The organism is Klebsiella sp. MPUS7, from assembly GCF_009905335.1.
Classification (GTDB): Bacteria; Pseudomonadota; Gammaproteobacteria; order Enterobacterales; family Enterobacteriaceae; genus Klebsiella; species Klebsiella grimontii.
The window spans coordinates 4,133,146-4,190,816 of the sequence record NZ_CP047604.1; the positions used below are offsets into that span (position 1 = coordinate 4,133,146).

49 protein-coding genes and 1 pseudogene (1 of these 50 running past the window's edge) are annotated in these 57,671 nt (G+C 60.8%); 29 read left to right on the forward strand and 21 right to left on the reverse strand.

Annotated elements, in window-relative coordinates:
* The first annotated feature begins 10 nt into the window (after window positions 1-10).
* The 5 genes from GUC22_RS19385 to GUC22_RS19405 are packed head-to-tail and all read left to right on the forward strand — an operon-like array spanning window position 11 to window position 5,481.
* Window positions 11-991 (forward strand): sugar ABC transporter substrate-binding protein, encoded by a 981-nt coding sequence (locus GUC22_RS19385; RefSeq protein WP_142476843.1) that lies wholly within the window; start codon window positions 11-13, stop codon window positions 989-991.
* 44 nt (window positions 992-1,035) lie between these two features.
* Window positions 1,036-2,541, forward strand: a complete 1,506-nt coding sequence (locus tag GUC22_RS19390) for a sugar ABC transporter ATP-binding protein (RefSeq protein ID WP_201746420.1) — start codon at window positions 1,036-1,038, stop codon at window positions 2,539-2,541.
* On the forward strand, window positions 2,538-3,524 hold the full coding sequence (locus GUC22_RS19395; RefSeq protein WP_024358825.1) for an ABC transporter permease: 987 nt from the start codon (window positions 2,538-2,540) through the stop codon (window positions 3,522-3,524). Before GUC22_RS19390 ends, GUC22_RS19395 begins: the two co-directional genes overlap by 4 nt.
* A complete protein-coding gene (locus GUC22_RS19400) occupies window positions 3,524-4,525 on the forward strand; it encodes an ABC transporter permease (protein ID WP_004135403.1) in 1,002 nt (333 codons plus the stop codon). Before GUC22_RS19395 ends, GUC22_RS19400 begins: the two co-directional genes overlap by 1 nt.
* A gap of 11 nt (window positions 4,526-4,536) precedes the next feature.
* Window positions 4,537-5,481, forward strand: coding sequence for a carbohydrate kinase family protein (locus tag GUC22_RS19405; RefSeq protein WP_049130977.1), 945 nt, complete (start codon window positions 4,537-4,539; stop codon window positions 5,479-5,481).
* Between the two features lie 38 nt (window positions 5,482-5,519).
* Here the strand turns inward: GUC22_RS19405 and GUC22_RS19410 are convergent, their stop codons facing one another.
* Genes GUC22_RS19410 through GUC22_RS19420 form a run of 3 tightly spaced genes read right to left on the reverse strand, consistent with a single transcriptional unit; the run spans window position 5,520 to window position 8,678 of the window.
* Complete coding sequence (locus GUC22_RS19410) at window positions 5,520-6,548, reverse strand: 2-hydroxyacid dehydrogenase (RefSeq protein ID WP_004130378.1); 1,029 nt, start codon at window positions 6,546-6,548, stop codon at window positions 5,520-5,522.
* 5 nt (window positions 6,549-6,553) lie between these two features.
* Window positions 6,554-8,041, reverse strand: coding sequence for an FGGY-family carbohydrate kinase (locus GUC22_RS19415; RefSeq protein ID WP_004135407.1), 1,488 nt, complete (start codon window positions 8,039-8,041; stop codon window positions 6,554-6,556).
* A 25-nt stretch (window positions 8,042-8,066) separates the two neighbouring features.
* Window positions 8,067-8,678 carry a methylthioribulose 1-phosphate dehydratase gene (locus tag GUC22_RS19420; protein WP_004135408.1) on the reverse strand — a complete coding sequence of 204 codons (612 nt, stop codon included), beginning with the start codon at window positions 8,676-8,678 and terminating at the stop codon, window positions 8,067-8,069.
* Between the two features lie 41 nt (window positions 8,679-8,719).
* On the opposite strand from GUC22_RS19420, the gene GUC22_RS19425 reads away from it, so the two are divergent.
* From GUC22_RS19425 to GUC22_RS19460, 8 genes are all read left to right on the forward strand, one after another.
* Window positions 8,720-9,061 (forward strand): hypothetical protein, encoded by a 342-nt coding sequence (locus tag GUC22_RS19425; RefSeq protein WP_160183731.1) that lies wholly within the window; start codon window positions 8,720-8,722, stop codon window positions 9,059-9,061.
* 121 nt (window positions 9,062-9,182) lie between these two features.
* A complete protein-coding gene (gene codB, locus GUC22_RS19430) occupies window positions 9,183-10,445 on the forward strand; it encodes a cytosine permease (RefSeq protein WP_160183732.1) in 1,263 nt (420 codons plus the stop codon).
* Window positions 10,446-10,447: 2 nt separating this feature from the next.
* Window positions 10,448-11,683, forward strand: a complete 1,236-nt coding sequence (locus tag GUC22_RS19435) for a PucR family transcriptional regulator (protein ID WP_004135410.1) — start codon at window positions 10,448-10,450, stop codon at window positions 11,681-11,683.
* Window positions 11,680-12,918, forward strand: a complete 1,239-nt coding sequence (gene codA / locus GUC22_RS19440; RefSeq protein WP_049089677.1) for a cytosine deaminase — start codon at window positions 11,680-11,682, stop codon at window positions 12,916-12,918. Before GUC22_RS19435 ends, codA begins: the two co-directional genes overlap by 4 nt.
* A 145-nt stretch (window positions 12,919-13,063) precedes the next feature.
* Complete coding sequence (locus GUC22_RS19445; RefSeq protein WP_154913181.1) at window positions 13,064-14,053, forward strand: LacI family DNA-binding transcriptional regulator; 990 nt, start codon at window positions 13,064-13,066, stop codon at window positions 14,051-14,053.
* Window positions 14,054-14,174: 121 nt separating this feature from the next.
* Entirely contained in the window at window positions 14,175-14,984 is an 810-nt protein-coding gene (locus GUC22_RS19450) for an inositol monophosphatase family protein (protein WP_024358830.1), read from the forward strand.
* 107 nt (window positions 14,985-15,091) lie between these two features.
* A complete protein-coding gene (locus GUC22_RS19455) occupies window positions 15,092-16,453 on the forward strand; it encodes an MFS transporter (RefSeq protein WP_004135416.1) in 1,362 nt (453 codons plus the stop codon).
* 25 nt (window positions 16,454-16,478) lie between these two features.
* Complete coding sequence (locus GUC22_RS19460; RefSeq protein WP_160183733.1) at window positions 16,479-17,747, forward strand: histidine-type phosphatase; 1,269 nt, start codon at window positions 16,479-16,481, stop codon at window positions 17,745-17,747.
* Window positions 17,748-17,793: 46 nt separating this feature from the next.
* Here the strand turns inward: GUC22_RS19460 and mtnA are convergent, their stop codons facing one another.
* Window positions 17,794-18,822: an S-methyl-5-thioribose-1-phosphate isomerase gene (gene mtnA / locus GUC22_RS19465; protein ID WP_004135421.1), complete on the reverse strand. Its 1,029-nt coding sequence runs from the start codon at window positions 18,820-18,822 to the stop codon at window positions 17,794-17,796.
* A 102-nt stretch (window positions 18,823-18,924) separates the two neighbouring features.
* Between mtnA and mtnK the strand changes: the two genes are divergently transcribed.
* Window positions 18,925-20,124 (forward strand): S-methyl-5-thioribose kinase, encoded by a 1,200-nt coding sequence (gene mtnK, locus GUC22_RS19470; protein ID WP_024358832.1) that lies wholly within the window; start codon window positions 18,925-18,927, stop codon window positions 20,122-20,124.
* 127 nt (window positions 20,125-20,251) lie between these two features.
* Here mtnK and GUC22_RS19475 read toward each other — a convergent pair whose 3' ends face one another.
* The 4 genes from GUC22_RS19475 to GUC22_RS19490 are packed head-to-tail and all read right to left on the reverse strand — an operon-like array spanning window position 20,252 to window position 25,072.
* A complete protein-coding gene (locus GUC22_RS19475) occupies window positions 20,252-21,493 on the reverse strand; it encodes an LVIVD repeat-containing protein (protein ID WP_049089669.1) in 1,242 nt (413 codons plus the stop codon).
* Window positions 21,490-22,554, reverse strand: coding sequence for a sugar ABC transporter substrate-binding protein (locus GUC22_RS19480; protein WP_024358834.1), 1,065 nt, complete (start codon window positions 22,552-22,554; stop codon window positions 21,490-21,492). Before GUC22_RS19480 ends, GUC22_RS19475 begins: the two co-directional genes overlap by 4 nt.
* A gap of 20 nt (window positions 22,555-22,574) precedes the next feature.
* Window positions 22,575-23,573, reverse strand: coding sequence for an ABC transporter permease (locus tag GUC22_RS19485; protein ID WP_004130353.1), 999 nt, complete (start codon window positions 23,571-23,573; stop codon window positions 22,575-22,577).
* Entirely contained in the window at window positions 23,570-25,072 is a 1,503-nt protein-coding gene (locus GUC22_RS19490) for a sugar ABC transporter ATP-binding protein (RefSeq protein WP_024358835.1), read from the reverse strand. The genes GUC22_RS19485 and GUC22_RS19490 overlap by 4 nt, the downstream gene beginning before the upstream one ends.
* 160 nt (window positions 25,073-25,232) lie before the next feature.
* Between GUC22_RS19490 and GUC22_RS19495 the strand changes: the two genes are divergently transcribed.
* The 3 genes and pseudogenes from GUC22_RS19495 to GUC22_RS19505 all read left to right on the forward strand — a co-directional run bounded on the left by GUC22_RS19495 (window position 25,233) and on the right by GUC22_RS19505 (window position 27,188).
* A complete protein-coding gene (locus GUC22_RS19495; RefSeq protein WP_160183734.1) occupies window positions 25,233-26,321 on the forward strand; it encodes an oxidoreductase in 1,089 nt (362 codons plus the stop codon).
* Between the two features lie 180 nt (window positions 26,322-26,501).
* Window positions 26,502-26,803: pseudogene (locus GUC22_RS19500) on the forward strand (type II toxin-antitoxin system RelE family toxin).
* On the forward strand, window positions 26,784-27,188 hold the full coding sequence (locus GUC22_RS19505; RefSeq protein WP_004135430.1) for a helix-turn-helix domain-containing protein: 405 nt from the start codon (window positions 26,784-26,786) through the stop codon (window positions 27,186-27,188). Before GUC22_RS19500 ends, GUC22_RS19505 begins: the two are co-directional and overlap by 20 nt.
* Here the strand turns inward: GUC22_RS19505 and GUC22_RS19510 are convergent.
* The 7 genes from GUC22_RS19510 to entC all read right to left on the reverse strand — a co-directional run bounded on the left by GUC22_RS19510 (window position 27,185) and on the right by entC (window position 34,752).
* Window positions 27,185-27,382, reverse strand: coding sequence for a YbdD/YjiX family protein (locus tag GUC22_RS19510; RefSeq protein WP_004130340.1), 198 nt, complete (start codon window positions 27,380-27,382; stop codon window positions 27,185-27,187). The two genes, GUC22_RS19505 and GUC22_RS19510, sit on opposite strands and share 4 nt — an antisense overlap.
* Window positions 27,383-27,437: 55 nt before the next feature.
* Window positions 27,438-29,543 carry a pyruvate/proton symporter CstA gene (gene cstA, locus GUC22_RS19515; protein ID WP_004135432.1) on the reverse strand — a complete coding sequence of 702 codons (2,106 nt, stop codon included), beginning with the start codon at window positions 29,541-29,543 and terminating at the stop codon, window positions 27,438-27,440.
* Between the two features lie 382 nt (window positions 29,544-29,925).
* Window positions 29,926-30,339: a proofreading thioesterase EntH gene (gene entH / locus GUC22_RS19520; protein ID WP_024358838.1), complete on the reverse strand. Its 414-nt coding sequence runs from the start codon at window positions 30,337-30,339 to the stop codon at window positions 29,926-29,928.
* Window positions 30,340-31,095 (reverse strand): 2,3-dihydro-2,3-dihydroxybenzoate dehydrogenase EntA, encoded by a 756-nt coding sequence (gene entA / locus GUC22_RS19525; protein ID WP_049089663.1) that lies wholly within the window; start codon window positions 31,093-31,095, stop codon window positions 30,340-30,342.
* Window positions 31,095-31,946 carry an enterobactin biosynthesis bifunctional isochorismatase/aryl carrier protein EntB gene (gene entB, locus GUC22_RS19530; protein WP_049087192.1) on the reverse strand — a complete coding sequence of 284 codons (852 nt, stop codon included), beginning with the start codon at window positions 31,944-31,946 and terminating at the stop codon, window positions 31,095-31,097. Before entB ends, entA begins: the two co-directional genes overlap by 1 nt.
* A 13-nt stretch (window positions 31,947-31,959) precedes the next feature.
* Window positions 31,960-33,567, reverse strand: a complete 1,608-nt coding sequence (gene entE / locus GUC22_RS19535) for a (2,3-dihydroxybenzoyl)adenylate synthase EntE (protein ID WP_049089662.1) — start codon at window positions 33,565-33,567, stop codon at window positions 31,960-31,962.
* A gap of 9 nt (window positions 33,568-33,576) precedes the next feature.
* A complete protein-coding gene (entC, locus tag GUC22_RS19540; RefSeq protein ID WP_064342334.1) occupies window positions 33,577-34,752 on the reverse strand; it encodes an isochorismate synthase EntC in 1,176 nt (391 codons plus the stop codon).
* Window positions 34,753-35,123: 371 nt separating this feature from the next.
* On the opposite strand from entC, the gene fepB reads away from it, so the two are divergent.
* Window positions 35,124-36,023: a Fe2+-enterobactin ABC transporter substrate-binding protein gene (fepB, locus tag GUC22_RS19545; RefSeq protein WP_155552914.1), complete on the forward strand. Its 900-nt coding sequence runs from the start codon at window positions 35,124-35,126 to the stop codon at window positions 36,021-36,023.
* 189 nt (window positions 36,024-36,212) lie between these two features.
* Here the strand turns inward: fepB and entS are convergent, their stop codons facing one another.
* On the reverse strand, window positions 36,213-37,454 hold the full coding sequence (gene entS / locus GUC22_RS19550; protein WP_024358844.1) for an enterobactin transporter EntS: 1,242 nt from the start codon (window positions 37,452-37,454) through the stop codon (window positions 36,213-36,215).
* Window positions 37,455-37,566: 112 nt separating this feature from the next.
* On the opposite strand from entS, the gene fepD reads away from it, so the two are divergent.
* The 3 genes from fepD to fepC are packed head-to-tail and all read left to right on the forward strand — an operon-like array spanning window position 37,567 to window position 40,354.
* The gene (fepD, locus tag GUC22_RS19555) at window positions 37,567-38,574 is read left to right on the forward strand and encodes a Fe(3+)-siderophore ABC transporter permease (RefSeq protein WP_004135441.1); all 1,008 of its coding nucleotides are present in this window, start codon (window positions 37,567-37,569) and stop codon (window positions 38,572-38,574) included.
* Window positions 38,571-39,563: an iron-enterobactin ABC transporter permease gene (fepG, locus tag GUC22_RS19560; RefSeq protein WP_004135443.1), complete on the forward strand. Its 993-nt coding sequence runs from the start codon at window positions 38,571-38,573 to the stop codon at window positions 39,561-39,563. Before fepD ends, fepG begins: the two co-directional genes overlap by 4 nt.
* Complete coding sequence (gene fepC / locus GUC22_RS19565; RefSeq protein ID WP_049089655.1) at window positions 39,560-40,354, forward strand: iron-enterobactin ABC transporter ATP-binding protein; 795 nt, start codon at window positions 39,560-39,562, stop codon at window positions 40,352-40,354. Before fepG ends, fepC begins: the two co-directional genes overlap by 4 nt.
* An 85-nt stretch (window positions 40,355-40,439) precedes the next feature.
* Here fepC and entF read toward each other — a convergent pair whose 3' ends face one another.
* From entF to fes, 3 genes are read right to left on the reverse strand one after another with little or no spacing between them, the layout of a single operon-like run.
* Window positions 40,440-44,327 carry an enterobactin non-ribosomal peptide synthetase EntF gene (gene entF / locus GUC22_RS19570; RefSeq protein WP_154955069.1) on the reverse strand — a complete coding sequence of 1,296 codons (3,888 nt, stop codon included), beginning with the start codon at window positions 44,325-44,327 and terminating at the stop codon, window positions 40,440-40,442.
* 10 nt (window positions 44,328-44,337) lie between these two features.
* Window positions 44,338-44,541, reverse strand: a complete 204-nt coding sequence (locus GUC22_RS19575; protein ID WP_154955070.1) for an MbtH family protein — start codon at window positions 44,539-44,541, stop codon at window positions 44,338-44,340.
* 27 nt (window positions 44,542-44,568) lie between these two features.
* A complete protein-coding gene (gene fes / locus GUC22_RS19580) occupies window positions 44,569-45,768 on the reverse strand; it encodes an enterochelin esterase (protein WP_154955071.1) in 1,200 nt (399 codons plus the stop codon).
* Between the two features lie 270 nt (window positions 45,769-46,038).
* Here fes and GUC22_RS19585 point away from each other — a divergent pair, with 270 nt between their 5' ends.
* Window positions 46,039-48,288: a TonB-dependent siderophore receptor gene (locus tag GUC22_RS19585; RefSeq protein ID WP_049131326.1), complete on the forward strand. Its 2,250-nt coding sequence runs from the start codon at window positions 46,039-46,041 to the stop codon at window positions 48,286-48,288.
* 67 nt (window positions 48,289-48,355) lie between these two features.
* A complete protein-coding gene (entD, locus tag GUC22_RS19590) occupies window positions 48,356-48,979 on the forward strand; it encodes an enterobactin synthase subunit EntD (RefSeq protein WP_049131325.1) in 624 nt (207 codons plus the stop codon).
* A gap of 53 nt (window positions 48,980-49,032) precedes the next feature.
* On the opposite strand, the gene GUC22_RS19595 is transcribed toward entD, so the two are convergent.
* Together GUC22_RS19595 and GUC22_RS19600 are read right to left on the reverse strand one after the other, a co-directional pair.
* Window positions 49,033-49,968 carry a transketolase family protein gene (locus GUC22_RS19595; protein WP_014228346.1) on the reverse strand — a complete coding sequence of 312 codons (936 nt, stop codon included), beginning with the start codon at window positions 49,966-49,968 and terminating at the stop codon, window positions 49,033-49,035.
* A complete protein-coding gene (locus GUC22_RS19600) occupies window positions 49,961-50,791 on the reverse strand; it encodes a transketolase (protein WP_024358849.1) in 831 nt (276 codons plus the stop codon). Before GUC22_RS19600 ends, GUC22_RS19595 begins: the two co-directional genes overlap by 8 nt.
* Window positions 50,792-51,155: 364 nt before the next feature.
* Here GUC22_RS19600 and GUC22_RS19605 point away from each other — a divergent pair, with 364 nt between their 5' ends.
* The 6 genes from GUC22_RS19605 to GUC22_RS19630 all read left to right on the forward strand — a co-directional run.
* On the forward strand, window positions 51,156-52,106 hold the full coding sequence (locus tag GUC22_RS19605) for a sugar-binding transcriptional regulator (RefSeq protein WP_024358850.1): 951 nt from the start codon (window positions 51,156-51,158) through the stop codon (window positions 52,104-52,106).
* A 363-nt stretch (window positions 52,107-52,469) separates the two neighbouring features.
* Entirely contained in the window at window positions 52,470-53,990 is a 1,521-nt protein-coding gene (locus GUC22_RS19610) for an FGGY family carbohydrate kinase (RefSeq protein ID WP_154955072.1), read from the forward strand.
* Window positions 53,991-54,123: 133 nt separating this feature from the next.
* Window positions 54,124-55,059, forward strand: a complete 936-nt coding sequence (locus GUC22_RS19615; protein WP_004130307.1) for a D-ribose ABC transporter substrate-binding protein — start codon at window positions 54,124-54,126, stop codon at window positions 55,057-55,059.
* 43 nt (window positions 55,060-55,102) lie between these two features.
* A complete protein-coding gene (locus tag GUC22_RS19620) occupies window positions 55,103-55,723 on the forward strand; it encodes a DUF2291 family protein (protein WP_154955073.1) in 621 nt (206 codons plus the stop codon).
* A gap of 1 nt (window position 55,724) precedes the next feature.
* Window positions 55,725-57,269, forward strand: coding sequence for a sugar ABC transporter ATP-binding protein (locus tag GUC22_RS19625; protein ID WP_154955074.1), 1,545 nt, complete (start codon window positions 55,725-55,727; stop codon window positions 57,267-57,269).
* A gap of 17 nt (window positions 57,270-57,286) precedes the next feature.
* A protein-coding gene (locus GUC22_RS19630; protein WP_004100048.1) for an ABC transporter permease crosses the window boundary here: on the forward strand, window positions 57,287-57,671 show its start. 671 nt of this gene lie beyond the right edge of the window; 385 of the gene's 1,056 nt are visible here — the first part of the coding sequence; the start codon lies at window positions 57,287-57,289; the stop codon falls past the right edge of the window.

Genomic DNA, 57,671 nt, shown 5'->3' on the forward strand with positions numbered 1-57,671 from the left:
CATAATAACAATGTCGCAGAAAATGAAATTATTGCCCATCGCGCTGGGCCTGCTCTCGCTTGCCTCCGTTAACGCTCTGGCGGCAGAGGCGTTATCGCTTCAGGGAAAAACCATCGGCGTCGCCGTGGTCGGCACGCAGCACTTCTGGGATCGTGAAGCCTATAAGGGTGCGACCGAAGAGGTAGAGAAACTGGGTGGTAAAGCGATCGGCGTCGACGGCGGCCGCGATAACCAGGTTCATGCGAATAACCACGATATTTTACTGTCGCGTAAGGTTGATGCGGTAATTAGCATTCTGGGCGACAGCGCCGTTGAGCCTAAATTCAAAGCGCTACGCGATGCCGGCATTCCGGTATTTACCGTAGACCACGTTTCGAAATATTCGGTCAATAACACCACCTCAGATAACTACACTTTAGGGTCAACCATTGGTCGTTATATGGCCGATGAACTGGGCGGCAAAGGCAACGTCGCGGTATTTAATGCATTCTCCAGCTCCCTGCGTATTTGCGGCATTCGTTACGACCAGTGGAAATATGTCCTTAAAGATTACCCGGATATTCATATTATTCAGCCGGAGCTGGCCGAACAGTTTGCCAACTCCCCGGAAGACGCGCGGAAGAAAACCCTCGAACTGCTGAGCCAGTACCCGAAAGGTAAGCTCGACGCAATTCACGTGGCCTGCTGGGATCAGCCGGCAATCGGTATTGTTCAGGCGCTGGAAGAGACCGGACGCGATAAAGACGTGAAAGTCACCGCCATCGACGCCGGCCCGGAAACCCTGGAGATCATGGCCGAACCGGGCAGCCCGTTCGTCGCCAACGTCGCCCAGCAGCCGCACCTGATTGGCCAGACCTCCGCCGATAACGTCGCGCGCTACTTCGACAAACAGAAGCTGCCGCTGCAAACCTTTATTCCGGTAGTCCCGGTGAAAGGCCCGCAGGAGGCGCAAGCGGTCTACAAACAGCTGGGATATGGCGAACTGCAGTGATCACTCAATCCTCCGGCGGGACGAACCCCGCCGCTGGCCTGGCGATGAACCAGATCAGCAAAAGCTTTGCCAACGTGACTGCATTAAATGCGGTCACGCTGCTTCTGAACCCCGGTGAAATTCACGGCCTGATCGGCGAGAACGGCGCGGGAAAATCGACGCTGATAAAAATCCTCGCTGGCGTCTACCGGGCCGATAGCGGCAACGCCACGCTGGACGGCGCGCCGCTGCCGCTCGGCAATCCCGCGGCGATTGAAGCGCTGGGCATCCGCGTTATTCACCAGGAGCTCAACCTGATCCCGCACTTTACCGTGGCGGAATCGGTGTTCCTCGGCCAGGAGTATCGCACCCGCTGGGGTGCGCTGGACCGACGGCGAATGAACGCCGCCACCCAGGCGTTTTTTCGCGACAGCTGGCAGTTGGACATCAATCCCCGCCGCCTGATCCGCGACCTCAGTCTCGCCGAGCGCAAGCTGGTGCAAATCGCCAGGGCGCTGATCGACGGCGCGGCAAAGCTGGTGGTCTTCGATGAGCCCACCGCGCCGCTGGAGGCGCAGGAAGCCAGCCTGGTCTCCTCAGCGATTCTGCGCCTTCGCGAGCAGGGGATCGCGATCCTCTATATTTCCCACTATCTCAACGAAATCGCCGCCCTTTGCGATCGCGGTACGGTGCTGCGTAACGGCGAGGTCGTCGGCTATCCCGACCGGGACCTCCTGCAGAATACCGACGCGCTGATTAAAATGATGGTCGGTCGCGACATTGAACAGCTCTATACCCCTCGCCAGAGCAGCGCGCATCAGGTCGATGCCGCCGCGCCGGTGCTATCGGTTCGCCATCTCAGCGACGGTCAGCAGCTGCACGATATTAGCTTTGATATTCAGCCGGGAGAGATCGTCGGCGTCGCCGGGCTGCTGGGCGCCGGGCGTGACGTGCTGGTCGATCTGCTTTACGGGCTGCGCCGCCCCCGCAGCGGCACGATAAGCATCGACGGCCAGGCGAAGCGGCTGCGGACGCCGTATCAGGCGACCCGCGCCGGACTGGCGCTGGTGCCGCGCGACCGTCGCCATCAGGGGCTGATTCTCCCCTTCTCCACCGCCGACAATATCAATCTGGCTTCGCTACAGGAAACCGCCACTTTCGGCTGGGAGCATCGCGGCAAAGCGCTGGATAAAGCGCGCGGCTGGATCGAACAGCTCGCCATCCGCCCCGGCCGTCCGGAACTGCCGGTGCGTTTTATGAGCGGCGGCAACCAGCAAAAGGCGATTCTCGCCCGCTGGCTGGGCACCGATGCGCGGCTTTTCATTCTCGATGAACCCACCCTCGGGGTGGATATCGGCGCGCGCAGCGATATCTATCAGCGTACCCGCGAGCTGGCGGATCGCGGTCGCGGCGTGCTGGTCTCATCCAGCGACGCGCCGGAGCTGCTGGGCCTTTGCGACCGTATCCTGGTGATGTGGCGCGGCGAGCTGGTGGCCAACCTCCCGACCCGCGGGCTGACGCTGGACGCGCTGCTGGTGACGATTAACGGTGGACAGGAACAACAGGTATGAGTGCAGGTATCCAGCGCCGCCCCCTTCCGGGCATCACGACGCTTATCGAAAAATTTCCCCTGATTCTCTTTTTTGCGCTGCTGGTCTGGCTCAGCCTGCAGTCGCCTTTCTTTTTAAGCTGGCAAAATATCAGCATGATGCTGGTGCAGAGCGTGCCGCTGGCGATCCTCTGCTTTGGCCTGGTCTGCGTGATTGCCGTCGGCGGCGATGATGTGGTCTCCGGCGGCATCGACCTGTCGCTGCCCGCCATCGCGGTGCTCGGCGTCGCGCTGCTCAGCCTCGGCATGGCCGAGTGGAACACCCCGTACCTGGCGCTGTTTTTACTGCTGATTGCCGTGAGCCTGGCCTGCGGCGCGGTCAACGCTACGCTGGTGCTGGCGGCGGGTCTGCCGCCGCTGCTGGCGACCCTGTCAACCTCGGTGGCCTTCACCGGGCTGACCGACCTGCTGACCGGCCAGCGGCGCATCGCGGTGAACGACCCGCTGATGGTGGCTTTTCGCGATAACGATCTCTTCGGCATTCCCTTGCCGCTGATCTACCTGCTGGCAGTCTTCGCGTTGTTTCAGTTTTTGCTCCACCACTCCCGCTTCGGCCAGCATTTACAGGCGGTGGGCGGTAACCGCGATATGGCGCAGATGAGCGGGCTCAACGTCCGCCGTTTGACCATTATCGTCTGGCTGCTGGCGGGCATCGCCGCCGGCCTGGCGATTTTGCCGCTGCTCAGCCAGGGCTCCGGCAGCAGCAGCGGCACGGCGACGCCGCTGCTGCTGGAAACCGTCCTCGCCACTTTTATCGGCGCGGCGTTTTCGCGGCGTCGGGTGGTCACCATCTGGGGGGCGCTGCTCGGCGCGGTACTGGTCAATGCGCTCTCGAACGGGCTCGGCCTGCTGGGGGTGAATATTTTCTGGATGGGCGCGATCAAAGGCGGCCTGATCCTCGTGGTGCTGGCGGCGTCGGCGGTCAGACATAAAGGAGGCAACTGATGAGCCAGATGACGCTCAAGACCCCATCAACGAGTCAAACCGGCAGCAGCCCGCTGGCGTGGCTTTCCCGGGCGGGATTCGGCGGGATTACCCTGCTGGCGATTGCCCTGTTCGGCTGGGCGAACCCGGTATTTTTGACCTTCGATAACTGGGCCAATCTGCTGCAGGGCAGCGCGATTTTGCTGATCGTGGCGATGGCGATGACCCTTATCGTTAGCGCCGGGGCGATTGACCTCTCCGTCGGCGTCGCGCTTGATTTCGGCGCCGCCTTTGCGCTGGTGGCGCTCAAAACCTGGCACCTGCCGTGGCAGGCGGCGGTGGGCTGCGCGCTGCTCGGCGGGGTGATTATCGGCCTGCTGAACGCCTTCCTGATCCTGGTCTGCCAGATTCGCCCGTTCCTCGCCACCCTCGGCACCTGGTTTATCGCCAGCAGCGCCGAACGCATCTATACCGACGGCGGCGGCTCTATCTCCTACCGCCGGATGGCGCCGGAGTATCACGATCTGGCGGTCGGCAATATCGCCGGTATTCCAACGCCGGTGGTGATTGTGCTGGCGCTGTGGCTGGCGGCCTGGCTGATGACCGAACGCACGCTGTTCGGCAAATACGTACGCGCTATCGGCCAGAACGGCGAAGCGGCGCGGATCGCCGGGATCCGCGATCGCCGGACCATGCTATGGGTGCTGGTGGCGGCCTCCGCGCTGTGCGCCGTCGGAGGCGTCATTCTCTCCGCCAACCTGCGCCAGTTTACGCCGCTGGCCGGCCAGGCCTACCTGATGGACGCCATCGCCGCGGTCTTTATCGGCACCGCCTTCAACCGGCTGGGTCGGGTCAGCATCGCCGGCACCCTCGGCGGGGTGCTATTTCTGGCGATCATCGATAACGGCCTGAACCTGATGGGGCTGAACTACCTGGTGAAAGACGCGCTGGTTGGCGTGATTCTGGTGGTGGCGCTGGCCCTCTCCTTCTGGCAGGCGCGTCTGCGCCAGACCCATCGTTAAGCGGAGCTCTCATGGCAACCTTTGACGCCGTCTTTGTCGGCCTGACTATTCTTGATATCGCCGGTCGTCCGGTTATCGACATCCCGCCACGCGGCGGGGTAGCCTTTATCGAACAAATCCGCCTTAACCCCGCAGGAACCGCCGCCGGGGCCAATATTAACGCCGCGAAGCTGGGCATTCGCACCGCCGCGGTGGCCTGCCTCGGCAAAGATGAAAAAGCCGATTTTATCCTCGCCAGCTACGCGCGCCTGGGGATCGACTGCTCGCTGATCCAGCGCACCGCGCAGCAGGAAACATCGGCGACGATCCTGCCCATCCGCCCCAACGGCGAGCGCCCGGCACTGCACTGTCGGGGGGCCTCCGATGCCCTTTTCGTCGGCGAAGAGGAGTTTGACGCGATCCTTGATTGCCGCTTTCTGCACCACGGCGGCAGCGGCCTGCTGGCGGCGATGGACAGTGGGCAAAGCGCGCTGCTGTTACAGGCGGCGAAAGCCCGCGGCGTCACCACCAGCTTTGATTTAATCGCCCCCGACGCGCGCACCCTGGATCTGCTGCGCCCGCTGCTGCCGTCGGTGGACTACTTTATGCCTTCCCTTGAAGAAGCGGCGTATCTCTCCGGGGAGACCCAGCCGGAAGCGATCGCCCGCTTTTTCTTTGCGCTTGGCGTCGGAACCTGCATTCTGAAGGACGGCGAGAACGGCTCCTGGCTGCTGACCCGCGATGGCGCCGTCGAGCATATCGCGCCGTACCGGGTCGATGCCGTAGATACCACCGGCTGCGGCGACAGCTACTGCGGCGGCTTTATTGCCGCGCTGGCCCGGGGGTTAAGCGTCAAAGCGGCGTGCGAGGTGGCTTCCGCCGTCGCCGCGCTGGTGGCGACCGGGATGGGATCGGATGCCGGCGTGGTGGACTGGCAGCATACGCAGGCATTTATGGCGACCCACCGTCGCGGATAACAAGCTTCGCCGCCGCATTGCGCGGCGGCAAGCGCGGCTTAACGCCACTGATAGAGCAGCGGCTCTCCGGCGACATAGCGCTGGAGGTCGGCGGCAATCATCGCCGTATGCTTAGCAATGCTCTCCCGGGTCGCCCCGGCGATATGCGGGGTAATAATCACGTTATCAAACTCGGTGACAAACGGATGGTCGCGCCACAGCGGCTCGCGATGGTAGACATCCAGCGCCGCGCCGCCCAGCGGGCCGTGGCGCAGCGCGTGAATCAGCGCTTCTTCGTCCACCACCGCCGCGCGCGAGGTATTAATCAATAGCGCGCCCGGCTTCATGCTATTCAACAGCTGCGCGTTCACCAACCCATCGCTGTGCGGGCCGCTGCTCAGATGCAGGCTCACGATATCCGCCTCGCGGAATAGCCCTTCAAGCGTCGTTTTCTGCAAACCCGGTTCGTTGATATCTTCGGCGGCGACAAACGGGTCCACCACCAGTACCGCCATGCCAAAGGCGCGGGCGATACGCGCCACCCGGCGGCCAATATTACCGTAACCGATCAGCCCCAGGGTTTTGTTGCGCAGCTCGCTGCCTTTAAACACTTCATAGGGGCTTTGCGGACTGACGTCCCACACCACATCGCGGCGCAGCCCGCTCTGGGTGGCCTGCGCGGCGTTCTCGGCGTGGGTAAATTCGCCGCGCTTTAGCGCCGCGTGCGATTGCGGAATATGCCGCGCCAGGCTCAGCATCAGCCCCAGCGTCAGCTCGGCGGCGGCGTCGGCGTTGCGCCCCGGCGTATAGAGCACGCGGATACCGCGCGCCTGGGCGGCTTTGGTATCGATGTTCACCGGATTGGCGCGCGTGCAGGCGATCACCTGTAAACGCGGGCAGGCGGCGATCACCGCTTCCGTCACCTCATCATAGCTGGTCACCAGCACCTCGGCGTCGTGGGCCAGTTCGATCAGCTGGCCTGCGCTCAGCTTCGGCTTGCCCAGCGCCCAGCCTTCCACCCGCAGTTCGCCCAGTTGCTGAAAAGCGCTGAGGTCGCCGGCGTGTTCGGCGGTAAAAACAATTTTCATATGCGTTATTCCTGAGAAATACGTTGAAGCGCCTCGCGGCGGGCCTGCCACACCGGGAGCATCTGCTCGCGCAGCAGGCGGTAAACCGGATAGAGCGCAGCGTAGCGGCTATGCGCCTGCGGATTGGGCCGATAGCGGGTCTGCTCCAGCGCCGGATAGCGGCTGAGGGCATCGACGCTGCGCGCCGCCAGAATCGCCGCGCCGCGCGCGCTAAGCTCGTTGAAAGGACTGGAAACCACCGTTCTGCCGGTACAGTCGGCAATCATTTGCAGCCAGGTCGCCGAAGCCGCGCCGCCGCCGGTCAGGTACAGTTCGCCGCCCTGCGGGTAGCCCTGAAGCGAGTCGACGATGGCGTAGGCCAGCCCTTCGAACACCGCCCGCTGCAGCTCCGCGCGGGTGGTGTGCTGGCTAATGCCGAAATAACCGGCCCGCGCCTCGGGGCTAAAGAACGGCGCGCGTTCGCCGTTGAGGTAGGGCTGCCAGAAGACGCCGCCGCTGCCCGGTTCGACGCTGGCGATATTCTGTTCCAGCTGCCGTAAATCCGGCTCCAGCGAGATTTGCTGCTGGAGCCAGTCGATGTTCGGCGTCCCGGCCTGCATCGGAAAAAGGTTAATAAAGCTGCCCGCTTCGGTGTGGGTGACGTAGCGCGTCCCCTCGTTGACCGACTGGCGACCGTGGCAGACGATACCGGTGCAGCAGGTGGTGCCGAGAATGGTGTAGATATCGCCGTCGTTGACCGCGCCGCAGCCCAGCGCCGCGCTGCAGACATCCAGCGCGCCGGCCGCCACCGGCGTGTCCGCAGGCAGCCCGGTGAGCGCCGCGACTTCTTCACGCAGCGCGCCCGCCTGCGCGTCCGGCGCCAGCAGCGGCGGGAACAGATGTTGTAAATCTGCCAGGCCCATCTCATTGAGCACCACCGTGGAGAGCTTCCCGCTCTGCTGATTCAGCAAAGAGGTGCTGGCATCGGTGAGATCCAGCGCCGCGACGCCGGTGAGGCGAAAGCGGATCCAGTCCTTGGCGAAAAACAGATAGCGGGCCGCTGCCAGCCGCTCCGGCTGGTGATGCTTGAGCCAGCACAGCTGCATGCTGGTGTTGCAGGGCTGCAGATGGGTGCCGGTATCGTCAAAGAAACGGCGGTCAAAGCCGGGGCGGCTGAGCAGTTCGCTCATCAGCTCGCGGCTGCGGGTGTCGCTCCACAGAATACCCGGCCCGACCGGTTCGCCTTCGGCGTCGCTGAGCCACACCCCTTCGCCCTGCCCGGCGAGGCCGATGGCGCGTAAACGCCCGTTTTGCAGCGCCGGATGCCGGGCGATATCGCGCAGAATCGCCACCACCGATTGCCATAGCTGGGCCATGTCCTGCTCGGCGTCACCGTTGGCCGACAGCCGCGGGCCGGTGTTCTGCGCCGCGCTGGCGCACGCCTGAAAGCGTTGATCAAACAGCACCGCTTTCACGCGCGAAGTGCCGATATCGATTCCGAGATAAAAATCCATGCCTGACCCGTTGGTGAAGAGAAATTTAGTCGCGCTCGTAGCGGCGGCGCATCAGCTCGCATTCGAAGAGAAACTCCAGTCCTTCCAGCTGGCGACGGGCCTCGTTAATGTCTTTGCCCCAGCAGGTCAGGCCGTGGCCGCGCAGCAGGAAGCCGTAGCGCAGCGGGTGGGTCTGGGCATAATCTTCAATACGCGCCGCCAGAGCGTCGATATCCTGGTCGTTATCAAAAATGGCGACCGGTACGGTGTCGAGATGGCTGTGCTGGCCGGTCAGGGTTTTCTGCATTTCATAGCCCTGCAGCGCCAGGGTGGCGCCTTTTTCAATCCGCGACAGCACGGTGGCGTTGACGGTATGCACGTGCAGAACCACGTTCGCCTCCGGGAACAGGCGATACACCAGGGTATGCAGGCCGGTTTCAGCGGAGGGTTTACGCCCGGAAGGCGCTGTGTTGCTGGCGATCTCCACCTGCAGGAAATCCTCCGTCGTCAGGCTGCCTTTATCGCGCCCCGACTCGCTGAGCCAGCACCAGGTCTCATCCTGACGCACCGACATATTGCCGCCGGTAGCCGGCGCCCAGCCTTTCGCGCCGATCCAGTGACAGGTGGTGACCAGTTGCGCGAGTCTTTCTTGCCACATAGCAGTTCCTTAGTTTAGCGATGTTATATTTAGCCGTCTAAATGGCTATTCACCCGATACTAACATCGCCAGCGCAAGCGAACAATATTTCAGGAAAGACTTACTTTGATAATGGTTATATCAGAAAAGAATATGAAATTACGGTTTTTAACAACAATACAACTGAGCATTTTCATGGCGCCAAAATTACCGGCTGCGGGCGGTCAAAAAGATGGGGGATCGTGCCACCGGAAAACGGCGCAAAATTGGCCGCATTTGTCGATTTAGCCCTCCCCGCAGTTCGCGCCACCCGACAGGAATGCGCGCGCAATAGCGCAATCCCCCTGCTCCACGGCGGTGCAAAACACGTCATTGTGCACACATTTATGGCAAACATCGGCTAAATAACGCCATTTTATGTGCACACTGCCCACCCCATTATGTTACCCCTGCCCCGCTTTTTCTGGCACACCTCTTGCTACCCCTCAGTGATCGCTTTTCGGATAGCCACTCAGAGGTTCCACCATGTCAAACAGCAATGATTTTCCGCTCGTCGAAGCGCCCGCCTCCGGGCGTAAAGGCGTATTTTCCATCTCGATGGTTCTGTTCAGCTTTACCTTTTTTACCGGCACCATGTTCGCGGGCGGCAAGCTTGGCGTCTCTTTCTCCATCGTTAACCTGCTGTGGATTGCGGTAATCGGTAACTTTTTGCTGGCCCTGTACGCCGCGTCGCTCGGCTGGATCGCCGCGCGCAGCGGGCTGAATACCGTGCTGATGGGCCGTTTTTGCTTCGGTGAAATCGGCAGCAAGCTCGCCGATTTTATTCTCGGCTTCGCCGAGCTGGGCTGGTACGCCTGGGGCACCGCGACGGTCGCCATCTCGCTGGTCAAAATCCTCGCCCTGCCTGAGGCGACGACCATTCCGCTGATGATCCTGTTCGGCATCCTGTTCTGCGTCACCGCGCTGGTGGGCTATAAGGGGCTGGATGCGCTGTCGCGCGTGTCGGTACCGCTGATGTTTATTCTGCTGGTGGTGTCGATGTATCTCGCCGCCCATCATGCCGGCGGCTGGCAGGCGATGACCCAAATCGAACCGGGCGAAACCATGACCTGGTCGGCGGCCATCACCATGGTATTCGGCACCTTTGCCAGCGGCGCGACCCAGGCGACCAACTGGACGCGGCTGGCCAACTCCAGCCGTACCGCCATCGTCGCCAGCATGAGCAGCTTCCTGATCGGCAACGGGCTGATGATTATCGCCGGCGCCTGGTGCGCCATCGTCTACCAGCAGGCCGATATCGTCGAGGTGCTGATTCTGCAGGGGCTGTCGGTCGCCGCGGTGGTGATGCTGTGCCTCAACCTGCTGACGATTCAGGGGCCGACGATCTATAACGTCTCGGCCGCCGCCTGTCATCTGCTGCGCAGCGAGCGTCGCCGCACCCTGACCGTGGTCGCCGCCGGCGTCGGGATTTTGCTGGCCATTGGCGGTATGTATGAAATGCTGATCCTTTTCCTGGTGCTGCTGGGCAGCATCATTCCGCCCATCGGCGGCGTTATCCTCGCCGACTACTGGTTTTATCGCGGCGGCCGCTATCCGCTGCTGCACACCGCCCGTTTGCCGCGTTTTAACTGGCTGGGGCTGGGCGCCTACGCCGTGGGCGCGGTGGTGGCTTACCTGTCGCCGTGGATCGCCCCGCTGGTTGGCATTAGCGTGTCCGCGCTGGCCTATATCGCGCTGACTCGCCTGAGTAAACGCCAGCCCGCCGCTGATTCGGTCGCGGAGCAGTAGCCATGAGCCTGACGGTCGGCGAAATCCTCGCCCTGGAGGGGCTCTCCGCCATGCGCCTGCGCGCCGGTAAACAGGGGCTGCAGCTGGCGGTTCGCTGGTACTACGTGGCGGAAAATGAAAATATCGCCGAATGGATCATGGGCGGGGAGCTGGTGTTTATCACCGGGATCAACCATCCCCGCGATGAAGACAACCTGATCCATTTGCTGATGGAGGGCAAGCAGCGCGGGATCGCCGGCATGGTGATCCTCACCGGCGACGTCTTTATTCAGGCGATCCCGCCGCGCCTGATCGCGCTGGCCGACGCGCTGGGCATTCCGCTAATCGAACAGCCCTATCTGCTGAAGATGGTGATCGTAACCGAACGCATTGGTACCGCGCTGGTGCGCAGCGAAAACGCCCTGCAATCGCAGCGCGATATTCTGCTGCAGCTGTTAACCGGCGACTATCCCGACCTGCAAATTCTGCATCAGCGCGCGCTCCACCAGCAGTTGGATTTTACCCGCCCGCTGCGGGTGGCGGCGCTGCGCCTTGAGGGGATACCGCGTCTGTTTCGCCAGTTTCCGCCGGAGCAGGCCGAAGCCTGGCTGCAGCAGGCCCGCCGCACCGTGCGCCAGCGTCTGCAGCAACAGCTCAATCAGCAGGGCAATCCCTACCCTCTGGTCGAACGCAGCAATATGTTTCTCTTCCTCCTCCCGGATGAAGACGGCGAGTTTTATCAGCAGAAAACCTGGCTCCAGGCGTGGCTGATTGCGCTGGCGGAGAGCGAAGACGGGCTTTCGCTGCTGTGCGGCCTTTCGGCGCCGGTACAGCAGCTGCAGGGATATCAGCGCGCGCTGTCGCAGGCGCGCCAGGCGCTGGACCTCAGCGATAACCTGCGTCCGGCCCAGCGCATCAGCGACTACCAGCAGCTGGGGTTTATCAAGCTGCTCTCCGCCGTTAGCGACCCCGCCCTGCTGAGCGATTTTATGCACGACACCCTCGGCTGCCTGATTGAGCCGGATCGCAAAAGCCCCTGGCTGCTGCTGGAGACGCTGGAAACGCTGCTTCAGGAGAGCGGCAACGTGGTCAGGGCCGCCGAGCGGCTGGGCATTCACCGCAACACGCTGCATCAGCGTATTCAACGTATTGAAAAGCTGACCGGCTATCCGGTCAGCCATCCGCAATTTCATCTCAACGCCTCGGTCGCCTTAGCGATCTGGCGTATGTCGCAAAACCATTTACGGGAACAACCATGAAAATTATCAACGCGCGCCTGCGCCATCAAGAAGCGCTCTATACCCTCGACTTACAGGACGGCGTGATTAAAAGCATCAGCGCGCAGGCCGCGGCGCAGACGGCTGACGCCAGCGATATCGATGCCCAACAAAAGCTGGTTATCCCGCCATTCGTCGAGCCGCATATCCATCTTGACGCCACCCTGACGGCGGGCGAGCCGGAGTGGAATATGAGCGGCACCCTGTTTGAGGGTATCGCCCGCTGGAGCCAGCGCAAAGCGAGCGTCACCGTCGAAGATACGCGCCAGCGGGCGCTGAAAACCATCGGCATGCTGCGCGACAACGGCGTGCAGCACGTGCGTACCCACATTGATGTCACCGACCCTTCCCTGACCGCGCTTGAGGCGATGCTGAGGGTGAAAAAAGAGGCGGCCCATCTTATCGATCTGCAGATCGTCGCCTTCCCGCAGGAGGGCATTGAGTCCTTCCCCGGCGGACGCGAACTGATGACCCGCGCCATCGAAATGGGCGCCGACGTGGTGGGCGGCATTCCACACTACGAAAACACCCGCGATAAGGGCGTCAGCTCACTGGTTTTTCTGATGGATCTGGCCGAGCGCCACGGCTGCCTGGTGGACGTACACTGCGATGAAACCGACGACCCGCAGTCGCGCTTTCTGGAGGTGCTGGCGGAAGAGGCCCGGGTGCGCGGCATGGGCGCGCAGGTCACCGCCAGCCATACCTGCGCCATGGGCTCCTACGACAATGCCTACTGCTCGAAGCTGTTCCGCCTGCTCAAAGCCTCGGGCATTAACTTTATCTCCTGCCCGACCGAAAGCATTCATCTGCAGGGGCGCTTCGACAGCTGGCCGAAACGCCGCGGCGTGACGCGGGTGGCGGAGCTGGACCGCGCCGGGATCAACGTCTGCTTCGCTCAGGACTCCATTCAGGACCCGTGGTATCCGCTGGGCAACGGCAACATCATGCGTATCCTCGACGCCGGGCTGCATATCTGCCATATGCTGGGATACGAAGATTTGCAGCGCTGCCTCGATCTGATTACCGAGAACAGCGCCCGCACCCTGTGCCTCGGCGACAACTACGGCATTGCCGAAGGACGCCCGGCGAACCTGCTGATCCTCGATGCGCAAGACGACTATGACGCGCTGCGCCGCCAGGCCAAAGTGCTGACCTCCATTCGACATGGCAAAGTTATTTTGCAGCGCCAGGCTGAGCAGATTCGCTACCCGGCATAAGCCTGACGTTGACGCGGCGCGCATCCCGCGTCAACCCGCTGCTCGCGCACGGATTTATGTGGTACCTTCTTACTACTTTTTCCGTGCCGGCCTTGGGCTCCAGCGTCGGCGCGGGCTCACTGAGAACAACCCGTACCCTGATACTATGAGCGAAAAAAAATGGATTAAGGCAGAGGACGTTGCCCGACTCGCTGGCGTCTCCCGTTCCGCGGTTTCCCGCACCTTTACGCCCGGCGCATCGGTGGCGGAAAAAACCCGCCAGAAGGTCCTCGCCGCGGCGGAAACGCTGGGCTATCAGGTCAACATTATTGCCCGCACGATGAACACCGGCAGCAGCAATTTTATCGGCATCGTCACCGCCGGTTTTGATAACCCCTTCCGCAGCAAGCTGCTGTCGCCGCTGGTCCACCAGCTGGCGCTCAACGGTTTTATGCCGCTGCTGATGAACGCCGACGATCCGCAGCAGCTCGCCCCGTCGCTCAGGCAGCTGCTGAGCTATCACGTCGCGGGGGTCATTATCACCTCCGGGGCGCCGCCGCTGTCGCTGGCGGAGGAGTATCTGGAGCGAAAAATCCCGGTGACCCTTATCAACCGCCACGCCGAGCTGGCCGGCTGCGACCGCGTGTGCAGCGACAACGCGCAGGGGGCGAAACTGGTGGCCGAGCTGTTTGCCCAGCGCCAGTGGCGCCAGGCCGGGTTTATCGGCGAAAGCCTGGATAACTTCAGCACCCGCCAGCGCTACGAAGCGTTTGTTGCCCATACCCAGGGTATGGAGGTCGCCGCGCACTTCTGCGACAGCAGCGGCTATCAGGCAGGTTTTGCCGCCGCCAGGCAGCTGCTTGCCGCGCATCCGCAGCTGCAGGCGCTGTTCTGCGCTACCGATATGCTGGCGCTCGGCGCGCTGGACGGCCTGCGGGCGGACAACCCCGCCGCTTCGCTACCGGCGATTATCGGCTTCGATGATATTCCCCAGGCGGACTGGCAGCCCTATCAGCTGACCACCGTGCAGCAGAATACCGCCCTGCTCGCCCACCATGCGGTGGATCTGCTGGTGACGAGGATCGCCAAATTCAGCCTGCCGTCACGCCACCGTGAAGTACCGGTGAAACTGATCGTTCGTCAAAGCGCGAAATGAAAAATTCATTTTATGCCGGAGCGATCACAGAATAATTTTTTTAATCCATCCACACTCATTTTGCCCTTCGGGGCTGTTTTTTTCAGGCAATTTGCACACGTGTGCAAAATAGGGAGTTATGATGAAATCACTGGAATCAAATGAACTGCAGGCCCGCTACCGTTTAGCCTGCGAGCTGGCGAAAGCCGGCGCTGAGCTGGCGTTCGAATACTATCAACAGCGCGACCGGCTGGCGGTGGATCATAAAGGCGACGACCTGCAGGACGTGGTCAGCGTCGCCGATAAGCGGGTCGAAGCGTTTGTTAAGCAGCGCATTATGGACGCCTTCCCGCAGGACGGTTTTCTCGGCGAGGAGAGCGGGACGCAGATGCCGGACGCGCGCGTGCTGTGGGTTGTCGATCCCATCGACGGCACCAGCTGTTTTCTCAACGGCCTGCACACCTGGTGCCTGTCGCTGGCCATCCTTGCCGACGGCGAACCGGTTATCGGCGTGGTGTACGACCCCAACCATCGCGAGCTGTTCCACGCCCTGAAAGGCCAGGGCGCATGGCTTAACGATGCGCCCATCGCGCCACATCCGGCGGCGACGGTCAAAGAGGGAGTGATGGGCGTCGGCACCTCGCACCGCGTGACGCCTGCGCTCTTTCTGCCCTTCCTTGATGCGCTGCTGAGCGACGGCGGGATGTTTATCCGCAACGGCTCCGGGGCGCTGATGAGCGCCTGGGCGGCGGCGGGCAGGCTTATCGGCTACTACGAACCGCATATGAACCCGTGGGACGGGCTGCCGGGGCTGGTGCTGATGCGCGAAGCGGGCGGCCTCAGCAATGACTATCTGGCAAACGACGGGATTCGTCACGGCAACCCGCTGCTGCTGGCCAGCAAGACGCTCTACCCACAATTAAAAAACATGCTTTGTCACCCATTACCTTAACCGTATCGGGTCAGGCTTTATCTGATTATGTACTCTACACAACGACGATAAACCTCACGGACGAACCACACTAATCAGTCAGGCCTCCGACCTTCGGAGATACCATTATGTCTGGAAGAATTATCGCATTTTTTCGCGCTTCGCCGCCCAAAGCGGGCGGAGAGTTCGATGAACAGCGCTTTCGCAGCGTGCGCTGGCAAACCTTTATTACCATGACCCTGGCGTACGTCACCTTCTACGTTTGCCGGCTGTCGTTCACCGTCGCCAAAAGCGCGCTGGTGGAGCTCGGCATTACCCCGACGGAGCTGGGCATGATCGGCTCAACGCTGTTTTTCAGCTACGCCATCGGCAAGCTGGTCAACGGCTTTATCGCCGATCATGCCAACGTGGTGCGCTATATGAGTCTCGGGCTGCTGCTGAGCGCCGGGATGAACCTGATGATGGGGATGACCAGCAACGCCATGCTGCTGGCTATCTTCTGGGGGATCAACGGCTGGGCGCAGTCGATGGGCGTCGGCCCCTGCGTGGTATCGCTGGCGCGCTGGTACGGCTGTAAAGAACGAGGCACCTTTTACGCCATCTGGTCGACGGCGCATAACATCGGCGAAGCGATGACCTATATGGTGATCGCGGCGGTGATTGCCGGGTTCGGCTGGCAAATGGGCTACCTGTCGACCGCCGCGCTCGGCGCCGCCGGGGTGGTGCTGATGCTGTTGTTTATGCGCGACTCGCCGCAAAGCTGCGGCTTCCCGTCAATCAACGTGATTCGCGACGAACCGCTGGAAGAGACGGAAGCCCGCGGCTCGGTGTTTAAGAACCAGCTGCTGGCGCTGCGCAACCCGGCCCTGTGGACGCTGGCGCTGGCCTCGGCGTTTATGTATATCGACCGCTACGCGGTAAACTCATGGGGAATTTTCTTCCTCGAACAGGATAAAGCCTATTCTACCCTCGAGGCTTCCGGGATTATCGGGGTCAACGCCATCGCGGGTATCGCCGGAACCATTATCGCCGGGATGCTCTCCGACCGCTTCTTCCCGCGCAACCGCAGCGTGATGGCCGGCTTTATCAGCCTGCTCAACACCGCCGGCTTCGCGCTGATGCTCTGGTCGCCGCACGGCTACTACACCGATATTCTGGCGATGATTATCTTCGGTGCCACCATCGGGGCGTTGACCTGCTTCCTCGGCGGATTGATCGCCGTCGATATTTCATCGCGTAAAGCGGCGGGCGCCGCGCTCGGCACTATCGGTATCGCCAGCTACGCGGGGGCGGGACTCGGCGAGTTTCTCACCGGCATCATCATCGATAAAACCTCGATGATCGAAAACGGCAAAACGCTGTATGACTTCAGTACGCTGTCGCTGTTTTGGGTAGGCACCGGCCTCGTGTCCGCGCTATTCTGTTTTACCACCGCTGCGATTGTCGCCAGGCGACACGCGATAGAACGTCAGACCTCATTCTCATCATAACTCTTTAACCGATAAGGAATATTTTATGATGCCTGTACGACATCAGGTTTTGCTACGTCTGCTGCTCGCCTGCGCCCTGCCGCTGCTGGCCGCGCCGGGGCACGCCGCCGCGCAGTTTGCGCTGGAAAAGGTGGTTGAACTCAGCCGCCACGGCATTCGTCCGCCGACGGAGGGCAACCGGGAGGCCATCGAAGCCGCGACCCAGCGCCCGTGGACGCAGTGGACCACCCGCGACGGTGAGCTCACCGGCCACGGCTATGCCGCCGTCGTCAATAAAGGGCGCGATGAAGGCGCGCGCTATCGCCAGCTCGGTCTGCTGACAGCGGGCTGTCCGGCGAACGGGGAGATTTACGTTCGCGCCAGCCCCCTGCAGCGCACGCGGGCCACCGCCCAGGCGCTGGTGGACGGCGCATTTCCCGGCTGCGGCGTGTTGATTCATCACGTCAGCGGCGACGCCGACCCGCTGTTTCAGACCGATAAATTTGCCGCCACGCAACCCGATCCCGCCCGCCAGCTGGCGGAAGTGAAGAAGAAGGCCGGCGATCTGGCCCAGCGTCGGCAGGCGCTGGCCCCGGCCATTCAGCTGCTGAAAAACGCGGTCTGCGTATCCGACAAGCCCTGCCCGGTGTTTGATCTACCATGGCAGGTGGAGCAGAGCAAAAGCGGCAAAACGTCGATTAGCGGTCTGAGCGTAATGGCCAATATGGTCGAGACGCTGCGCCTGGGGTGGAGCGAAAACCTGCCCCTCAGCCAGCTGGCGTGGGGCCATATTACCCGCGCCAGCCAGATCACCGCCCTACTGCCGCTGCTGACGGAAAACTACGATCTGAGCAACGACGTGTTTTATAGCGCGCAAAAACGCGGCTCGATTCTGCTCAACGCGATGCTGGAAGGGGTACAAGAAGGCGCCGCGCCGAACGTGCGTTGGCTGCTGCTGGTGGCGCACGATACCAATATCGCCATGGTGCGTACGCTGATGGATTTTAGCTGGCAGCCGCCGGGGTACAGCCGCGGCAACATCCCGCCGGGCAGCAGCCTGGTCCTCGAGCGCTGGCGCGATACCCACAGCGGGAAACGCTACCTGCGCGTCTACTTCCAGGCGCAAAGTCTGGACGATTTACGCCGCCTGCAAACGCCGGATAATCAGCATCCGATGCTGCGCCAGGAGTGGCGTCAGGCGGGCTGCCAGACCACCAACGTCGGAACGCTGTGCCCTTACCAGGCTGCGCTGACGGCGCTCGGCAAGCATATCGACCGGCAGTCCGCTCCGGCGGTAGAGATGGTGCTGCCATAAGTTGAAGGCGAAGCGAGGGAGATCGCTTCGCCTTTTTCGCTCAGGTTCAGGCCTTTTCTGGCTTGAACGCCCCGGCGGCGACCTGCTCCGGGGTCACCACGCCGCTATCCAGCACCCAGCCGCTGATTAACGATGCGGGCGTGACGTCGAACGCGGGATTGTAAACCGCGGCCTCTTTCGGCGCCCACTGTACCGCGCCAAAGCTGCCGGCGACGCCGGTCACTTCGGCGGCCGCCCGCTGCTCAATCGGAATCGCCGCGCCGTTCGGGCAATGGCGGTCCAGGGTGGTCTGCGGCGCGGCCACGTAAAACGGGATCTGATGATACTTCGCCAGCACCGCCAGCGAATAGGTGCCGATTTTATTGGCTACGTCGCCGTTGGCGGCAATACGGTCAGCGCCCACCCAAACCGCGTCGACCTGGCCCTGCGCCATCAGGCTGGCGGCCATCGAATCGGTAATCAACCGGTACGGCACGCCCAGCTCACCCAGCTCCCAGGCGGTCAAACGTCCGCCCTGTAACAGCGGGCGCGTTTCATCCACCCAGACGTTGGCCACGTTTCCCTGCTGATGCGCCAGCGCAATCACCCCCAGCGCGGTGCCGACGCCCGCCGTCGCCAGACCGCCGGTATTGCAGTGGGTCAACAGGCGGCTGCCCGGCGTCACCAGCGCGCTGCCCGCCTCGGCGATGCTGGCGCAAAGCTGTTTATCTTCTGCGATCAGGCGCAGCGCCTCCGCTTCCAGCGCCTGCGGATAGCGCTCCTCCGCCAGCGCCAGCTTCATGCGGTCCAGATTATTCATCAGGTTTACCGCCGTCGGCCGCGCGGCGCGCAGCGTTTCCAGCGCCTGAGACAGCTCATCGCGGGTCAGACCACGCTGCGCCAGCAGCGCCAGCAGCAGGCTCGCCGACAGGCCAATCAGCGGCGCGCCGCGCACCCGCAGGGCGTGAATATGCTCCACCAGCAGCGCCACGTTATCCGCCGCCAGCCAGCGTTTTTCCTGCGGTAAGGCCTGCTGGTCAAGAATAAAGAGCTGATTTTCGCTTACCCGCAGGCTGGTGGTCTGTAGTGTCTGCATTTAGTTAAATCCCTGTTGCGTTGTTGTATCACATTGTGTCAGGATGGAATCCAGAAGTATAGACGTCTGAACGGCTTAATCAGAATTTTGAGGATCGAGGCAATGTCGCAATACCATACTTTCACGGCCAGCGATGCGGTGGCTTACGCCCAACAATTTGGCGGTATCGAAAACCCGTCAGAACTGGTGTCCGCGCAGGAAGTGGGCGATGGTAACCTCAACCTGGTATTTAAAATTTTCGATACCGAGGGCGTGAGCCGGATCATCGTCAAGCAGGCGCTGCCCTACGTGCGCTGCGTGGGTGAATCCTGGCCGCTGACCCTTGACCGCGCGCGCCTTGAGGCGCAAACCCTGGTGGCTCACTATCAGCACTGCCCGCAGCATACGGTGCAGATTGTGCATTTCGACCCCGAGCTGGCGGTAATGGTGATGGAAGACCTCTCCGATCACCGCATCTGGCGCGGCGAGCTGATTAACAACGTTTATTACCCGCGCGCCGCCGGCCAACTGGGGGAATACCTGGCCCAGGCGCTGTTCCACACCAGCGACTTTTATCTGCATCCTCACGAGAAAAAGGCCCAGGTGGCGCAGTTTATTAACCCCGAGATGTGCGAAATCACCGAGGACCTGTTCTTTAACGACCCGTATCAGGTTCACGAGCGCAACAGCTATCCAGCCGCGCTGGAGGCCGACGTCGCCGCCCTGCGCGACGATACGCAGCTGAAGCTGGCGGTGGCCGCGCTCAAGCACCGCTTCTTCTCCCATGCCGAAGCGCTGCTGCATGGCGATATCCACAGCGGCTCGATTTTCGTCGCCGAGGGCAGCTTTAAGGCCATCGACGCCGAGTTCGGCTTTTTCGGCCCGATAGGCTTCGATATCGGTACCGCCATCGGCAACCTGTTGCTCAACTACTGCGGTCTGCCAGGCCATCTGGGTATTCGCGATGCCGCCGCCGCTCGCGAACAGCGCCTCAGCGATATTCAGCAGTTCTGGACAACCTTCGCCGAGCGTTTTCAGGCGCTGGCGGCGGAGAAATCCCGCGATGCCGCGCTGGCCTGGCCCGGCTATGCCTCCGCGTTTCTGAAGAAAGTCTGGGCCGACGCGGTGGGCTTCTGCGGCACCGAGCTGATTCGCCGCAGCGTCGGACTGTCGCACGTGGCGGATATCGATACTATCCAGGACGAAGCCATGCGCCATGAATGCCTGCGCCACGCTATCACGCTGGGTAAAGCGCTTATTCTTATTGCCGACCGTCTCGATAATGTCGAAGAACTGATTGCGCGAATTCGTCAGTACGGTTGAATTCTCTATCCTGTCGTTCCCGGCTCGCGCTGCGCTTAGCCGGGCTACGGGTTCACCACCGTCTGTGATCCGGTAGCCCGGCTAAGGCGTTTACGCCGCGAGCCGGGAAGCAACAACCCACCATCCCCTACCCCCGATACTCAATCACCGACAGCCCGCCGTTATAGTCGGTGCTGTAGATTATGCCCTGCGCGTCAACGAACACGTCGCAGGACTGGATCACCCGCGGACGACCAGGCCGGGTATCCATCATCTTCGCCGGCGCGGCGGGCACCAGCGCCCCGGTTTCCACCGGTCGATAAGGATTGGAGATATCATAAGCGCGAACGCCCGCGTTCTGATAAGTGGCGAAAATCAGCGTTGAGCTGACAAAGCTGCCGGGGCGATTCTCATGCAGGTTATGCGGGCCAAAGTGCGCCCCTTTCGCCACGTAGTCAGCTTCATCCGGCTGCGGGAAAGTGGCGATACTCACCGGATTCGTCGGTTCGCGAATGTCGAACAGCCAGATCAGCTTCTCGCCGTCCTGCTGGTTATCCAATACCGCCTCATCGAGCACCACCAGCAGCTCCCGGTCCGGAAGCGGCAGCGCGGTGTGGGTACCGCCGCCAAACGGCGGACTCCAGTTACGGTGGCTAATCAGCTTCGGCTGCGCGCGGTCCTGCACATCGAGCAGCGTCAGGCCGCCGTCGCGCCAGCTACCGTAGGCGGTGTCGCCGGCGATAATCGCATGATGCAGCGCATAGCGCTTACCTTCCGGCCACTGCGGCGTTTCCCCCGTCGCCTGGTTCATTCCCGGCAGCCACCAGCGCCCGGCGACTTCCGGCTTACGCGGGTCGGCCAGGTCGATAGTCAGGAAAATATAGTCGCTAAAGCCGTCGATCAGCGCGGAAACGTAGGCCCAGCGTCCGCCGACGTACCAGATGCGGTGAATGCCGATGCCGTTAAGCGACAGGAAGCTGATTTCACGCGGTTTATCCGCAACCGAAATATCAAAAATCCGCAGCCCGGCGCTCCAGCCCTTATCCTGCACGTCGCTGACCGTCTCGCCCACCGAACGGGTGTAGTAAACCTTTTCGTCGGCAAAGCGGGCATCGGCGAACAGATCCCGGGCGTTGATCACCAGCAGCAGATCGTCGTGCGCCTGTAAATGAACGTTCCAGGTACCGGGCGGCGCGGCGATGTAATTGACCGTTCGCGGATTTTTCGGGTCGCGCACGTCCACCACGGAAAAGCCCTGTGAGACCATATGGCCGATATAGGCAAAACCACGATGGACCATCAGCTGGACGCCGTCCGGGCGTCCCCCCTGATCGCTATGCCCAATCAGCCGCATATTGCGGCTGTATTCTGGTGTGGGCAAAACACTCATTTGTTTTTCGCTTCCAGGGTAGCGAACCACGGGGCGATAAAGTCTTCGGTCTGGCCCCAGCCCGGGATAATTTTACCCAGCGAGGCGACGTTCACCGCCCCCGGCTGCGCCGCCAGCAGCGCCTGCGGGATCGCCGCCGCTTTAAAGTCGTAGGTCGCAGGCGTCGGTTCCCCGGCAATCTTATTGGCGATCAGGCGCACGTTGGTGGCGCCGATAAGCTTCGGATCCACCGCCACGCTCACCTTCCACGGGCTGCCGGATTCGCGCATCAGCTGCAGATCCTGGTTGGAAATATCGATGCTGTAGAGTTTGATCTCGGTGCGGCCGTTCTCTTTCAACGCTTTATACGCGCCCTGGCTGAAGGCGTCCCAGGTTCCCCAGATAGCATCAATTTTGCCTTTCGGATATTTCGCCAGGATCGCGCCGACCTTGTTGGCGGTATCGCCCTGCACGTCGGAAGAGACCGCGCCGATGGATTCCAGCTCTTTGATGCCGGGATTTTGTTTAAGCAGCGTCTGGTAGGCCGCCTGGCGACGCTCCATCGGCGGGAAACCCGCGACCCACAGTTTGACGATATTGGCTTTGCCGTTGAAATCTTTTACCAGTTGGCCAAAGGAGAGTTCGGTCAGCGAAGCGTCATCCTGCTGGGTAACGGTAACGCCCGGGATCTCGCCGTTTACCGCGGTATCGAAGACCGATACTTTGATCCCGGCGTCCACCGCTTTTTTCACCAGCGCGGTGGCGTAGGGGTCGCGTCCCTGAGAAAGAATAATGCCGTCGTATTTCTGGCTAATCGCCTGGTTAACGAAGTCCTGGAATTTGGCGTCATCACCGTTGCTGAGGAAGGTGCTGATTTTAAACCCAAGCTTTTTCCCCTCCTGGATCGCCCCGGAGACAAACTGGGTGGTGTTATCGTCGGAGCCCAGATTGCGGATCACCGCGATGCGAATCGGCCCGCTATGTTCGGCAATCGCCGCCGGAAGCGGCGTCGGGGTTTCAGCAAAGGCCGCCGCAGCGTTGAACAACCCCAGTGCGATGAGTGAAAACGTTATCTTTTTCATAGTGTTTACCCTGTAAAATATTAGGTGCGGCGCTGAAAATAGGTCAGTGCGAGTGCGCCAGCCAGCACCAGCCCTTTAATAATGTCCATTGCGTAGTACGGCACCGAGAGCATCACCAGGCCGTTGGAGAGCACGCCCAGGATCACCGCCCCCACTAGCGTACCGAGCGCGTTCGGTTTACCTGAACCGGCCAGCGAGAAGCCAATCCACGCCGCCGCCACCGCATCCATCAGGTAGCCGCCGCCGGCGTTCACCTGCGACGAGCCGATACGTGAAGCCAGCAAAATGCCGCCGAGCCCCGCCAGCAGGGAGGCGATCACGTATGCCGCCACCTTATAACGGGTGATCCGCAGGCCGGAGAGGCGCGCCGCTTCCGGGTTGCCGCCGATGGCGTACATCCGCCGCCCGTGGGTGGTAAAAGAGAGCGCCAGCTGAGCGATAACGGTCACCACCAGCATAATGATCACTATCGTCGGCACCTGCCCCAGCGAACCGAACGCCGCCGGGATCGCGCCTTCCGCCATATCGCCGCTCGGCAGCACCATATTTTCGGTAATTGACCCGCCGTAGCTGTAGGTCATCGCCACGCCCTGAATCACGAACAGGCTGGCAAGCGTCGCCAGCATGTCGGGAATACGCAGGATCACGATAAGAAACGCGTTAAACAGCCCCACTAAGGTACAGAGCGCCAGGGTGACAACAATCGCCTCGGTGGTGCCGAAGCCGTGCCAGACAAACAGCGAAATCACCAGCGCATTGGCCAGCGAGGCGGTGGAGCCTACGGACAAATCGAAGCCGCCGATGGTCAGCGATATCGACACGCCGATGGCGATCACCGTCACGATGGCGATGGAGCGCAGGATGTTGATGATGTTAAACGGGTCGAGGAAGTTGTCCGACGCGAGGCCAAAAACGGCGATCAGCAGAACGACGGTCAGCAACATGCCCCATTTGTAGAGAAAATCGAAAAATCGCTGACGGCCCGATACCGTCGCGTTCACTGCCAGGGCTTTACTCACGCTGCTGCTCCTCCGGTGGAGTAATAAAGAATGTTCTCTTCCCGGGCCTCTGCACCCGGAATTTCCGCCACGATGCGCCCGTCCCACAGCACGCAGATGCGATCGCACAGCCCGACCAGCTCGGAGAATTCGCCCGAGGCGTAAATCACCCCTTTACCTTCCCGCGCCAGGCCGTCAATCACGTTGAAAAGATCCGTTTTGGCTTTGACATCGACCCCTTTGGTCGGCTCATCGAAAATCAGGACATTGGCGTTGCCGCGCAGCCATTTGCCAATCGCCACCTTTTGCTGATTGCCGCCGGAGAGACGGCGCAAGGTTTGCGCCGGACCCGATGTCCGTATCCCCACCCGGGCGATCACTTCTTCCGCCCACCGCCAGGCCTGACGATGGCCAAACAGGCTCCAGCGAGAGAAGCTGCTGTCGGCGCTAACCGCCAGGTTCATCGCCACCGGCTCTTCGATAAAAATACCCTCCTTGCGCCGCTCTTCCGGCACCAGCGCCAGACCGCGCGCCACCGAATCCGCCGGGTCGCGCGGTCGCCACGGTTGGCTGTTCAGCTCGCCGCGCGTCAACCGGCTTTTGCTGGCGCCAAACAGCGCCTTGCACAGCTCGGTTTTGCCGGCGCCCGCCAGCCCGGCGATCCCCAGAATCTCCCCCTTGCGCAGGCGCAGCGAGATATCCTGCAGCAGCCCTTCGTCGTGCAGCCCTTCAACCTGTAACAGCACCTCATCGCTATGCGGCGGCCGCTTCGGCGGGAAGATATCGCTCAGCTCATGGCCGAGCATCTTTTCGACGATCTGCTCGCCGCTCAGATCGGCCATCGGCCCGCTCTCAATCAGACGACCGTCGCGCAGCACCGTCAGGGTGTCGCAAACCGCGTTTAATTCATGAATGCGGTGCGAGATAAACACGATGCCTATGCCCTGAAGCTGCAGGCGGCGCACCACCGCAAACAGGCGCTCGCTTTCGTGTTGATCCAGCGGCGCGGTCGGTTCATCAAGGATAAGAAAGCGGCAGTGATGCGACAGCGCGCGGGCCAGCAGAATTTGCTGTTTTTCCGCCAACGTGCAGCCGTCGATGGAGCGACGTACGTCGAGGCTGACGTCAAGCTGGGCCAGGGCCTCGCGCGCCAGCTGGCGCAGCCGTCCCCAGCGAAAAGCCAGCCCCGGTTCAGCCAGCCTGTCGAGCATGATGTTTTCCGCGATGCTCAGGCCCGGGACCAGCGCGACGTCAACCTCCTGCTGCACCAGGTGAATCCCCAGCTGTTTGGCGTCGCGCGGCGAGCGAATGCTCACCGGCTGATTGTTAATCACTACTTCGCCTTCGTAATGGGCGTGCGTGCCGCACAGCACCGCCATGAGCGTTGACTTACCCGCGCCGTTGGCGCCGGTGAGCGCGTGCACCGAGCCCCCCTTCAGGGTAAAAGACACGTTGCTCAGCGCCCGAAAGCCGGAAAAGGCCAGGCTAATATTTTGCATCTCAAGGCGATTGCCGGTCATCCCCTGCACCCTGTCGATTAATGTTCTGATTTAACGAATTTTTCATAGCCGCCCTTGACTGACAAATGCATAAAAGGCATAAGTTAAAGCGAAATAATATTAGCCATCCGGATGTCCAGACATAACATCGGGTTAGCGAAACAGCACAAGGACAGCATTGATGAGTCACAGCGATATCCGCGTGGTCCCCGGCCCCGCCAACTACTATTCCCATCCCGGCAGCCTTGCCCGGCTGCAGGATTTTTATAGCGAAGAACAGCTTTCACGCGCGGTGTGGGTGTACGGCGAGCGGGCTATCGCAGGCGCGCAGGCTTTTCTGCCGGCAGCGTTTAACGTTGCTGGCGCCAAAAAAATCGTATTTAAAGGCCACTGCAGCGAAAGCGACGTCAGCGAGCTGGCCCGCACGTCCGGCGACGATCGGTCGGTGGTGATTGGCGTGGGCGGCGGCGCGCTGCTCGATACCGCCAAGGCGCTGGCCCGCCGCCTCGGCCTGCCGGTGGTGGCCATCCCGACCATCGCCGCCACCTGCGCGGCGTGGACGCCGCTGTCGGTGTGGTATAACGATGCCGGTCAGGCGCTGCAGTTTGAGATTTTCGACGACGCCAACTTCCTGGTGCTGGTGGAGCCGCGCATTATTCTTAACGCGCCGGCGGAATACCTGCTGGCGGGCATCGGCGATACGCTGGCGAAATGGTATGAAGCGGTGGTGCTGGCTCCGCAGCCGGAGACGCTGCCGCTCACCGTGCGCCTTGGCATCAACGGCGCGCTGGCGATCCGCGATGTGCTGCTGGACAGCAGCGAAACGGCGCTGGCTGACCAACAGCGCGGCGAGCTGACCCAGGCCTTCCGCGACGTGGTGGATGCGGTTATCGCCGGCGGCGGTATGGTCGGCGGGCTGGGCGAGCGCTATACCCGCGTCGCCGCCGCGCACGCGGTGCACAACGGGCTGACGGTACTGCCGCAGACCGAGAAGTATCTGCACGGGACCAAAGTCGCCTACGGCATTCTGGTCCAGAGCGCCCTGCTCGGCCAGGACGAGGTGCTGGCGCAGCTGGTGCAGGCGTATCAGCGCTTTAACCTGCCGACCACGCTGGCGGCGCTGGAGGTGGATATCAACAACCGCGAACAGCTGGATCAGGTGATTACCCATACCCTGCGCCCGGTAGAGTCCATCCATTTTCTGCCGGTTGAACTGAACGCCGAAACCCTGCGCGCCGCGTTTGAAAAAGTCGAACGTTTCGCCGGTTAATCCCCCGTTTTATTCGCCTCTGCCGCCCGGCGGAGGCGCTTTCGAGCCGCCTCGCAAAGCGGATGTTTCTGTCTTTATTCCGCATAAAATCTGCATTATCGTCTCCTATAAGATAATTTAAATTTACTTATAATCTTATTATTTACTTATAATGAGCTTTGACTTAAAGTGGAGGTCAGGATGATCGTTTTTTGGTCGAAAAGCGCAGAAAAACAGCTCGCCGCAATAGATTCCCGCTATCAGGAGAGAATCAAAGAAAAGCTACGCACCATGGATGATAAAAATGCGCCGGCTCCGGACATTAAAAACTCAAGCAGTCGGGATCCGAAGATCATTATCGATTGCGTGTCGGTGATTATCGCATCATCTTCACACAGTTTGAGGGGCTATCTGAAAGCTGCTATGTCGTAGCGATAAAACGAAGAACCTCAACAACCTATCTTCACGAGGAGGCAACGCCTTATGGCAGTGCAACTCATTAAGGACGACGAGGGCAACCCGCAGTATGTGGTGATCCCCTATAACGAATACTTCCAGATGCGTCTGAAAATGGCGGAATACGATGATGAAAAAGAGGAAGAGTGGGAAGACGTCCCCTACGAATCGGATGAATACGACGATATTCCCTTACCTGACAGCGTCTGCGACATCATGGATAAAGAGAAAGTCAGCCTGCAGGCGGCCTGGCGCATTTTGCGCGGCCTGTCGCAGCAGGAGGTGGCCGATAAGCTCGGAATTAGCCAGTCTGCGGTTTCCCAGCTAGAAGCTATCGACTCCCGCCCGCAAAAGCGCACCCGCGAAAAGCTGGCGGCGATATACGGCTGTACGCAGGAGCAGATCAGCCTGTATTTGCCGAAAGAGGGTTAGCAGCACTTCGCGCCGCCTTTGCCGCCGTAGCGCGCGTCCTGACGCTCGCGAAAAAACTCTTCGTAAGTCATCGGCGTTTGTTCGGGATGGGTCGCGCGGATGTGCTCCACGTAGTTGTCGTAATCCGGGACGCCGATCATCATTTTCGCCGCCTGGCCTAAATATTTTCCTGCTTTCGAAAGGGTATCAAACATTTTCAACTCTCATAATCGCCCCCCTTCTCTCAAAGAGGGGCGATAACGTGATGGCTTAGTGAGCGCGTTTCGCCTGGGTCACCAGGCTATCGGCATCAGCAGGCATCGCCTGGTACGGGGTCTCTTTCGCCGTCGGTTTGTCCTCTTTCAGCGCCGCCAGCGCGGTCTTAATCGAGAACAGCGCCAGCACCACGACCACCACCATAAAGAAGATGGTCAGCCCGGCATCCAGACGGTTGTTAAACACCAGCTGCGCCAGCTGCGACTCGGTGTACTGCGGCGGAATATTACCGCTGTCGATCATCGCCTGGAACTTGTTGGCAATCGCCAGGAAGCCGACTTTGGTGTCGGTGCTGAACGACTTCTGCCAGCCCGCGGTCAGGGTACAAATCAGCAGCCATGAGGTCGGCAGCAGCGCGACCCATGCATAGCGCTGGCGCTTCATCTTAAACAGTACCACCGCGCACAGCATCAGCGCCATCCCCGCCAGCATCTGGTTAGCAATACCAAACAGCGGCCACAGCGTGTTGATGCCGCCGAGCGGGTCAACTACGCCCTGATGCAGGAAGTAGCCCCACGCCAGCACGCACAGCGCCGTGGCGAGAAGGTTCGCCGGCAGCGAGCTGGTTTGCTTCAGCCCGGGGCTTATCACCCCCAGCAAATCCTGCAGCATAAAGCGCGCCGCGCGCGTACCGGCATCCACCGCGGTCAGGATAAATAGCGCCTCGAACAGAATGGCGAAGTGATACCAGAAGGAGACATCCATCAGGCCGCCCAGCGAACCGTGCAGAATGTAGGCCATGCCTACCGCCAGCGTCGGCGCGCCGCCCGCACGGGAGATAATCGACTGCTCTCCCACTTCGTGAGCGATCTGGTTAAGGGTATCCGGCGTCACGGTAAAGCCCCAGCTGCTCACCACCTGCGCCGCCGACGCCACCACATCGGTCACGCCCGCCGGAGCCAGCACCGCCATCGGGCTGTTCATCGCGAAATAGACGCCCGGGTCGATAATACAGGCCGCCACCAGCGCCATAATCGCCACGAAGGACTCCATCAGCATGCCGCCGTAGCCGATAAAGCAGGCCTGGCCTTCATTGGCCAGCATCTTCGGCGTCGTGCCGGAGGCGATCAGGGCATGGAAGCCGGAAACCGCGCCGCAGGCGATGGTGATAAACAGGAACGGGAACAGGCTGCCGCTCCACACCGGGCCGGTGCCATCGATAAATTTGGTCAGCGCCGGCATCGTCAGCGTTGGACGCATGATCAGGATACCGATCGCCAGGCCGACGATGGTGCCGATTTTCAGGAAGGTGGAGAGGTAGTCGCGTGGCGCCAGCAGCAGCCAGACCGGCAGCACGGCGGCGATAAAGCCGTAGCCCACCAGAATCCAGGTGAGCTGCACGCCGGTATAATCAAACCACGGCGCCCAGGTCGGGCTTTCCGCCACCCAGCCGCCGGAAATAATGGCAAACACCAGCATCACCAGGCCAATCACCGACACTTCGCCAATGCGCCCGGGGCGCAGATAGCGAATATAGATCCCCATGAAAATCGCCAGCGGGATGGTGAAGGCGACGGTGTAAGTCCCCCACGGGCTGTGGGTCAGCGCTTTCACCACAATCATCGCCAGTACCGCGAGGATAATCACCATGATCATAAAGCAGGCCACCAGCGCCAGCACGCCGGCGGTCGGGCCCATCTCCTCTTTCACCAGCTCGCCGAGCGAACGTCCGTCGCGACGGGTGGAGACGAACAGCACCATGAAGTCCTGTACCGCCCCGGCCAGCACCACGCCCGCAAGGATCCAGATCATTCCCGGCAGGTAGCCCATCTGCGCCGCCAGCACCGGGCCAACCAGCGGCCCCGCGCCGGCAATAGCGGCAAAATGGTGGCCGAACAGCACCTTCTTGTCGGTTGGAACATAGTCGAGGCCGTCGTTGTGACGCACCGCCGGGGTCATGCGCGTCGGGTCGACCGCCAGTACATTTTTGGCGATATAGAGGCCGTAGAAGCGATAGGCGATCAGATAGACGCAGACTGCCGCGACGACAATCCACAGCGCGTTGATCTGTTCACCCCGGTTTAGCGCGATATAGCCCAAGGCAAAGGCTCCGATAACGGAGAGCAGTGTCCAGATGAGGTATTTCCCTGAATTATTCATCATTGTGTTCCACTGGTAGGGTAATCAGGATGTTACAAGTTGTTTCTAGAACATAATGTGAATTTTAACAACTTTGAAACGTTGCAGATGTCGCCTGACGGCAAGGATTTATCTCACATTGCAAGCGAGATCACTTCTGGCAGGAAAAGAGATGAAAACGGGGAGGATAATCTGTAACTGCATCGCAGTCTGCTTCCCCGGAGGCGGCGCTTGACGCGCCTGTCCGGGCTACCGGCCCGCAGACGATGGTGAACCCGTAGCCCGGTCAGCGCAGCGCCACCGGGGAAGCACACCGCAGATGACGGTGAGTTGTCCGGAACCACAGACGGCGCGTTACCCGTAGCCCGGGTAAGCGCAGCGCCACCCGGGAACAGGCTATGCCTCAGCCGAGGACCGCCGTGCCCAGACGGCAGGTGCAGCAGCGTCGTCCCCGCTCGTCGAACACCGCAATTTCCCAGCTCTGGCCCTGACGCCCCAGGTGCAGCGCCCGGCATTCGCCGCGGACTTTGCCGCTGGAGACCGCCCGGTGATGGGTGGCGTTGAGCTCGGTCCCCACTACGCACTGCCCCTCTTCGGTCATCAGCCACCCGGCCATCGAGCCCAGGGTTTCCGCCAGCGCCGCGGAGGCGCCGCCGTGCAGCAGCCCGAACGGCTGATGGGTTCGCGCGTCGACCGGCATTTCCGCTTCCAGCACGCCCTCCTCAATCCGGGTATAAACGATGCCCAGATGCGCCACCATCGTATTGACGCTGGTCGCGTTGAGTTCATCCAGCGTCAGCTGACGTTTCCAGGCCATTTATGCCCCCAGCGTCGAGCCGCCGTCCACCACGATATCCTGCAGCGTGATATGGCTGGCGTGAACGGAGGCGAGGAACAGAATGGTATTGGCAATCTCCTGCGGACGGGCGATTTTGCCCAGCGGAATGCCCAGCTTAAACTGCTCGCCGAAACCGCGAATGCGCTGCTGTTCAGCGTCATCGCTGACCCACAGCGTGCGCTGCATATCGGTGTCGGTCGAGCCAGGAGAAACCAGATTACAGCGTACGCCGCTGCCCGCCAGCTCAAGGCCAACGGTCAGCGCCAGGCTCTTCAGCGCCGCCTTTGACGCGCCGTAGGCGCTCATGCCGATGCGCGGAGTATGTGCAGCATCGGAGGCCACCGTCACAATTGCCCCGCCTTTCTGGCGGCGAAACTGCGCCATCGTCTGCTGGAACAGGTTAAACGCCCCGCCGACGTTGACGGCGAAGGTCTGCTGCCAGTCTTCCTGGCTCAGCGCATCGGTCGCCCCCATCCGTAAAATGCCGGCGGCATTGACCAGCACATCCAGCCGTTCAATGCCAGCCAGCAGGCGGCCACATACCTGCGCCACCTGCCGCGCGTCGGCAACGTCCAGCGTCTCGGTGGCGAACGGATAGCTTTCACCGTCGAACGCCAGATCAAAGCCGGTTACCTGCGCGCCGGCCTCAACGAACGCCAGGGCGGTGGCGTAGCCGATCCCCTTGCCCGCCCCAGTGATCCACACGGTCTGGCCGTGAAAATCGAGTCCGTTCATTATTTCACCTCGCGGGACAGCAGCGCCCACCAGGCGTCGATAGTCGGGTTTTTCGCCAGCACCACGAAGTCGATATCGCCGTACACTTTACGCCAGCGCGCGGCGAGCGCCATCATACGCACCGAGTCGAGGCCGTAATCGATCAGGTTTTCATCGTCCATCGGCTCGTCGCTTTCATCCAGCAGCGGCAACACCAGCGCGCGCAGCGCCGCTTTTGACGCCGGCAGCGGCAGCAGCTCTTCGGTCATCACCACGCGACCGGAGCGGCCCGCCACGTAGTTGAGCGCCATCAGATGCTCTTCACGGCTGAAATCGGCCAGCGCATCGGCGACAAAGAACGGCTTAATATCGCGCATAAACGCGTCAGTCGCAGTGGTCATACAGCCGATATGGGCGTAAACGCCGGTGATGATCAGCTGATCGCGCCCTGCCTCTTTCAGCATCTCCTCCAGCGGCGAGCGATGAAACGCGCTGTAGCGCCACTTCACCAGTACGATGTCGCTGTCGTCCGGCGCGAGCGCGGCAATCACCTGCTGCTGTTCCGGCGAACGGGTCAGGCCCGGTCCCCACATATCGTTCAGCAGCGCGCGGTCTTCATCGCTCTGCTCTTTCGGCTGAGCGGTGTAAAAGACCGGAATATGGTTCTGTTTGCAGAACTCGCGCAGGGCGGCGATGTTGGCCACCACTCTCTCCATCATCGGGCTGTTTTCGCCCCAGAAGTTGAGGAAATACTCCTGCATATCGTGAATCAACAGCGCGGCGCGGGACGGCTCAAATGCCCAGTTCACTTTGTTCGCCGGGATATCGCTGGCTTCCGGCAGCGCGTAAGCCTGTAATTTTGGGATTGCCATTCTGTCTTCTCCTTCAGCCCAGCTTGCGTTCAGCCAGCCACTGACGTAATTGTTTTTTATCGACTTTGCCCACCGGCGTCAGCGGCAGCGCATCAACGCACTCCACGCGGTCCGGAAGTTTAAATTCTGCGACCCCTTGTTCACGCAGGAAGCGGCGCACCGCTACCGCGCGCAGAGGCTCCTTCACCACCAGATACGCACAGCTCTTCTCACCCAGCAGGCTGTCTTCCATGCTGACCAGCGCCGCGTGGATCGCCGCAGGATGACGCAGCAGCAGGTTTTCGATCTCTTCCGCCGCGATCTTCTCGCCGCCGCGGTTGATCTGATCTTTTTCCCGCCCCTGCACGGTGATGTAGCCCTCTTCATCGATCGAAATCAGATCGCCAGAGCAGTAGAAACCATCGGCATCAAAGGCTTCGGCATTATGCTGCGGGCTCTTGTAGTACCCGCGGAAGGTGTACGGCCCGCGGGTCATCAGGCGCCCGACTTCGCCGCGCGGCAGCGGATTACCATCGGCATCGGCCACCCACACTTCGTCATCCGGGCACATCGGGCAGCCCTGGGTGTTGATGATGCGCTCGGGGCTGTCGTTGAGGCGGGTATAGTTCACCAGCCCCTCCGCCATGCCGAAGACCTGCTGGAGCTGACAGCCGATTTCCGCCGGAATACGCGCGGCGAGGGTCGCGGACAGGCGCGCCCCACCTACCTGCAGCAGCCGTAGCGACTGCAGACGGGCATTGCTGCCGGACTCATGGATCTCCTGTAACCACAGGCTTACCGCCGGCGGAACCAGCGAGGTCAGGTTAATCTGGTGCTTTTCGATCAGCGGGAAGCAGAGGGTGGCGCTCGGGTCGTGCGCCAGCACCACCACGCCGCCGGCGAGGAACACGCCGAGTGAACCCGGCGAGCTCATCGCGTAGTTGTGGGCGGCGGGAAGCGCGTTCAGATAGCGCGTTTCGGCGCTTACGCCGCACAGCTCGTTACTGCGGCGAATGCTGTAGTCGTAGTCGTTATGCGTACGTGGGATGAGCTTCGGCGTCCCGGTACTGCCGCCGGAAAGCTGGAAAAAAGCCACTTCGTCGGCAGGTGTCGGATGCGCAACGAAACTATCGTCAGCGCGCTCGATGGCCGCCGTCAGGCTCTGCTCGCCGTCGTCGTTCAGCAGCAGCGCCACGCGTACCGACGGATGCTGCGCAACAAAAGCGTTAAGAAAATCATCATCGGCAAACAGCGCATGTGCGCGGTCGGCAATCAGTAAGGCGGGTTCAATTTGCGCGGCGTAGGCGTTCAGCTCGCTACGCTGGTGGCTGAACAGCGCGTTGACCGGCGCCACGCCGATGCGCAGCAGCGCGAAAAAGGTAATATAGAACTCCGCGACGTTGCCCAGCTGCACCAGCGCCGTTTCGCCGCGCTTCAGGCCAAGACGCTGCAGCGAGGAAGCGAGGTTATCCACCAGGCGGTTGAATTCACGGTAGCTGTAGCTTTTGTCGCCGTCGATAATCGCCGGGGCGTCGTTTTCCGCATGACGGGTTATCAGTTGAGTTAATGGCAGATCCTGCCAGTAGCCTTTTTGCCGATAGCGGGCCGCGAACGCTTCCGGCCAGCGGGTAAATTCGATCATCATCGTCCCTTATTGCAAGCCGAATACGTTCAGCATGGTGGTCAGTTTGACGCCGGTTTCGCGCCACTCGCCCAACGGCGAAGAGGCCGGAACGATACCTGCGCCGGCAAATAGCCGCAGGGTGCTCTGCTGCAGGCGCGCGCAGCGGATGGTGACCACCCACTCGCCGTTGCCTTCGTCATCACACCAGCCGACAATGCCGCCGAATAGCTGGCGGTCGAACGGCTCCAGTTCGCCGATCAGGCGTTTCGCCGCCTGATGCGGGAAACCGCTCAGCGCCGGAGTCGGATGCAGCAGGCAGGCCAGCGACATGGCATTCTCGTTTGCCAGCGCGGTGCCCTGAATCTGCGTCGCCAGATGCCACAGGGTCGGCGTGGTGATCAGCTGCGGAGAGTCCGGCAGGGAGAGTTCGCTGCTGCGCGGCGCTAATACGGCCTTCATCGCCTGAGTCACCAGCTCATGTTCATGGCGATCTTTTTCCGACGCCAGCAGCCTGTGCCCCGCTTCACGATCCAGCACATCGTCCGGCTGGCGGCGGGCGGAACCGGCCAGCGGCAGAGAGCTGAAATGCGCGCCTTCTTTACGCAGCAGCAGCTCTGGGCTTGCGCCCAGCAGCACGCCGCCGTCTGAGAGCGGCACGTGGAAGTTAAAGCTGGCCGGATTCTGGGCGATCAGGCGCTCGAGCAGCGCCCCGCTATCGACCCGTTCGCGGGTGGTGATATCAATCAGGCGCGACAGGACCACCTTGTCCACTTCCGGCGTCGCGGTGAGGGCCGCCGCGCGCGCCACCATCGCCATAAAGGTGTCCTGCTCGGGGATCTCCCGGCGCTGCACGACATCCATCGGATTTTGCCCCGACGCATAGCGCGCGGAGTGCTGCTTTTCAGTGCGGGAGAACGCGGTCCAGCTCGCGGGGATAAACAGCTCGGAGGGCTCGCTGGTATCGAACGGAATGGCGCCGACCATCACCGGTCTGGCGATCCCGGCAGTGCGCGCCGCTTTAAAGGCGGCGGCCATTTTTTGCTGAAACTCTCCGTCCGGATCATCGCCGTCGGCGGCGGGATGAGAGAATCGGCTAAAGCAGCCAGCGGTGGTGAAACTGCGGTACGGCGACATAAAGAAGAAGCTTTCCGGCGGCAGGGTCATTTTTTTCTCCCGAACTTCCTCAGCCAAAGACGTTTCCATATCATCCTCCAAAAACGATAAAGATATTACGAATAATTATCATTTATATTTTGGTTGGCTAACCTAAAAGGTATTGCGCTTTATGTCAACCGTACAGGTAGCATGTTGTGCGACTTATACCCGTCATACTTCAAGTTGCAGGTGTGTTGGCTGTGTTCGCTCACCCGAATCACTTACTACAGTAAGCTCATCGGGATTCGTTCACTTGCCGCCTTCCTGCAACTCGAATTATTAGGGTATAGACTTGCATCCACGCGGCGCAAAGCTGAAAATGAGAAGCATTTATCACCACTCAATCAGGATGCGAATACGTGAATTTCTCCACCTTTTGCCGCCGTACCCTCCTCGCCAGCGGCCTGGCGATTTTAGGAATGAGCTCAGCGCTGGCGGCAGACTGGCCGCGCCAGATAACCGACAGCCGCGGAACCCATACGCTGGAAAGCCAGCCGCTGCGCATTGTCTCCACCAGCGTGACGCTGACCGGTTCGCTACTGGCGATTGACGCGCCGGTGGTGGCCAGCGGGGCCACCACGCCCAACAACCGCGTCGCCGATGGCCAGGGTTTTTTGCGGCAATGGAGCGAGGTGGCGAAAGCGCGCAAGCTGGCGCGCCTCTATATCGGCGAACCGAGCGCTGAGGCCGTCGCCGCGCAAATGCCGGATTTGATTCTGATTAGCGCCACCGGCGGCGATTCGGCGATGACGCTCTACGACCAGCTTTCCACCATCGCCCCGACGCTTATCATTAACTACGATGATAAAAGCTGGCAGGCCCTGCTGACCCAATTGGGGAATATCACCGGCCATGAACAGCAGGCCGCTGAAAGAATCGCGGAGTTTGATAAAAAGCTGGCGGCGCTGAAAGAGCAGATGAAGCTGCCGCCGCAGCCGGTCACCGCGCTGGTCTACACCGCCGCGGCCCATAGCGCCAATATCTGGACCAAAGAATCCGCTCAGGGACAGCTGCTCGAACAGCTGGGCTTTACCCTCGCCGACCTGCCAGGCGGGCTGCATGCCAGCCAGAGCCAGGGAAAACGGCATGATATCGTGCAGCTGGGCGGGGAAAACTTAGCCGCCGGGCTTAACGGTCAGAGCCTGTTCCTGTTCGCCGGCGACCAAAAAGACGCCGACGCGATTAACGCCAACCCGCTGCTATCGCATCTGCCCGCCGTTGAAGGGAAACGCGTTTATCCGCTGGGGACGGAAACCTTCCGCCTGGATTACTACAGCGCCGTGCTGGTGCTGCAGCGTTTAGCAGCGCTCTTTGCCTAAGCCGATCTCCCGGGGGCGGCGCCAGGCGCCTTGCCCGGGCTACAGGACGGCAGACCGCTGGGGAGGCGTAGCCCGGACAGATGCACAGCATCGCCTCCGGGAAAGTTCTCCAACACCCTGCGCGCTTCTCCCGGGGCGGCGCCAGGCGCCTTGCCTGGGCTACAGGACCGCCGGGAAAGCCCAGCGGAGTTAACTTTCGCTGACCGCTTCCGGGCGCTGAAAGCGGCGCAGTTCGCGTAACAGCCCCACCAGCACCGCGCCCACAATCACCAGCGCCCAACCGCTGGCGCTCGCCGAGGCCACCGGCGTCAGGATCGCGCCCAGGCCGCCGAGCAGCGCCGCGCCTATCGCATCGCCGGTCACGTTCTGCGCGGTCCACAGACCGTTGATGCGCCCGAGCATATTTTCCGGGGTCTGGGTCTGAATCAGCGTATATTGCAGCAGCGAGCTTATCGCGCTTAGCCAGCCAAACAGCGCCAGACACAGCGCGCCCAGCTCCCACACCGGCATCAGGCTGAACAGCGCAATCGCCACAAACGAGCCGACGGTGGTCGCCAGCATCAGCACGCCCGGCTTCGCCGTCTGCGCCAGTTGCCCGCTGGTTAGTGCCCCGAATGCCGCGCCCAGTGGGATCGCAGCATAGAGCAGGCCAATCTGCGACGCCGACATCTGCCAGCTTCCGGCCAGCGCCGGATAGAGCACGCGCACCGCGCTGGCCATCGTCAGCAGACCGCCAAGCAGCGCGATGCCGCCGATAAGCGGGCTGTTAAACAGAAACTTCAGCCCCGCGTTCAGCGATTTCAGCGGGTGCTCGCGCGGCTGCGGCGGCGGCGCCAGCAGCGGTAAACGCAGCAGAGTCAGCGTGGTGATAAAGGTTCCCGCCGCCGCCAGACCGTAGTTCCAGGCCACGCCGCCGGTTGCCAGTAGCAGACCGCCGATCATCGGCGAAATCACCGAGCCCAGCCGCACCGTCAACATGGTGATCGCCCCGGCCTGCATCAGATTTTCCCGGCCAACCAGCGCCGGCGTCGCCGCCAGCAGCGCGGTCACGCCAATAGAGGCGAACAGACCGTCCCAGATACCGAGCAGATAGATGGCGATTAACGACGGCTCCGGCAGCATGGCGTTCAGGCACAGGCCGACGAAACCAATCCCGCAGGTGCCGCGCGCCAGCAGGATCAAACGCTTACGCTCATAGCGGTCGGCAAGCACGCCGCCGATCATCAAACCGACAAACATCGAAGCGCCGGTCAGGGTCACCGACAGCCCCACTTGCCAGGTTGAATGGGTCATCATCTGGATTTGCACCGGGATCGCCACGCCCAGCAGGCCAAGCGACAGGATTGAAATAAAGCGGGCGATAAAGACGGCGCGAAAGGCCGGGTGAGTTTTCAACAAGCTGAGATTCAGCAGCCAGGATTGTCGGTTCATGACAGCGCCTTGTTATTATTTTCCATACCATTTTTATGGGTGCACATGCTAACATAACTGAATAGAATCGATAACGATAATTACTATCATTATCATGCCAGGGATGTAAGCCATGTCGTGTTCCACGACCGCGGCGCGCGCCTTTGCCGTGCCGGGTCTTTTAATCGTTTTAATCATCGCCGTTGCGCTCAGCCTGCTGATCGGCGCCAAACCCCTACCGTTTAGCGTCGTCCTCGATGCCTTCACCGGCACCTGCCAGAGCGCCGATTGCACCATCGTCCTTGATGCCCGGCTGCCGCGAACCCTCGCCGGGCTGCTGGCCGGCGGCGCGCTGGGTCTGGCCGGCGCGCTGATGCAAACGCTGACCCGCAACCCGCTGGCGGACCCCGGGATCCTCGGCGTCAACTCCGGCGCCAGCTTCGCTATCGTGCTGGGCGCGGCGCTGTTTGGCCTTTCTTCGCCGCAGGAGCAGCTGCTGATGGCCTTTTGCGGCGCGTTCGGCGCCTCGCTGCTGGTCGCCTTTACCGGCAGCCAGGGCGGCGGCCAGCTCAGCCCCGTGCGCCTGACCCTCGCGGGGGTCGCCCTGGCGGCGGTGCTGGAAGGGCTTTCCAGCGGTATCGCGCTGCTTAATCCCGACGTCTATGACCAGCTGCGCTTCTGGCAGGCGGGTTCGCTCGACGTGCGCACCCTGCAAACCCTGAAAATTGTGCTGATCCCGGTGCTGATTGCCGGTCTGGTGACCCTGCTGCTGAGCCGGGCCTTAAACAGCCTGAGCCTCGGCAACGATACGGCCACCGCGCTCGGCAGCCGGGTCGCGCGGACTCAGCTTATTGGTCTGCTGGCGATTACCGTTCTGTGCGGTAGCGCCACGGCGGTGGTGGGGCCGATCGCCTTTATCGGCCTGATGATGCCGCATATGGCCCGCTGGCTGGTGGGCGCGGATCATCGCTGGTCGCTGCCGGTGACCCTACTGGCGACCCCCGCCCTGCTGCTGTTTGCCGACGTGCTGGGGCGCCTGCTGGTGCCCGGCGAACTGCGGGTTTCAGTGGTCAGCGCCTTTATTGGCGCGCCGGTGCTGATCTGGCTGGTGCGCCGCCAGCCGCGCGGAGGTGGCATGTGATTGCGCCTTCTCGTCGCCTGATATTGAGCTGTTTGCTACTGCTGGTCGCCAGCGTGCTGGTCTCCCTGTGGGGGCTGGGTAGCGGCCTGGTGCCGTTAAGCGTTGAGCAGGTTATCTCCGCGCTGCTCGGCGATGCGCCGCGTAACGTCACCCTGGTGGTGACCGAGTGGCGTCTGCCGCGCGTGCTGATGGCGCTGCTGATCGGCGCCGCCCTTGGCGTCAGCGGCGCGATTTTCCAGTCGTTGACCCGCAACCCGCTGGGCAGTCCGGACGTGATGGGGTTCAACACCGGGGCGTGGAGCGGCGTGCTGGTGGCGATGGTGATGTTCGGCCAGAACCTGGCGGCCATCGCCATGGCGGCAATGGTTGGCGGTATTCTCACCGCGCTGGTGGTCTGGCTGCTGGCGTGGCGCAACGGCATTGAGACCTTTCGCCTGATTATTATCGGCATCGGCGTGCGGGCCATGCTGGTGGCGTTCAATACCTGGCTGCTGCTGCGCGCTTCGCTGGAAACCGCCCTCTCCGCCGGGCTGTGGTATGCCGGTTCGCTTAACGGTCTGACCTGGGGGAAAACCTGGCCCTCCGCGCCGCTGATTCTCTTGATGCTGGCGTGCGGGGCGCTGCTGGCGCGGCGTATGCGGCTGCTGGAGATGGGCGACGATACCGCCTGCGCGCTGGGCGTGCGGGTTGAACGCTCGCGGCTGCTGCTGATGCTGGTCGGGGTGGTGCTGACCGCCGCCGCTACCGCCCTCGCCGGGCCGATTTCCTTTATCGCCCTCGTGGCCCCGCATATCGCGCGGCGCCTTAGCGGTACCGCCCGCTGGGGGCTGGCCCAGGCGGCGCTGTGCGGCGCCCTGCTGCTGGCGCTGTCTGACTACTGCGCGCAGCGTCTGTTTATGCCCTATCAGTTACCGGTGGGCGTGGTGACCGTCAGCATTGGCGGCCTCTACCTTATCGGGTTATTAATTCAGGAGTCCCGCAAAAAATGACCGCTGTCACCTCCCGTTTGCGCGGCGACCAGTTGACCCTGGCGTACGGCAAAAAAACCATCGCCGAATCGCTGAACGTCACCATTCCCGATGGCCACTTTACCGCCATTATCGGTCCCAACGGCTGCGGTAAGTCGACCCTGCTGCGCACCCTGAGCCGCCTGATGACGCCTACCAGCGGTCATGTTTATCTCGACGGCGAGCAGATCCAGCGTTACGCCAGTAAAGAGGTCGCCAAACGCATCGGCCTGCTGGCGCAGAACGCCACCACGCCGGGGGATATAACGGTTCAGGAGCTGGTGGCCCGCGGGCGCTATCCGCACCAGCCGCTGTTTACCCGCTGGCGCAAAGAGGATGAAGAGGCGGTCAGCAGGGCGATGAAGGCCACCGGCATTACCGACCTCGCGCGGCAAAGCGTCGATACCCTCTCCGGCGGCCAGCGCCAGCGGGCGTGGATCGCCATGGTGCTGGCCCAGGAGACGGCGATTATGCTGCTCGATGAGCCTACCACCTGGCTGGATATCAGCCATCAGATCGATCTGCTTGAGCTGCTAAGCGAGCTGAATCAGCAGAAGGGCTATACGCTGGCGGCGGTGCTGCACGATCTGAACCAGGCCTGCCGCTACGCGACCCATTTGATTGCCCTGCGCGAGGGTAAAATCGTCGCCGAAGGCGCGCCGAAGGAGATCGTCAGCGCGGAGCTCATTGAAAAGATTTACGGTCTGCGCTGTACGATCATAGAGGATCCGGTGGCGCATACGCCGCTGGTGGTGCCGCTGGGTCGCCGATAGATATTCCCGGCTCGCGCTGCGCTTAGCCGGGCTGGCAGAAACGGTAGCCCGGGTAAGGCGTTTACGCCGCAACCCGGGAGTTTTTCTATCCTTCCCCGAGGATCTCCCTGACCACCGGGCCAATCGCCTCAAAGGCCTGCGGGGAGATAATATCCACGTGGGCGCAATCCTGGCTAAACACCTCCAGCTCGCCGACCCACGGCCCCCAGACCCTCTGCGGCTCCATCCCGGGCTGACGGGTTTTCTCCGCCACGAACAGCGTCGCCTTACCGTCAAACTTCGCGCTGTGCGCGGTGGTCAGCAGGCGCACCGCGTCGGCGTAGTTACCCTCGATAACGCTGAACAGCTCACCGGAAGCCTGCCCCTGCTGGGCGGCCAGAAACGCCTCCCGCTCGCGGGCGATCTCCGCCAGCACCTCAGGGTCCAGACCGTTGGCCTCTTTCTCCGCCCAGTTCTGCGTTTCCGGCGGCCAGGTATCCAGCAGGCCGAGAAACGCCACCGCTTCGCCGCGCTGGCGTAAGCGGGCGGCTATTCCCTGCGCCAGGGTGCCGCCGAGCGAATAGCCCAGCAGATAATAGGGGCCGTGGGGCTGCTGCGAAAGCAGGGTTTGCAGATGATGCTCGCAGACCGCATCCAGATCCGCCGCCGTCGCCATCGGCCCGTGCGGTCGCGGCGACTGAATGCCGACGATCGACCAACGCGGGCTTAAATAACGCGCCAGCACGCTGAACTGCCAGGCAAAACCGGAAGCTGGATGGAAGCAAAACAGCGTCGGGCCGTCGCTCTCGCGCAGCGGCAGGATCGCGTCGAAGCCCAGCCGTTGCGCCTGCTCATCGCTGAGATCCGATGCCAGCAGCGCGCTCAGCTTGCCGACGGTAGAAGCGACCATCACCTGCCCCGGCGTCACCTGGCGTTGCAGTTCGCGGCCGAGCGTCGCCGCCAGACGCATCGCCAGCAGCGAATGGCCGCCAAGGGCGAAGAAATCGGCGTCGATATCGTTCACCTCGCAGCCCAGCAGCTGGCTGAACGCCGAGGCGACGGTGGTTTCCACGCCCGGCTCCGGCGGACGACCGCGGCTTACGCGGCTCAGCGTCGGCAGCGGCAGCGCTTTGCGATCCAGCTTGCCGTTGGCGCTCAGCGGCAGCGCCGGCAGTTGAATCAGCACCACCGGCACCATATGCGGCGGCAGCTGTTCGCCAAGCCGCGCTTTAAGCGCCTCGGTATCCAGCGGCAGGCCGGATTCAGAAACCAGATAGCCCACCAGCTGGCGGGCATCGCCCCCGGTCGCCGCCGCCTGGTTGAAGACGCAGGCGTGAGCCACCGCCTGCGCAACGTCCGGCAGCGCCGACATTGCGCGATCAATTTCCCCAAGTTCGATCCGCTGGCCGCGGATTTTTAGCTGGTCGTCGCTGCGCCCGAGATACTCGACCGCGCCGTTATCCAGCCAGCGGGCAACGTCGCCGGTGCGGTACATGCGCTCGCCCGGCGCGTAAGGGTCGGCGATAAAGCGGCTGGCGGTTAAATCGGGGCGCCCGAGATAGCCCTGCGCCAGCTGAATGCCAGTCAGGTAGAGATCCCCCGCCACGCCCGGCGGTACCGGGCGCATCGATGCATCGAGGATGCGTAAGCCGGTATTCCACACCGGCCAGCCAATCGGCACGCTGGCGCCGGTTACCGCCGCCAGTTCAGGCCCGCAGGCCGGATACCAGCTGACGTCCACCGCCGCTTCCGTCGGGCCGTACAGGTTATGCAGCGGCGCGCCGGTCAGCTCCTCCCACTCCCGGCACAGCGCCGTCGGCAGCGCTTCGCCGCTGCAGAAGACCCGGCGCAGGGTATGGCACGAGGCGACGTTTTCCGTATTCAGCGAGGCGACAAACGCCGCCAGCATCGAGGGGACAAAGTGGGTGGTGGTCACGCCGTAGCGGGCGAAGAACTGCTGCATCGCCAGCGGATCGCGATGGGCCTCCGGCTCGGCCATCACCAGCTGCGCGCCGGCGATAAACGGCCACCAGAACTCCCAGACCGATACATCAAAGCTGCACGGCGTTTTCTGCGCCACCACATCATCGGCGGTGAGCGGATAGTGGTCCTGCATCCACAGCAGGCGGTTGACGATGGCGGTTTGCCCGACCATGACCCCTTTCGGTCGCCCCGTCGAGCCGGAGGTGAAGATGATATACGCGGTATGCTCCGGCTGCGAGAGCGCCAGCGGCGCGGCATCCGCCGCCGCCAGCGGGTGTTGATAGCACAGGCTTTCGAGGCCGGGGATATCGCTAAAGCGCGCCCGCTGATCTTCAGAGGTAATCAGCAGCGACGGCCGTGCGTCTTCCAGCATCATCCGCAGACGATCGTCGGGATAGCCGGTATCCAGCGGCAGCCACGCGGCGCCGGCTTCAACGATGCCGTGCAGCGCCAGGGTCAGGAATACCGAACGCGGCAGCGCCACCGCCACGCTATCGCCCGGCTTGATGCCCCGCGCGCGAAGCTGTTCAGCCAGCGCCACCACCTGCTGGCGCATCTCGCGGTAGCTAAACTGCCAGCGGCCGTCCGCCAGCGCCGGGGCATCCGGGGTTTTCGCCGCCTGTTCCGCCACCCGCGCGCTCAGGGTGGTGAGCGGCAGATCGACGGCGGTGGCGTTCACCCGCTGTAGCTGCTCCGCTTCCGCCGCCGATAGCATATTCACGTCGCCGCAGCGCAGGGCCGGATTATCGGCAAACTGCGCCAGCAGCGCGGAAAGTCGGGCGATATGGTTGCCCAGCGTCTGTTTATCGTAACGCTGCTTATTGGCCAGCACCTCCAGCGACAGGCCGCCGGCTTCATCCGGGAACAGCGCCAGCTCCAGGTCGTTGACCGGACCGGTCGCCAGGGTATGGGTAATCGCCTGTACGCCATCGATATCCAGCTGATAATCAAAAACTTTAATATTAAGCACCGGGCCAAACAGCGGTTCGTCGCCCGCCGCCTTGCCGCTGTCGCGGACAATCTGTTCGGCGTCATAGCGCTGATGGCGGCGCATTTTCTTCAGCTGTCCGGCAAGACGCGCGGCCAGCTCCGCCAGCGTTTCCCCGGCATCAATGGTGACCGCCAGCGGCAGAACGTTGAGCACTGGACCGGTGGCGGTGAGCGCCGCGGAGCCCATACGACGCATAAAAATAAAGCCTGCGGCATACTCCGTTCGGCTGCACAGCCGTCCCAGCCACAGGGCGGTCAGCGCCAGAGCCAGGTCCGCGCGCTGGCACTGCGGCGCGCTTGCCGCCAGCCGGCTAAAGACGCCGGCATCCACCTCCAGCTTCATGCGCCAGATATCGCTGCTGGTCGCCCTTCCCGCCAGCGGCGCATCCGACAGCGAGGCCGGAGACGGCAGCGCCTGACGCTGCGCCTGCCAGAACGCTTTGTCGCGCTGCCAGGCATCGCTGCCGTAATAGCGCTGGTACTCTTCCACCACCTCGGCAAAGGGCGTAAACGGCGAGGCGGGCGTCTCTTCGCCGCGCTGCCAGGCGCGATAAATCGCGGCGATCTGGCGGGTAATGGCCGGGAAGCTGAAGCCATCGACCAGCAAATGGTGGTAACGCTGATACCAGTACCAGCGGTTATCGCCTACCCGCAGCAGCTGATGGCAGACCAGCGGATTACCGCCATCCACCCGCAGATTCTGCCCGAGGTCGGCCTGCATCCTCGCCAGCGCGGCGGCGTGCGGGTCGCTCGCCGCGCGCAGATCCTGATAGTCCGGTTCGGCAAAAACGCGGCGTTCATCAACCCACTGCCAGGCTTCGCCGTTATCTTCACAAAAACGCATACTGACGGTGTCGGCCTGAGAGAGCCCGGTGATAATCGCCCGCCCGAGCAGGACCGGGTCAATATCGCCGCGCAGCTCAACATAGTGGGCGACGCTCCATGCGCCGGGCAGCGTCGAGAGGCGCTCCGCCATCCAGATCCCCGGCTGCGCCGCAACCAGCGGTAAACGTGTGGTCATTATCGGCTCCTCAGGACGCATGGTGGGCGGGGGTCAAGGTAGACCAGTTCGCCGCCAGCCAGGCGTTGCACGCCTCTAACGACTGCGGCGGGCACTCTACCGACCAGCCTTTCGGCAGCGCGCAGTGGTGCGGCCACAGGCTGTACTGCTGCTGCTCATTGCGCAGGATGTAAAACTGCCCTGGTGGATTGTCGAAGGGATTACTGAATTGCATGTCAAATTCCTCGTAAAGCGCGCGTTGCTACTCGTCACGGCATAAAGGCTGCCACAGCTGGATGAGCCCCGCCGTCAGCCCGCCGCGCCAGCACAGCGCATCATGCCCGCCATCAACCTGACGCCAGAAAATCGTCTGCTGTTCCAGATGCGCCAGCAGCGCCTGGTTGGCGCGAAAAATGATCGGCTCGCGAAGACCGGCTTCCAGCCAGATACGTAGCCCTTGCGGCTGTATTTCGCCGCGGCTCAGGCGGTCAATCAGCAGGCCCGTCTGCGCGCCGCCGCGATGCGGCCACCAGTAGGAGCCGGACTGGCTGAGCACGCAGCCAAAGCGCTGGGGCCAGTAGAGGGCGGCGAACATCGACGCCAGGCCGCCAAAGCTCTGACCCGCTACCACCGTGCGATCGGCGCGATCGCTGAAAGGCGCTAGTCGGTGAACCATTGGCAGCAGCTCTTCCTGTACCGCCAGCCAGAACGCGTCATTGCAGGGCAACTCTGCGGCCCGGTGCGGGTTATCAATCGCGTCAATCAGCAGATAAACCGCCGGCGGCAGCCATTTTTCGCGGGTTAAGCCTGCCAGCGGCGACCATACCGGCATACTTTCGGCCCAGAACTGGCCGTCGAGCAGGATCGCCAGCGGGCGCTGCTGCGGCTGCGCGTCGCCGGTGGCGTAAACCCATATTCGTCTGCGGTTGCCGAGCCGCTGGCTGCGCCACTCAATGCAGATCGGAGGCTGATAAGGTTCTTCACGCAGCGCCCAGCCCGGCTGCTCCGGGGCTTCCGGCAGCTCCAGCGCGGAGACCGCGTGACCGCGCCCGCCCTTCCAGCTTTGCGGATTGAGCGGGTCGGCAATCGCCCGCGGCAGCAGCCTGCGCCAGCCTTCGCGCAGCAGCGCGCGGTCCGGGCCGTCGCCGTTAAAAAGCTGAGGAGAAAAGTCGTCGTCGCGCGCGGAAGGGATAAAGCAGTAGCTGCCGCGCCAGGTGGGAGAAAGCGTGGTTTGCCAGCGCCAGGCATCGGTGCCGGGAATGCGCTGCAGCGTTTGCGGCACGGCGTTTTTATGATGGTCAGTCACGCCGGTAATATAAATCCACACCCGGCGGGTTGCCGAAGACGCTTCGTCGCCCGCCGGATCGCGCCACCAGAAGGTCACCCGATACGCGTCGTCCACGGCCTCTATTTGCGGACCGGAGATAGTGCGCCACCAGTCGTCGCATCCTGTCTTATGCATTCCTTTTCAACCCTATGTTTATCGTGACATTTATCAACAAACGCATTAATAAACGCAATATTTATTGATAATATTATTGATAACTATTTTCATTTGCAATAGCGTATTAGCGCGCTGTGGGAAGCGCGTCTTTCAAAAATAAACATGTCAGAGAGGGCTCATTTAGCCAGCGACGGAATGCCTTTGCCCTCTACCGGCACTATTGATTCCGCCTCCCCTCCCGACGGGAAGGGCCTTTGGGGAAGGCGGCGACGAAAAGCAGGAATTACAATGAATAACAGGATCAAATCCCTGGCCTTGCTGGTCAATCTGGGAATCTACGGGGCTACCTTTCCGCTGAGCGCGGCGGAAACGGTCTCCGATAGCAAAGCCGCATCCGCTGATGAAACCATGGTCGTCACCGCCGCCGAGCAGAACCTGCAGGCCCCCGGCGTTTCAACCATTACCGCGGATGAAATTCGTAAACGCCCGCCCGCGCGCGACGTGTCGGAAATTATTCGTACCATGCCCGGCGTTAACCTGACCGGCAACTCCACCAGCGGCCAGCGCGGCAACAATCGCCAGATTGATATTCGCGGCATGGGCCCGGAAAACACCCTGATCCTGATTGACGGCAAGCCCGTGACCAGCCGCAACTCCGTACGTCTGGGCTGGCGCGGCGAGCGCGATACCCGCGGCGATACCTCATGGGTACCGCCGGAGCTGATCGAACGTATTGAAGTCATTCGCGGCCCGGCGGCCGCGCGCTACGGCAACGGCGCGGCGGGCGGCGTGGTCAATATCATCACCAAGAAGAGCGACGGCGAATGGCACGGTTCATGGAATACCTACATGAACGCCCCGGAGCATAAAGACGAAGGCTCGACTAAACGCACCAACTTTAGCCTCAGCGGCCCGCTGGGCGGCGATTTCAGCTTCCGCCTGCTGGGCAACCTCGACAAAACCCAGGCCGATGCCTGGGATATCAACGACGGACATCAGTCCGAGCGTACCGGCGCCTATGCCAATACCATGCCTGCCGGGCGCGAAGGGGTGAAAAATAAGAACATTAACGGCGTCGTGCGCTGGGATTTCGCGCCGATGCAGTCGCTGGAGTTTGAATCCGGCTACAGCCGTCAGGGCAACCTCTACGCGGGCGATACGCAGAACACCAATACTAACGATCTGGTGAAAGAGAACTACGGTAAAGAGACGAACCGCCTCTATCGCCAGACTTACTCCGTCACCTGGAACGGCGGCTGGGATAACGGCGTGACCACCAGCAACTGGGCGCAGTACGAACGCACCCGTAACTCGCGTAAAGGCGAAGGTCTGGCGGGCGGCACGGAAGGTATCTTCAACAGCAACCAGTTCAGCGATATCGACCTCGCCGACGTGATGCTGCACAGCGAAGTCAACATTCCTCTGGATCTGGTGTTCAACCAGAACCTGACGCTGGGTACCGAGTGGAATCAGCAGCGGATGAAGGATCTGGCGTCAAATACCCAGACCTTTATGGGCGGCGATATCGATGGCTATGACAGCACCGGCCGTAGCCCGTACTCGAAGGCCGAGATCTTCTCCCTGTTTGCCGAAGACAACGTGGAGCTGACCGACACCACCATGCTGACGCCGGCGCTGCGTTTCGATCATCACACGATCGTCGGCAACAACTGGAGCCCGTCGCTCAACCTGTCTCAGGGTCTGTGGGATGACTTCACGTTAAAAATGGGCATCGCCCGCGCCTACAAAGCGCCGAGCCTGTACCAAACCAACCCGAACTATATTCTCTATAGTAAAGGCCAGGGCTGCTACGCCAGCGGTAACGGCACCGGTTGCTACATGATGGGTAACGATGACCTGAAAGCCGAAACCAGCATCAACAAAGAGATTGGCCTTGAGTTTAAGCGCGACGGCTGGCTGGCGGGGGTGACCTGGTTCCGTAACGACTACCGCGATAAAATCGAAGCGGGCTACGCGCCGATTGCAAAAACGTCGAAAGGTAACGTCAAAACCGATATCTATCAGTGGGAAAACGTGCCGAAAGCGGTGGTTGAAGGTCTGGAAGGCACCCTGAACGTGCCGGTCAGCGAAACGGTGAACTGGACCAATAACATCACTTATATGCTGCAAAGTAAAAACAAAGAGACCGGCGATCGTCTGTCGATTATTCCGGAATACACCCTGAACTCCACCCTGAGCTGGCAGATTCAGGAGGATATTTCCGTACAGTCGACCTTCACCTGGTACGGCAAGCAGCAGCCGAAGAAATATAACTACAAAGGTCAACCGGCGGTGGGTTCTGAAACGGACGAAGTCAGCCCGTACAGCATCGTTGGCCTGAGCGCCACCTGGGATGTGACCAAAAACGTCAGCCTGACCGGCGGCGTGGATAACGTCTTCGACAAGCGCCACTGGCGCGCGGGTAATGCGCAAACCACCGGTAGCCTGACCGATGTTTCGTATATGGCTGGCGCTGGCGCCAATACCTATAACGAATCAGGCCGCACCTGGTATCTGGGCGTCAATACCCACTTCTGATTGTCTGGCCGTTCCCTCCGCCCTCTTCTCCTGGAGGGCGGACGGGAGAATCTGTTAACATCGCCTGATGCACATCCAACACTCGATCATTCAACTTGCCGGTCACTCGCTGCAGCGGGTGGATTTCGACCCGTTGACCTTCCAGCCTGAAGACCTCCTCTGGCTCCCGCATCATGCCCGGTTAAGCGGCTGCGTCCGCAAGCGGCAGTCCGAGCATCTCGCCGGGCGTATCGCCGCGGTTTACGCGCTGCGGGAAGTGGGCGAAAAAGGCGTCCCTGCCATTGGCGACCAACGCCAGCCCCTGTGGCCGGCCCCGTGGTACGGCAGCATTAGCCACAGCGAACGCAGCGCGCTAGCGGTGGTCTCCGCCCGGCCGGTCGGCGTTGATATCGAACGAGTCATGGCGCCTTCGCTGGCGACGGAGCTGGAAAGCAGCATCATCAATAGCGCGGAAAAAAAACGGCTGGACGCCAGCGGCCTGCCGCCTGAACTGGCGCTGACGCTGGCGTTTTCGGCGAAAGAGAGCGCGTTTAAGGCCAGCCATTCGGCGATCCAGGCCAGGATGGGTTTCAGCGATTTTGAAGTGACGTATATAAAGGAAGAAAATCTGCGGCTTCGGCTCTCCGCCGGGGAGTATCGGCTGCAATGGATTAAGGCCGGTGAATACGTCATCACGCTCTGCGCGCCGTAAAAACATAACCCGCGCGGTAGCCGCACGGGTTATCGGTTTAAGGCGCCGTAAAATCAGCGCATTTTCTGCGCCAGTTCGGCGACGGAAGCGGCATCGAAACCGTGGTGTTTACGCAGCCAGCCGCGATCTGCCGCCGCCGCATACTCGCCATCCGGGATCCCCAGACGCTTGAGCGGGATTCCCGCGCCGGCTTCAGCCAGCACTTCCGCCACCAGGCTCCCAAGGCCGCCGTTGACGTTATGCTCCTCCACCGTTATCACCGCCTTGCACGGCTTCAGGGCCGCCAGCAGCGCGGCGGTATCGCAAGGACGAATGGACGGCACGCTCACCACTTTGGCCTGAATTCCCGCGTCGGCCAGCCTCTGCGCGGCATCGACGATTTCGTGCACCGTCGATCCGGTGGCGACCAGCGCGATATCTTCGCCTTCCCGCAGCGTGACGACCGCTCCCGGCACAAAGCGATAGCTTTCATCGTGCAGCTCCGGCAGCGCCTTACCGTCAAGACGAATATAGACCGGCCCCTGATAGCCGATGGCGTAATCGATAATCTGTCGACATTCGCGCGGCGAAGACGGGGCGAAAATCTGGATATTGCCGAAGCCGCGCATCACCGCCAGGTCATCAATCGCGTGATGGGTGCTGGCCAGCGGGCCGTAGCTGGCGCCGGCGTTGAGGCCAAATAGCTTAACGTTGGTGTTGTTGTAGCAAACGTCGACTTTAATCTGCTCATTAGCGCGGGAAATCAGGAACGGCGCGGCGTTACAGGTAACCGCCACTTTCCCCCCCAGCGCCAGGCCCGCCGCCGTCCCGACCATGCTCTGCTCGGCGATGCCCACGTTCACCAGACGCCCGGGGAACTGTTTAATAAATGGCGCGATTTTGGCCGTTGAGGTGGAGTCAGCGACGACCGGCACCAGATCGACGCCGCGGTCAACCGCATCAATAAAGGCCTGAACCATCACGCTCGCCAGGTGTTCTGCATTACTCATCTTTCAGTTCCTCCAGTGCCAGTGCAATCTCTTCGCCTTTCGGTACCCGGTGGTGCCACTCCGGGCGCCCCTGAATAAAGGAAATACCGGCGCCTTTGGTGGTGTTGGCGATAACGACGTTCGGTTTACCTTCCTGCTTCAGCCCTTCCAGGGTCGCGACAACCGAGGCCATGTCGTTGCCCTGACATTCGGTGACCGTCATCCCGAAGGCCTTCCATTTGTCGGCCAGCGGATCGGTATTCATAATTTCGCGCGTCGGGCCCGCCAGCTGGAGATTGTTCTTGTCATTAATAATGATCAGGTTATCAAGGCCGTAGTGCGCCGCGGCCAGCGCCGCTTCCCAGTTACTGCCCTCCGCCAGTTCGCCATCGCCGGTAATTAAAAAGATGCGGCGGGTGCTGTTGCTTTTTTTCGCCGCTAGCGCCAGCCCCACCGCAACAGGCAAACCATGGCCCAGCGCGCCGGTGTTGAGCTCAATGCCCGGCGTTTTCTGACGAACCGGGTGACCGGGAAGATGGGAATTGGCATGCTGATAGGTGTCCAGCCAGTCAACCGGGAAGAAGCCCGCCTCGGCCAGCACGCAGTAGTAGCAGCCCACCGCATGGCCTTTCGACTGGATGTAGATATCGCGCTGGTCATCAGCAAGGCGCTCCGGCGCGACGTTCAGAATGCGGAAATAGAGCGCGGTGAGCAGTTCAACCTGCGACAGGTCGGCGCCGGTGTGCCCGCCCGCAGGGCTGTTGGCGTTCAATCTGACGATATGGCGACGTACGGCGCGGGCTTTGCGCTCGAGTGCCTGGACATCATAGCTATAGGGATTCATTTAATACCTCTGAATTTATTTTCAACTTGGAATATTTATTCCGTCAGGGACTAAAAAAACCAGACATCCCCAGGCAACGCATCGTAAGGCTTACGCCGCTGCATCATACTCAGGAACATTCTGCCTCCTTACCACCGGGCGTGACGTCACCCGGGCACTTTTCAGTTGACCTGAAATCGCTATGAATATATATTCAATATCGACTCTTTATTCAATTATGCGGCTACTGTTCTGTTTTTGTCCATAGCTGATTTTGAGGATTGGCGAAAGTTAGATATCCATCACACTTAACTGTCTTTTCTTTTCGCGTATGATAATGAGCTCTAAGATAATGGCTGCACGTAAATGATTTTCGGGGAAATATATGGCTAAGCAGGATGAACAACGGCTATTAGTTAAGATTGCCACGCTCTACTATCTCGAAGGACGAAAGCAGTCCGATATTGCTCAAATTCTCTCCCTTTCTCAGTCATTTATCTCCCGAGCGATCGCCCGCTGCCAAAAAGAGGGCGTGGTCAAAATCAGCGTTGTTCAGCCATCGAATATTTTCCTCAATCTTGAAAAGGGCCTCGAGGATCGCTACGGAATTAAGCAAGCCATCGTCGTGGATACCGAAGAAGACGCCAGCGATCACACCATCAAGCGCGCCATCGGTTCCGCCGCCGCCCACTATCTCGAAACGCGATTAAGACCAAAAGATCTGATTGGCGTCTCTTCGTGGAGTTCGACTATCCGCGCAATGGTTGATGAGGTCCACGCGCAAAACCTGAAGGCCAACGGCGTGATTCAACTGCTCGGCGGCGTGGGCCCAAATGGTAACGTGCAGGCGACTATCCTCACCCAGACTCTGGCGCAGCATCTGAACTGCGAAGCCTGGCTACTGCCTTCCCAGAGCATTGAAGGCTCCACTGAGGAGAAAAATCGCCTCGTGGCCAGCAAAGATGTCGCCGACGTCATTGCCCGCTTCGATGAAGTCGATATCGCCATCGTCGGCATTGGCATCCTTGAGCCTTCGCAGCTGCTCAAAACTTCCGGTAACTACTATCACGAAGATATGCTCCAGGTGCTGGCGGAACGCGGCGCCGTGGGCGACATCTGCCTGCACTACTACGATAAAAACGGCAGAGCGGTGTTACGCGATGATGAAGATCCTGTGATCGGCATGGCGCTGGAGAAGGTGAAAAAGTGTCCTAATGTGGTGGCCCTTGCCGGTGGCAGCGAGAAGGTCGCGGCTATCAAAGGCGCGCTTTCGGGCGGTTATATCGATGTTCTGATCACCGATTACCCAACGGCCAGACTGCTGATTGCCGGTTAATTTCCTCACTCAAACGCTTTCCCACAACCTTTACGCTTTCTCCGAAGCGTAAAGGTAACGCAAATAAAACATTATATTTCAATAACATAAAACCTTAAAATCACCTCATTCCCCATCCGTACCTGAACGCTTCGCCGATCGGATAAGTGTGATTGCCAGCACAATTGATAACTTTTCCAGTAGCCCGACGGGAAGTTTCTGGCTAAGGTATCAAATAAATAATCACTATCGAATATATATTCAGTGATTAAAAAAGTGAAAACGAATTGTCACATCATGGCCTGCTAAGAAGCAATGCGATCAAGAGGAGTGCCTACCTTCCCCCTCCGCGCCAGGACGAAGTGTGACTCAGGAGACTACCTAATGCAGGCAACACGTAAAGAGTTCATCATTGCGCTGGACGAAGGCACCACCAATGCCAAAGCCGTCGTACTTGATAGCCGCGGCCAGGCCGTGGTGAAATTCTCTCAGCCGCTGGCGATCCAAACGCCGCGTGAAGGCTGGGTCGAGCAGTCGGGAGAAGTCCTGGTTGACGCTTCGCTGGAGGTTATCGCGAAAGCGGTAGCGCACGTTGGCGCAGAAAACGTCGCGGCATTAGCCATTAGCAACCAGCGCGAGACCGCGATCGGCTGGTATCGCCAGAGCGGTAAGCCAATCAACGCCGCGATCACCTGGCAGTGCAGCCGCAGCGCCGCGTTTTGCGATGAACTGCGCCACAGCGATAAAGAGCAGCAAATCAAGGCCGTGACCGGCCTGCCGATCGCGCCTCTGTTTTCGGCCTCGAAAATGCGCTGGCTGCTGGAATCCCTTCCTGAGGGGCGCGCGCTGGCTGAGCGCGGAGAAATCTGCCTCGGCACTATCGACAGCTGGCTGCTGTGGAACTTAACCCAGGGCGATGCGTTCTCCTGCGATTACTCCAATGCCGCGCGTACCCAGCTGCTGAACCTGCAAACCGGCCAGTGGGACGACGACATGCTGGCGCTGTTCCAGATCCCGCGCGCCGCGCTGCCGGAGATTAAACCCTCCAGCGGATTGTTTGGCTATACCCGGGGGTTGAACGCTATCCCTGACGGTATTCCGGTGATGGCGATGGTCGGAGATTCCCACGCCGCGCTGTTTGGTCACGCGCTGGGCGAACTCGGCTGCGTTAAGGCCACCTACGGTACGGGGTCATCGGTGATGGCGCCGGTAAAATCCGCACAGTGCGATATCGACGCGCTGGCCACCACCATCGCCTGGCACGACGGCGACAGCATCACTTACGGACTCGAAGGTAATATTCCGCATACCGGCGATGCCGTAGCGTGGATGGCGGACAGCACCGGCTTGAGCGAACTTTCCGATGCCGAACTGGCGCATGAACTCAACACCCTGCCCGCCTCCGTGGACTCCACGCTGGGCGTCTATTTTGTGCCGGCGTTAACCGGCCTGGGCGCCCCGTGGTGGGATGACAGCGCCCGCGGCGTGATTTGCGGCCTGAGCCGCGGCGTCAAGCGCGCCCATCTGATTCGCGCCGCGCTGGAATCCATTACCTATCAAATCGCCGATGTCGTGGTGGCGATGCGCCAGCAGGACGACTTCCACTTGACGGCGCTGATGGTCGACGGCGGCCCAACCAAAAATGACTGGTTAATGCAGTATCAGGCTGACCTGCTCGGCTGTCCGGTGATGCGCAGCGACGTTGCCGAGCTGTCGGCGATTGGCGCGGCCCTGCTCGCGCGCAAAGCCCTGAATCCCGGATCGGTGACCGACCTGAAAGCGTTTTTAACTGAACACAGCGAATTTATCCCCGATATGGCCCGCCACCAGCGCCTGCAGAAAAGATGGCAGGAGTGGCGCCATGCGGTGAACAGAACATTATGGAAACCGGCAACGTCCGCCTGACGCCCACCAGGGAATCGAACGCGTGACGCACCTTACTCATCAACAAAAGGAGACCCCCGGCCCATAAATTTGATTTACAGGCCTTACGTTGTTTCACCGTACCCGACAATAACAACCAAGAGAGAAAATTGTCATGAAATTACGTTTAACGCTTTTAACCGCTGCTACCCTGACCGCCTTTTCTTTCGCTGCCCAGGCGGCAGAAAAAGGCACCATCATGATCATGGTAAACTCGCTGGATAACCCCTATTACGCCTCTGAAGCCAAGGGCGCCAGCGAGAAAGCCAAAGAGCTGGGATATCAAACCACCATTTTGTCGCATGGCGAAGATGTCAAAAAACAGAATGAGCTGATCGATACCGCCATCGGTAAAAAAGTTCAGGGCATTATTCTGGATAACGCCGACTCCACCGCCAGCGTCGCCGCCATTGAAAAAGCGAAGAAAGCGGGTATTCCGGTGGTTTTAATCAACCGCGAAATTCCTGTCGATGATATTGCGCTGGAGCAAATTACCCATAATAACTTCCAGGCCGGTTCTGAAGTCGCCAACGTATTTGTCGAGAAAATGGCCGAGAAAGGAAAATACGCCGAGCTGACCTGTAACCTTGCGGATAATAACTGTGTGACCCGCTCTAAATCATTCCACCAGGTGATTGACCAGTACCCGGATATGGTCAGCGTCGCTAAACAGGACGCGAAAGGCACCTTAATCGACGGCAAACGCATTATGGACAGTATTCTGCAGGCGCATCCCGACGTTAAAGGCGTGATTTGCGGCAACGGTCCCGTCGCCCTCGGCGCCATTGCCGCACTGAAAGCGGCGAATCGCAACGACGTGGTGGTGGTCGGTATCGATGGCAGCAACGATGAACGCGACGCGGTCAAAGCCGGCACCCTGCAGGCCACCGTGATGCTTCAGGCGCAGGCCATCGCCGCTCAAGGGGTGACCGACCTCGATAACTACCTGCAAAAAGGCGAAAAACCGGCCAAGCAGCGCGTGATGTTCCGCGGCATTCTGATTACTCAGGACAATGCAGACAAAGTGCAGGACTTCAATATCAAATCCTGATTTCGGGTTGTTGCGCCCCTTGCGGGGCGCACAGGAGCGTATTATGTATAAAAAAATCTCGCTGATGCTGGTCGTTCTCGCGCTCGGAGGCTGTCGTATCGTCTCTCAGCAGGAACTGGCCGATCTTAAATCTCCGCCCAATCCGCATATGGCGGATATCGATCGGACATGGCAAGACCAGCTGGTTCCCCAGGTTGTGGCTAAAGCTCGCCCCGTCGCCGAGCTGATGACCGCCCTGCGCGCGGCGAAAGATATTGATAGCGCCTGCAAAGCGTTAGGCTATCGCGCTCAGGACGAAAACCCGTGCGTGTTTTACGTCAAAGTCGAAGGCAATATCAGCAAAATTGATTCCGCCTCGCGCAGCGGAAAAATGACGATTGAGGATACCCGCGGCGGCAACGTGGTGGTGCAAATTGGCCCGACGCTGCGCGGCACATTATTACGCGACGGCTATCAGGGCGCCAGCTATCAGGACTTTAACGATCAGGTGCTGTTTGGCGAATATAGCCGGAAGATTAACGAGCACGCGGTAAAAATGATCCAGACGGCGCAGGTGAAAACCGGTGAAGCAGTCCAGGTGTACGGCGTATTCTCGGCCTGGGATATTCCACAGAGCATTCCTGATATTACGCCAGCAAAAATTGTTCGTTTGGGAGGACAATAACATGCAGCGGCAAGAACTCGTCAATTCCCAACCAGTCGACTCTGAAGTTATTATCGAAACCCGCGAATTATCTCGCGTTTATCCGGGGGTTGTCGCCTTAGATAACGTGAATTACCGGGTCTATCGAAATAAAGTAAACGTTCTGATCGGTGAAAATGGTGCGGGTAAATCCACCATGATGAAAATGCTTGCTGGCGTTGAAACACCCTCCTCCGGTCAAATTATTCTTGATGGCGTGCCGGTGACCCTTAGCTCGACGCACCAGGCTGAAAAGCAGGGAATCAGCATCATATTTCAGGAATTAAATTTATTCCCAAATATGAACGTCATGGATAATATTTTTATGGCTAACGAATTCTTTCAAAAAGGGAAGATTAACGAAAAATATCAATATGAGTTAGCCAAATCATTACTGGAAAGGCTGGAACTTGATGTCGATCCCTACACCCAGCTCGGCGAATTAGGCATCGGCCATCAGCAGCTGGTGGAAATTGCGCGCGCGCTTTCAAAAGACACCCGGGTATTAATTATGGATGAACCCACTTCCGCGCTCAGCCAGTCGGAAGTCAAAATCCTGTTTAACGTCATTGAACAACTTAAACGCCGCGGCGTCACCATTATCTATATTTCCCACCGTCTGGAAGAGCTGATGGAAATTGGCGACCACATCACCATTTTCCGCGACGGACGCTTTATCAGCGAGCGCGAGGTCAGCGACGCCAGTATTCCGTGGATTATCGAACAGATGGTCGGCGATAAGAAAAAACATTTCGACTACCGGCCGGCGCCGAAAGGCGAAGCGGTACTTGCGGTTGAAGGTCTGACGGCGCTTCATTCCAGCGGCGGCTATAAGCTCAACGATGTGACCTTTACCTTAAGTAAGGGAGAGGTGATCGGCATCTATGGCCTGCTCGGCGCCGGGCGCACGGAGCTGTTTAAAGGCCTGGTCGGTCTGATGCCCTGCCAGGGCGGGAACGTCCATCTCAACGGCGAAAATATCGACAAGGCGCCGTTCCAGGCGCGGCTGAAAAAAGGGCTGGCGCTGGTGCCCGAAGACCGTCAGGGCGAAGGCGTGGTGCAGATGATGTCGATTCAATCGAATATGACCCTCTCTGATTTCAGCCTGCAGGGCTTTCGCCGGGCGTGGAAGTGGCTGAATCCGCAGAAAGAAATCGCCTGCGTCAAAGAGATGATTCGCGAACTGGCGATCAAGGTCAGCGACCCCGAGCTGCCCATCACCTCGCTCAGCGGCGGCAACCAACAGAAAGTGGTGCTCGGCAAAGCGTTGATGACGAAGCCGGAGGTGGTGTTTCTCGACGAGCCCACTCGCGGTATCGATGTCGGCGCGAAAACTGACGTTTATCACCTGATCGGCAAAATGGCCCAACAGGGTCTGGCGGTGATGTTCTCTTCATCGGAGCTGGATGAAGTGATGGCGCTGGCGGATCGCATCCTGGTGATGGCCGATGGCCGGATTACCGCCGATTTACCGCGTCATGCGGTAACCCGCGAAAAGTTAATCGCGGCTTCAACACCTCAAGATTAATCAGGCTGGAACCCATCATGAACCAGAAATATATGATTTATATGTACCTGCTGAAGGCCAGAACGTTCATCGCTCTGCTGCTGGTTATCGCGTTCTTCAGCGTGATGGTACCGAATTTCCTGACCACATCTAACCTGCTGATTATGACCCAGCACGTGGCCATCACCGGCCTGCTGGCCATCGGCATGACGCTGGTTATCCTGACGGGCGGTATCGATCTTTCCGTTGGCGCCGTGGCCGGCATCTGCGGCATGGTGGCCGGGGCGCTATTAACTAACGGCCTGCCCTTGTGGAACGGCAGCGTCATCTTTTTTAACGTGCCGGAAGTGATTCTGTGCGTCGCGCTTTTCGGCGTGCTGGTCGGCTTTGTGAACGGCGCGGTGATCACCCGCTTCGGCGTCG

Excerpts from the sequence above, each read along its gene's own strand:
- fepC (WP_049089655.1), top strand. The coding sequence starts at position 39,560 with ATGACCGCTGTCACCTCCCGTTTGCGCGGCGACCAGTTGACCCTGGCG.
- entB (WP_049087192.1), bottom strand. The coding sequence starts at position 31,946 with ATGGCAATCCCAAAATTACAGGCTTACGCGCTGCCGGAAGCCAGCGAT.
- entE (WP_049089662.1), bottom strand. The coding sequence starts at position 33,567 with ATGATCGAATTTACCCGCTGGCCGGAAGCGTTCGCGGCCCGCTATCGG.
- GUC22_RS19390 (WP_201746420.1), top strand. The coding sequence starts at position 1,036 with ATGAACCAGATCAGCAAAAGCTTTGCCAACGTGACTGCATTAAATGCG.
- entC (WP_064342334.1), bottom strand. The coding sequence starts at position 34,752 with ATGGAAACGTCTTTGGCTGAGGAAGTTCGGGAGAAAAAAATGACCCTG.
- GUC22_RS19625 (WP_154955074.1), top strand. The coding sequence starts at position 55,725 with ATGCAGCGGCAAGAACTCGTCAATTCCCAACCAGTCGACTCTGAAGTT.
- GUC22_RS19575 (WP_154955070.1), bottom strand. The coding sequence starts at position 44,541 with ATGCAATTCAGTAATCCCTTCGACAATCCACCAGGGCAGTTTTACATC.
- fes (WP_154955071.1), bottom strand. The coding sequence starts at position 45,768 with ATGCATAAGACAGGATGCGACGACTGGTGGCGCACTATCTCCGGTCCG.
- GUC22_RS19420 (WP_004135408.1), bottom strand. The coding sequence starts at position 8,678 with ATGTGGCAAGAAAGACTCGCGCAACTGGTCACCACCTGTCACTGGATC.
- cstA (WP_004135432.1), bottom strand. The coding sequence starts at position 29,543 with ATGAATAATTCAGGGAAATACCTCATCTGGACACTGCTCTCCGTTATC.
- GUC22_RS19595 (WP_014228346.1), bottom strand. The coding sequence starts at position 49,968 with ATGAGTAATGCAGAACACCTGGCGAGCGTGATGGTTCAGGCCTTTATT.
- fepD (WP_004135441.1), top strand. The coding sequence starts at position 37,567 with ATGTCGTGTTCCACGACCGCGGCGCGCGCCTTTGCCGTGCCGGGTCTT.
- codB (WP_160183732.1), top strand. The coding sequence starts at position 9,183 with ATGTCAAACAGCAATGATTTTCCGCTCGTCGAAGCGCCCGCCTCCGGG.
- GUC22_RS19400 (WP_004135403.1), top strand. The coding sequence starts at position 3,524 with ATGAGCCAGATGACGCTCAAGACCCCATCAACGAGTCAAACCGGCAGC.
- GUC22_RS19385 (WP_142476843.1), top strand. The coding sequence starts at position 11 with ATGTCGCAGAAAATGAAATTATTGCCCATCGCGCTGGGCCTGCTCTCG.
- mtnA (WP_004135421.1), bottom strand. The coding sequence starts at position 18,822 with ATGCAGACACTACAGACCACCAGCCTGCGGGTAAGCGAAAATCAGCTC.
- GUC22_RS19445 (WP_154913181.1), top strand. The coding sequence starts at position 13,064 with ATGAGCGAAAAAAAATGGATTAAGGCAGAGGACGTTGCCCGACTCGCT.
- GUC22_RS19505 (WP_004135430.1), top strand. The coding sequence starts at position 26,784 with ATGGCAGTGCAACTCATTAAGGACGACGAGGGCAACCCGCAGTATGTG.
- GUC22_RS19480 (WP_024358834.1), bottom strand. The coding sequence starts at position 22,554 with ATGAAAAAGATAACGTTTTCACTCATCGCACTGGGGTTGTTCAACGCT.
- GUC22_RS19415 (WP_004135407.1), bottom strand. The coding sequence starts at position 8,041 with ATGGATTTTTATCTCGGAATCGATATCGGCACTTCGCGCGTGAAAGCG.
- GUC22_RS19510 (WP_004130340.1), bottom strand. The coding sequence starts at position 27,382 with ATGTTTGATACCCTTTCGAAAGCAGGAAAATATTTAGGCCAGGCGGCG.
- GUC22_RS19450 (WP_024358830.1), top strand. The coding sequence starts at position 14,175 with ATGAAATCACTGGAATCAAATGAACTGCAGGCCCGCTACCGTTTAGCC.
- entS (WP_024358844.1), bottom strand. The coding sequence starts at position 37,454 with ATGAACCGACAATCCTGGCTGCTGAATCTCAGCTTGTTGAAAACTCAC.
- GUC22_RS19475 (WP_049089669.1), bottom strand. The coding sequence starts at position 21,493 with ATGAGTGTTTTGCCCACACCAGAATACAGCCGCAATATGCGGCTGATT.
- GUC22_RS19490 (WP_024358835.1), bottom strand. The coding sequence starts at position 25,072 with ATGACCGGCAATCGCCTTGAGATGCAAAATATTAGCCTGGCCTTTTCC.
- entD (WP_049131325.1), top strand. The coding sequence starts at position 48,356 with ATGCACATCCAACACTCGATCATTCAACTTGCCGGTCACTCGCTGCAG.
- GUC22_RS19410 (WP_004130378.1), bottom strand. The coding sequence starts at position 6,548 with ATGAAAATTGTTTTTACCGCCGAACACGCCGGCGACCTCAGCGCTTTT.
- fepB (WP_155552914.1), top strand. The coding sequence starts at position 35,124 with ATGAGCTCAGCGCTGGCGGCAGACTGGCCGCGCCAGATAACCGACAGC.
- GUC22_RS19455 (WP_004135416.1), top strand. The coding sequence starts at position 15,092 with ATGTCTGGAAGAATTATCGCATTTTTTCGCGCTTCGCCGCCCAAAGCG.
- entA (WP_049089663.1), bottom strand. The coding sequence starts at position 31,095 with ATGAACGGACTCGATTTTCACGGCCAGACCGTGTGGATCACTGGGGCG.
- GUC22_RS19405 (WP_049130977.1), top strand. The coding sequence starts at position 4,537 with ATGGCAACCTTTGACGCCGTCTTTGTCGGCCTGACTATTCTTGATATC.
- GUC22_RS19495 (WP_160183734.1), top strand. The coding sequence starts at position 25,233 with ATGAGTCACAGCGATATCCGCGTGGTCCCCGGCCCCGCCAACTACTAT.
- entH (WP_024358838.1), bottom strand. The coding sequence starts at position 30,339 with ATGGCCTGGAAACGTCAGCTGACGCTGGATGAACTCAACGCGACCAGC.
- GUC22_RS19610 (WP_154955072.1), top strand. The coding sequence starts at position 52,470 with ATGCAGGCAACACGTAAAGAGTTCATCATTGCGCTGGACGAAGGCACC.
- GUC22_RS19585 (WP_049131326.1), top strand. The coding sequence starts at position 46,039 with ATGAATAACAGGATCAAATCCCTGGCCTTGCTGGTCAATCTGGGAATC.
- entF (WP_154955069.1), bottom strand. The coding sequence starts at position 44,327 with ATGACCACACGTTTACCGCTGGTTGCGGCGCAGCCGGGGATCTGGATG.
- GUC22_RS19620 (WP_154955073.1), top strand. The coding sequence starts at position 55,103 with ATGTATAAAAAAATCTCGCTGATGCTGGTCGTTCTCGCGCTCGGAGGC.
- GUC22_RS19395 (WP_024358825.1), top strand. The coding sequence starts at position 2,538 with ATGAGTGCAGGTATCCAGCGCCGCCCCCTTCCGGGCATCACGACGCTT.
- GUC22_RS19435 (WP_004135410.1), top strand. The coding sequence starts at position 10,448 with ATGAGCCTGACGGTCGGCGAAATCCTCGCCCTGGAGGGGCTCTCCGCC.
- GUC22_RS19615 (WP_004130307.1), top strand. The coding sequence starts at position 54,124 with ATGAAATTACGTTTAACGCTTTTAACCGCTGCTACCCTGACCGCCTTT.
- GUC22_RS19460 (WP_160183733.1), top strand. The coding sequence starts at position 16,479 with ATGATGCCTGTACGACATCAGGTTTTGCTACGTCTGCTGCTCGCCTGC.
- GUC22_RS19425 (WP_160183731.1), top strand. The coding sequence starts at position 8,720 with ATGGCTATTCACCCGATACTAACATCGCCAGCGCAAGCGAACAATATT.
- codA (WP_049089677.1), top strand. The coding sequence starts at position 11,680 with ATGAAAATTATCAACGCGCGCCTGCGCCATCAAGAAGCGCTCTATACC.
- GUC22_RS19600 (WP_024358849.1), bottom strand. The coding sequence starts at position 50,791 with ATGAATCCCTATAGCTATGATGTCCAGGCACTCGAGCGCAAAGCCCGC.
- mtnK (WP_024358832.1), top strand. The coding sequence starts at position 18,925 with ATGTCGCAATACCATACTTTCACGGCCAGCGATGCGGTGGCTTACGCC.
- GUC22_RS19605 (WP_024358850.1), top strand. The coding sequence starts at position 51,156 with ATGGCTAAGCAGGATGAACAACGGCTATTAGTTAAGATTGCCACGCTC.